Here is a 56,585-nt window from a genome sequence, read left to right on the forward strand (position 1 = left end):
GCTGGAATTCTTCTCCATCAAGGTCCAGAACGGCCCGCTCACCTCGCGCCTCCAGCATCTGAAGGTGGGCGACCGCATCCTGGTGGGGAAGAAGCCCACGGGCACCCTCATCCACGACAATCTCCTGCCCGGCCGTACCCTCTATCTGCTCGGCACCGGCACGGGGCTCGCGCCCTTCCTCAGCATCATCCGCGATCCCGACACCTATGCGCGCTTCGACAAGGTGGTGCTGGCCCACGGCTGCCGCACGGTGGAGGAGCTGGCCTATTCCGACTACCTCACGAAGGAGCTGCCGGAAGACCCCTTCCTCGGCGAGGAGGTGCGCGAGCGGCTGATTTATTATCCCACCGTCACCCGCGAGCCGTTCCGCAACCAGGGCCGGCTCACCGACCTGATGACCTCCGGCAAGTTCTTCACCGACATCGGCCTGCCGCCCCTCGACAAGGCGCACGACCGGGTGATGCTGTGCGGCAGCCCCGCCATGATCGCCGACATCCGCGGCCTGCTCGATGCGCAGGGCTTCGCCGAGGGCAGCATGTCCGAGCCGGGGCATTATGTGATCGAGAAGGCGTTCGTGGAGAAGTAGGGGGCGCCGGCGAACTGCTGCCGCTCGCACGGCTCTCATCCCGCCGTCATCCCCCGGCTTGTCCGGGGGATCCACCCCGCCGCAGGAAGGGTGCTCCTCCAGACGGAGCCGCCCCGGCCGTTCCGTGGATCGCCCGCACGAGGCGGGCGATGACGGCCTTGAAAGGCGGGCGCGGGTGCGGACGAAGCGGAGATGGCTGCGCAAGCCAAGCGTGACGGCTTCCGCCCCCCTGTCACGCTTCTTGCTTGGCCGTCCCCATGGCCATGAAATTCTACATGACGCCCGGGTCCTGCTCCACGGGCATCCACATCCTGCTCGAGACGCTGGAACTGCCGTTCGAGGCGTGGATCATCAACATCCCCGCCGGCGACCACCTGCGTCCCGACTATCTCAAGATCAACCCGCGCGGCACCATCCCGACGCTGGTGCCGGATGGCGGCGAACCCTTGTGCGACTTCAGGTCCATCGCCTTGTGGCTCGCCCGCACCTATCCGCGCGGCAAGCTCCTGCCGGAGGATCCGGCGCTGGCGGCGCAGGCCGAAGAGCTGATGAATTTCGCCATCGGCCAGCTGCACGGCGAGGGCTTCACCCGCGTGTTCGTGGCCGAGCGCTATGTCGCGCCGGAAGACAGCGGACGTCTGAAAGACGACGTGACCTCACACGGCCGGGAGATCGTGACACAGGGGTTCGACATCATCGAACGCCGCCTGCCGGCCGAGGGCTTCGCCGTGGGCGATCGCTTCTCCATCGCCGATGCGGCGCTGTTCTATAACGAGTTCTGGGCCGACCGCACCGGCATCCCCATGCCGCCCAAGGTGAAGGCCCACTACCAGCGCTTGCGCGCCCGCCCCGTGGTGCGTCAGGTGCTGGCCGAGGAGGGCTACCGGACCTGAGCGGAATCCGGCGGGATATTTGCTCTGTGTCAGCACCCCGTCGCCACCATGCGGCTATCGTAGCGTCATGCTGCCGATCGCCGTTGCTTCGTCCGAGCCCTACCGACAGTCCGCCGAAGCGGTGCTTGCCGTGCTGGGCAGCGACGCCGAGCGCGGCCTCTCCGCCGCCGAGGCGGAGCGGCGGCAGGCGGCCTTCGGCCCGAACCTGATCGCCACCGCCCCGCCGCGCAGCGGATGGCGGCGGTTCCTCGACCAGTTCGCCAGCGCCCTCGTCCTCATGCTCATCGCCGCCGGCGCCATCTCGGCTGCCATATGGCTGCATGAGCGCGGGACGCCGCTGCCCTACGAGGCGCTCGCCATCTTCTCCATCGTGCTCCTTAACGCCGCCATGGGCTATGTGCAGGAGGCGCGGGCGGAGCGCGCCGCAGCGGCACTGCGGCGGCTTTCGGCGGCCCATGCGCGGGTCATACGCGACGGCGAAACCCTGTCCATCGACGCGGCCGCGCTCGTGCCCGGCGATGTCATCCTCGTGGCGGAAGGCGACACCATTCCCGCCGACGGCCGCCTCCTGCAGGCCACCGCGCTGCAGACGGTGGAGGCGGCGCTCACCGGCGAGAGCGTGCCCACCGCGAAGGACGTGGCGGCGCTGCCGGACGGGGCCGAGCCGGCGGACCGCGCCAACATGGTGTGGAGCGGCACCCATGCGGTCTATGGCCACGGCCGGGCGGTGGTGACGGCGGTCGGCATGCAGACACTGATGGGGCGCATCGCCGGCCTCATCGAGAAGGCGCCGCAGGACGAGACGCCCCTCCAGCGGGAACTGGAACGGGTCGGCCGGGTGCTTGGCGTCGTCGTCCTCGCCATCGCCGGCGCGGTCATCGGCACCATCCTCCTCATGGAGGGCGTGCGCGACCTGCCACAGGTGTTGAATGTGCTGATCCTCGGCGTCGCCCTCGCCGTCGCCGCGGTGCCGGAGGGCCTGCCGGCGGTGGTGACGGCGGTGCTGTCGCTGGGCATGCAGCGCATGGCCCGCAACAAGGCCATCGTGCGCCGCCTCGCCGCCGTGGAGACGCTGGGCTCGGCCACGGTGATCGCCTCCGACAAGACCGGGACGCTGACCCGCAACGAGATGACCGTGCGTCGGGTGGTGACGGCAAGCGGCAGCGTCGCGCTCACCGGCACCGGCTATGCCCCCGACGGCGCGCTGGAATTTCCCGATGCGCCCGCCGACCGGCCGGCACTGGAGCAGGAGGTCGAGCGCGCGCTCATCGCCGCCGAGCGGGCCAACAATGCCATCCTTCACGAAGGCGCCGATGGTTTCGTGGTGCATGGCGACCCCACGGAAGGTGCGCTCATCGTCGCCGCGCGCAAGGCGGGCCTCAGCGCCCCGGCCCTCGATGCGCGCTTCGCCCGGCTGGGCGAGGTGCCCTTCTCGTCCGAGCGCAAGCTCATGAGCACGCTGCACAGCGACGCGGAACGGCCCTCCCACCTCATCCTCGTCACCAAGGGCGCGCCGGACGTGCTCCTTGCCCACTGCACCGGCGAGCTTCGGGGCGAGGCCGAGGTGCCGCTCGGCGAGGCGCGCCGCGCCGCCATCCTTGCCGCCAATGACGCGCTTGCCGGCGAGGCGCTGCGCACCCTGGGCGTCGCCTATCGGGCCTTGCCGGCCCCTGACCTCGCGGATGGCGCCGTCACCGCGGAGCACGAGCGCGACCTCGTCTTCATCGGCCTCATCGGCATGATGGACCCGCCCCGGCCCGAGGCGCGGGCGGCGGTGGCGCAGGCCCATGCCGCGGGCATCCGCACGCTCATGATGACCGGAGACCATCCGGCCACCGCCACCGTCATCGCCCGCGAGGTGGGCATTCCGGTGGACGCCGGGGTCGTGACCGGGGCCCGCATCGCCGCTTTGGATGAGGCCGGGCTGGACCGGGTGGTCGCGCAGGCGTCCGTCTATGCCCGTGTCGATCCCGAGCACAAGCTGAGGATCGTCGCGGCCCTCCGCCGGGCCGGCGAGACGGTCGCCGTGACCGGCGACGGGGTGAACGACGCGCCGGCCCTCAAGGCGGCGGACATCGGCATCGCCATGGGCACCACCGGCACGGACGTGTCGAAGGAGGCGGCCGACATGGTGCTGGCGGACGACAACTTCGCCACCATCGTGCGCGCCGTCGCCGAAGGCCGGGCGATCTTCGCCAATATCCGCAAGTTCCTGCGCTACCTGCTGTCGTCCAACATCGGCGAGGTGATGACCATGGTCCTCGGCCTGCTCCTCGCCGGGCGCATCGGCCTTTCGGCCGCGGCCGAGGCGGCGGGCGGGGGCGTGGCGTTGCCGCTGCTCGCCACCCAGATTCTCTGGATCAACCTCGTGACCGACGGCGCGCCCGCGCTCGCCCTCGGCATCGATCCGGCCGATGGAGACGTGATGACGCGCCCGCCGCGCCGGCGGGGCGAGGGCGTCATCACCGGCACCATGTGGGCGGGCATCGTCTTCGTCGGCGCGGTGATGGCGGGGGGCACGCTTTTCGTCATCGACCTGTCCTTGCCGGGCGGGCTCGTGGAGGGGCAGGGCACGCTGGCCTATGGCCAGACCATGGCCTTCACCACCCTTGTCCTGTTCCAGCTGTTCAATGTCTTCAACGCGCGCTCCGACACCGCGAGCGCCTTCGTGCGGCCCTTGGCCAACCGCTGGCTCATCGCCGCCGTGGCCGGCTCGCTCCTCCTCCATGCGCTGGTGCTCTATTTGCCGGCGCTGCAGCAGGCCTTCTCGACCGTTCCGCTCTCCGCGCGCGACTGGCTGTTGTGCACGGCGGTGGCAAGCTCGGTCATTTGGACGCGCGAGCTGTGGAAGCTCGCCGCGCGGGCGCTCCGGCGCAGGCGCGGGGTCTGAGCGGCCTGTCGTCGATTTGTCAGATGCCCGTCGTAGACCGGGGCGCCGAAAGTCCCACGCAGCCTTTCGACACCCGGCGCCTGCCCGCGTGGCCGGCGCACGGGCGGGCTGTGCATTTCAGGTGACGGGGAGGCGGAAGACATGGAGAAGACCCTGATCGTCGAGGCGCTCGGCGAAGGCGGGTTGCTGCTCCCGGCGCGGCTGGAACGCGCGCTCGCCGCCAATGACCGCGCCAAGCTGCGCATGACCGCCTTGCAGGACGCCGCCGCCCGCGCCCGCGCGCCCGCCACCCCCGGTCGCCCGCTGGACGCCGAGGCGCGCGCCGCCGGCCTGTCCTGCGACGGGCTCGACGCGGCCATCGCCAGCGCCCGGCTGCTCGATGGCGGCGGCTATCAGGTCAGCGGCGCCGGTCGTCTCACGCAGGCGATCCTCGACGATATCGCCGCCATGGCCGATCCGCTGGAGGTGGCGGGGGATGGCGGCGCCGAGGGCTTCGCCACGCGCCTTGCCGCTTTGCGCACGGCGTTCGGCGCGGGCACGGACGACATTCTTTCCGTCGACATCCTTTCCGAGGCCGATCTGGTGCGCCTGACCAGTGCCCGGCGCGGCGGGGCGGACAGCGCCCATCTCCTGGTCATGGACCTGCACAAGGCGCTGAACCGCCTTTCCGCCGCCCTCTCGGCCGAGACGGTGGCGGGCGCGCGGACGCTGGGCATCGCGGAGGCGGACAAGCCGCGCATCGCCGCCTTCATGGCGGGGCTTGCGCAGACGCGCCGGTTGATCTTCGGCCATCCCGGCCTCGACACCACGGCGAGCCGCAGCGGGACGCGCCTCGTGATCCAGAACGACATCGGCACCACCGATGCCCATGTCATCATCATCGCCGTGGACGGGCTCGCGGCCACCGTCACCTATACGGACGTGCACCGCTCCCGCGCCAAATTCTTCATCTCCCTGTTTTCGGATGCCGGGGCCGAATGGACACCGCTGGCCGAGCGCACGGCGGCGGGCATTGCCGGCGGGGCGGCTTTCCACCTCGTCACCGGCCGCTTCGTCGCGACCGACGCGGAGGCGCTGGACGGCTTCCTTTCGGCCGTGGGCCGCAACATCGTCTTCCTCATCGACTGGAACAAGGCGCGCAAGGCGCTCCAGACCTTCGTGGACAAGCCCACCGCCATCGCCCTGCTGCGCACCGCCGCGCGCGGCGCCATCGGCCATCGCGGCTTTCTGGAGATGGGCGGGCCGGAACTGGTGTTCGATGCCGTGCGCCGCAGCGCCGAGGGGCGGGTGCCCTATGGGGCGCGGCTCGACCGGGTGCTGGGGCGCGAGGGCGCGGCGCGCTTCCTCGCCGAGGTGCTGCGCCTTTCCAGCGAGGGGTTGGCCGCCGGCCGCTCGGCCCGGCTCATCCGAGACGAGGTGCGGGCGGAACTGGCGCGCAGTTTCGGCTCGGTGGAGGAAGAGATGCTGGCCGTGGTGCTGCGCCAGCTGGGCATCGCCCGCATGCTGGCCGGCGCGGTGGCGGGCGTGCTCGATGCCCCCGCGGACCTTTCCGATGCCGCCCGCGATGCGCTGCGCAGCCGGGCCAAGCGGCTGGAGGAGAAGGCCGACCGGCAGATCGTCGGCGCCCGCGAGCGGGCGAGCGGCCCGTTCGGTCAGGGCGGGCGCTTCCTGCCCGTGGCGGATGCCGCCGAGCAGGCGGTGGATGCGTTCGAGGAGGCCGCCTTCCTCGCCAGCGCCGCGCGGCTGAAGCCCGGCGCCGCCGTGCCGCCCCTGCGCGATCTCGCTGCCGGCGCGGTGGTCTGCTGCTCCGACCTCGTGCGGGCGGTGGCTGCCGCCAGCGAGGGCTCGGCCGGCCGGCGGGAGGATGTGACCGACACGCTGGAAGCCATCGACGCCGTGACCGAGGGCGAGCGCCGAGCCGATGCCGCCCATCGCCGGGTGCAGGAAGCCGTGCTGGCCTTGGGCGCCGGCGATCCCCTCGACGCCGGGGCGCTTGTCGCGACCCTTGAGCTGGCCCGCGCCATCGAGGGCGCCACCGACGAACTGGCCCGCGCCGCCCTCGCGCTGCGCGCCTCGGTGCTGGAGGAGATGGCCCCGTGAAGAACCAGGCCCCCCACACGCACCCCATCGCCTTCATCGGCACCGGCGGCACCACCGCGCCTTTGACGGCGCACGACTTCGGCTCCAAGGCCGCTCAGCTCTGGCGCATGAACGCGCTGGGGCTCGACGTGCCGCCCGCCTTTGTGCTCTCCACCACGCTCTGCGGCGAGCGGCGCGAGGGCGTGGTGCGGCGCCTGCTGGAGGAGGGCCTCGGCTTTCTCGAAGCCGCCTCCGGCCGGCGCTTCGGCGACCGCCGCCGCCCGCTCCTCGTCTCCGTGCGCTCCGGCGCGGAAAAGTCCATGCCGGGGATGCTGGAGACCGTGCTGGACGTGGGCATGACCGCCGAGACCGCGCGCGGTCTCATGCGCCTCCACGGCAACCCGCGCCTCGCCTTCGACTGCCATCGCCGCTTCATCGAGGGCTGGTGCGAGGTGGTGGCCGGCCTGCCCCGCGCGCCGTTCGAGCAGCTACAGCGCGATCTCATCGCCGCCGAGCAGGCGGGCAGCGAGCAGGGGCTGGACCCGGAGGCGCTGGAGCGCCTCGCCACGCGCTATCTGGACCTTGCCCGCGACGGCTATGGCGCGATCGTGCCCGCCGACCCGCGCGACCAGCTTGCCGAGGCGGTAGAGGCGGTGTTCCGCTCCTGGGCGGCGCCGAAAGCGATCGAATATCGCCGGCTGAACCATCTGGAGCATCTGGCCGGCACGGCGGTGACGGTGCAGGCCATGGTGTTCGGCAATGCCGGCGTGCGCTCGGGCTCGGGCGTCGCCTTCTCGCGCAATCCGGCGAGCGGGGCGCCGGGCCTCTATGCCGACCTCCTGTTCGATGCGCAGGGGGAGGATGTGGTGTCCGGCCGCCGCCAGCCGGTGGGGCTCGACCGGCTCGGCGCGGTGCTGCCCGACGTCGCCGCCGCTCTGGCCGAGGGCGTCGCCGCGCTGGAGCGGCATTATCGCGACGTGCAGGACGTGGAATTCACCTTCGAGGAGGGCCGCCTCTATTTCCTCCAGACCCGCGCCGCCAAGCGCACGCCGCGCGCCGCGCTCAAGATCGCGGTGGACATGGTGGCGGAAGGCGCCATCACCCCGGCCGAGGGGCTGGCGCTGCTCGAAGGCGTGGACCTTTCCGCTGTCGCCGCCACCCGCTTCTCCGGCGATGCGGAGCCGGTGGCGCACGGCGTCGCCGCCTCGCCCGGCACGGTCAGCGGCCGGGTGGCGTTCGACGAGGAGGGCGCCCGCCGCCTCGCAGGGGCGGGCGATCCGGTGATCCTGCTGCGCCCGGATGTGGCGACCGACGATATCGCCGCGCTTGCGCTGGCGGCGGGCATCCTCACCAGCATCGGCGGGCGCACCGCCCATGCCGCCGTGGTGGCGCGCCAGCTCGGCCGGGCCTGTGTGGTCGGCTGCGCCGCGCTGGTCATCGATGCCGCCGCCCGCCGCGCCCGCCTCGGCGCCGCGACGCTGGCGGAGGGCGACTGGCTGTCCCTCGACGGCGAGGCGGGAAGTGTCTTCCTTAGCCGGCGCGCCGTGGTGTCCGAGCAGCCGGAGGCGGAGCTTGCGGCGGTGAACCGCTGGCGGGCGGCCGTGCCGGCGTGAGGCTCCTGGCCGTCGACCCATCAGCGGGCCTCATGGATCGCACCTCAAACTCTCATTAGGCCGCGTGGATTGTGCGGGGTAGCCTGTGGCCGATTCCGGACAGGCATGGGCACATCCGCGGCATGACGACCTACACGGCATGAGTACGCACACGGCTCCATCCCAGACGACGGGCCCGCAGACGGCGGGCGCGCCGATCTCCACCGCGCGCTATGTGGCGGGGGCGCTGTTCGGACTGGCGAGCGTCACCATCTGGGCAGGGTGGATGTCCATCACCCGGCTCGGCGTCACCTCGTCGCTCGGCGTCTTCGACGTCACCATGCTGCGCTACGCCACCGCCGGCCTCGTGCTGCTGCCCGTGCTGCTGCGCCACGGGCTGGGGCTCGACAAGGCGAAGCCCTGGCAGCTTCTGGTGATGATCATCGGCGCCGGTGCGCCCTATGCGGTGGTGGCCGGCTTCGGCCTGCGCACCACGCCGGCGGGGCAGGCGGGGGTGCTCATTCCCGGCGTCATGCCCCTGTTCGTGGCGCTGATCTCGGCCGTGGCCCTGCGCGAGCGGTTCAGCATGCAGCGGCGGGTGGGCTATGCGCTGATCCTCGCCAGCGTGGCGCTGATCGCCGGGGTGGGGGCGGTGGCTTCCGGGCTGGGCTCGGGCATCGGCCACCTCCTGTGCATGGCCGGCGCTTTCATGTGGGCCAGCTATGCGGTGGCGCTGCGCAAGAGCGGGCTCGGCGCGCTCCATGCGGTGGCGGTGGTGTCGGTGGGCTCGGCGGTGCTCTATCTGCCCTTGTACGCCATGGTGCACGGCTTCACCGTGCTCGATGCGCCGCTGCGCGATGTGGTCTTCCAGGCGGTCTATCAGGGCGTCTTCGCCACCGTGATCTCGCTGTTCCTGTTCGCCCGCTCGGTGGCGCTGCTGGGCGCCTCGGCGGGCGCGGCCTTCGGCGCCTGCGTGCCGGTGATGGCGGCGCTCATGGCCATTCCCATCCTCGGCGAAGTTCCCTCCGGCACGGACTGGCTGGGCATCTTCGCCGCCACCATCGGCGTCTATCTCGCGAGCGGGGGACCACTCCCCCGCCGCGCCTGAGCGGCGAGGCAACTTAAGACCGCCCCGGCGCGGCTAAGCGCCGGGGGCAACCCCAAGACCACCCGCCGCGCGTGAGGCGGCCTCAGTTGGCCGCGTGCTGGCGCACCAGCGGGCAGCCGCCCTCGGCCAGCGGGCGGAACGCCTCGTCGCCGGGGATGGTGCGGATGAGCTTCAGATAATCCCACGGATACTTCTGCTCGGCCGGCGTCTTCACCTGCAGCAGATAGAGATCGTGGACCATGCGGCCATCCTCGCGGATGCGCCCGCCGTGGGAGAAGAAGTCGTCCACCGGCGTCGCCTTCATCTGCGCCGCCACGGTGGCGGTGTCGGTGGTGCCGGCGGCCTTCACCGCCTTCAGGTAATGCAGGATGGCCGAATAGGTGCCGGCCTGGCCCATGGTGGGCATGGCCTTGTGGCGCTCATAGAAGCGCTTGGACCAGGCGCGGGTCTCGTCGTTCAGATCCCAGTAGAAACCCTGGGTGAGAATGAGGCCCTGCGCCGTCTGCAGGCCGATGGCGTGGATGTCGGTGATGTGCAGATAGAGCCCGGCGAGCTTGATGCCCGACTGGGGGATGCCGAACTCGTTGGCCTGCTTGATGGCGTTCACCGTGTCGCTGCCGGCATTGGCGAAGGCGATGAGCTTGGCGCCCGAGCCCTGTCCTTGGAGCAGGAAGGAGGAGAAGTCGGCGGTGCCCTGCGGGTGCTTCACGCTGCCCACCACCTTGCCGCCGCCCTTTTCCACCGCCTTCGCCGTATCGCGCTCCAGCGCCGTGCCGAAGGCATAGTCGGCGGTGACGAAGAACCACGGCCCGTCCTTGGCCAGCGAGGCGCCAGTGCCGGCGGCCAGCGCATAGGTGTCGTAGGTCCAGTGGATGCCGGTGGGCGCGCAGGCCTTGCCGGTGAAATCGGACGAGCCGCCGGTGGAGGCGAGCACCAGCTTGTTCTTGGTGCGGCCGATCTCCTGCACCGCCAGCAGCACGGAGGAGGTGGGGATGTCGGCGATGACGTCCACCCCGTCCTCGTCGATCCAGCGGGTGACGATGGCCGAGCCCACATCCGGCTTGTTCTGGTGGTCGCCGGCGATGATCTCTACCGGACGGCCCAGCACGCTGCCGCCGAAATCCTCCACCGCCATCTTCGCCGCGATGACCGAGCCGGGGCCGGCCATGTCGGCATAGATGCCGGACTGGTCGTTCAGCACGCCGATGCGCAGGGGCTTGGGGTCCGCAGCAAAAGCCGGCGAAAGGGACAGCAGCGTCGCCGTAATGGCGGCGAAAGGCAGGGACAGGCGCATGAAACGGGACTCCGCGCGGGAAGGGGCAATTCGGGCGCGGAGTATCACCACAAAATTGAGGGATTCAATCAATTATCGGAAAGGAGCGGGGTATTCTTTAGTTGCACATTATGATGATGTTAATATAGGCGCCGATGGCGTTCTCGCGAGCCGTCATGGCCGGGCTTGTCCCGGCCATCCACGTGGTGAGGCCGGGCACCCCCTCCGGCCATTCTGCGATCGGCCCGACGTGGATGCCCGGGACAATCCCGGGCATGACGGTGGTGTCAGTCGATCCGTCCGACGTACCTCATTCAGCGCCCTTACGGCTTGAACGCCGCGCAGGCGATGCGGGCGCCGGCGCCGCCGATGGGCTGGGTGATGAAGTCGTCGGGGCTGGCGTGGATCACCAGCGCGAAGCCGCCCGGCTGGCCGAGGCCGTCCTTGTCGGTGAGGCCGGTGGTGCTCGACACCTCGGCATTCATCGAGCCGTCGGCATTGGCATAGATGTTCGGCAGGTCGCCCTGGTCCGGGCCGTTGGGATTGAGCAGGCCGTGGGCCTTGTCGTGGTGGTTCACGTGGCCCTTGGAATCCATGAACTTGGCGGTGTCGGAGCAGTTCGCCACCTGATGGAAGTGGATGCCGTGCCAGCCGTGCGGCAGCGCGCCGGCGGCAAGCGCCACGCGCACGATGGTGACGCGCTCCGTGCCGGTGGCGGTGGCGGAGCCGATGGTCTTGCCTTCGTTGTTGATGATGTCGGCCTTTACCACCTTCGCGGCGGGCGCAGCCGCCGGGGCCTGGGCGAGAGCCGGCGCGATGAAGAACGGGCCGGTGAGGAGCGCGGCGAGAAGGGGAAGGGAGCGCGTGGCCCGAACGGAGCAGGCAGAAGTGGTGACCGGACGCATGGACGTTCCTCCTCGGGCCGGACGGCGCGCCGGCCTCAGCGACGAGCCTACATCAAGGCTGCGGCGAACTCGACCGCGCCGCAGCCGGCCCGCCCTTGCCTATCTCCGCGCCGGGCCGAACGTTCCGAGTGTTGATTGGAATTTTTCCAGCAAAGCTTGCGTTGCGGCGGCTGCCGTCTCTAGGGCGCAAAGCTGGCCTCGCCGGCCGTTTGATGTAATGATGTCGCAAGCATTGATTTCCACATCGGAGAGCTGCGGCGATGACTTGCCACTGCGGTCGCAGACGCTGCTGCCTAACCTTGCGAGATGCCGCGTATCCGCCTAGACAGATTCGGACTGTGCCTATTCTGGCGGATCATCTGTTTTGATCGAGAATAGTTCAAATATTGAGGCTGCCATGACCACCGCCGAACTCGACCGCTCCCCCGCCCGCGCTGAAAGCCGCGCCTCGGCGCTGAAGGCCCTCACCCATGCCGCCCATGAGCGGCTGGACAGCGCCATCATGGCCGGGCGGCCGTTCGAGAGCCGGGAGCGCTATGGCCGCTTCCTCGCGGTGCAGTATCTGTTTCATCGCGACATCGCCGCGCTCTATGACAGCCCGGCCCTCGGCGCGCTGCTGCCCGATCTGCCCGGCCGTCGGCGGCTCGCCGACATCGCTGCCGATCTCGCCGATCTCGGCCTTCCCGTGCCCGCACCGGGCGATGCCCCCGCCCTCGGCCCCAATGCGCCGCTGCCGGAGGCGCTCGGCTGGCTCTATGTGGCGGAGGGATCGAACCTCGGCGCCGCCTTCCTGCTGAAGGCCGCCGCCGCCCTCGGCCTCGACGAGCGCTTCGGCGCCCGCCACCTCGCCGCCGCGCCCGAGGGGCGGGGCCTCCACTGGAAGACTTTCGTCGCCGCCCTCGATGCGGTGCCGCTCTCGGCCGAGGAGGAGGCGCGCGCCGCCAAGGGCGCGGAAGCGGCGTTCGGGCGGGTGGCCTCCTACGTGGGCGATCATTTCGCCTGAGTTTCCCGCAGGCACTCTTTACGGCATAGCCATCGCTTGCCTAGTCTCGCCGCGCTCGGGGGAGCGGGGAGGGGACCATGGGGGACGGGGTGCTGTCGCGCCGTGCATTCGTTGCGGGGATCTCGGCCGGCCTTGCGGGCGCCACGCAGGCGTCGGCGGCACAGGGGGGGATCGATCCGAAGCGGGTGGCGCGCATCGCCATCCATCCCGCCATCGGCGTGGCGCGGGTGGGCAACAGCAAGGACGCCTTTTATTTCGGCCCCGAAGTGCCCGGCGGCGTGCCGGTCGGTCCCTTCAAGGACGAGGCCGGCGCCATGGCCCGGCAGGCCGCCCGCTTCCGCCTCTTCGCCTATGACGCGCAGGGCCGCGTGCTGGGCGAGGTGACGGCGCGCGAGGCTGAAATAAGCTGGACGCTGACCGTCGCCAACACCAAGGCGCTCTGGTACGGCATCGACATTCCCTTCGACCTGCCCGGCGCCCCCGCCGCCGGCCGCCGCAACGCCAAGGTGGCGGACCGCGCCAGCCTCGCCATCGTTCCCGGTCCGCGCACCGTGGCCGGGCCGGGGGCCAGGCCCCAGCGGCTCGATGGTGGGGCCTTTCAGGGCCAGTCGGTCAATCTCGGCGAGGTGATGACCGACGCCGCCGGCCACCTCGTGGTGATGCCCGCCTCCGGCCGCTGCCACCCCGCCCCCGATGCCCCGCCCATGAGCGGCTATGCCGACAATGACGGCTGGGCCGACGACACCGGCGACGGTCCGGTGGATGCGGTGGTGCGCATGGGCGGCCGGGAATTCCGCGCCGATCCCGCATGGCTCATCAGCGTCGGCCCCAATTACGCGCCGGCCATCGCGACCAGCCTCGTCACGCTCTACGACGTGGTGGAGGCGACGCTGGTGGGCGCCGGCGTCCGCAAGGCGCCGCCCACCGTGTTCGAGGATCACGTCTGGCCGGTCTTCGCGCGCCTCTCCGATCTGCAATGGGTGAATGCCGGCTTCCTCGCCAAATTCGGCTTCGGATCGCCCCGGGACTTCGCGCGCCCCGCCTTGCGCGCCCGCCTTGCGGATGCCTCGCCGGCCAATGCCGCCTTCCGGGCCGAAATCCTCGCGCTGTTCCGCGACCCCGCCTCCCCCGAGGTGCGGCCGGATCTCGAACCGCAGCTCTATGGCGACCATCTGGTGCTGCCGCCCGATGTCATCGAGCCGCGCCAGTGGATGACGCTGACGCCGCTGCAATATGCCCATCTGCGCAACTGGGCGGCCGGCCACTTCACCCTCGGCCGCCCGGCCCGCGCGGGACGGCTGGAGGGGATCGCCCTCGGCGGCCAGCCAGCGGCGCTGGACCGCGCGGCGCTGGAGGCCTGCGTCGGCGGGCCGTTCCATCCGGGGCAGGAATTCCCGTGGATCGCCCGGGTGCCGTGGATCTGGACGGCGGACATGCGCCTCGTCTCCACCGCCCGCGCGGTGGACCTCACCGATTACGGGCCCGACATGACCTCGCCGGAGGCCTTGTCCAAGTCCGGCCCGCTCTCCCGCCTCGGGCCGGGCGGCATCACCCAGTGGCTGGGCCTGCCGTGGCAGGCGGACTGGTCGAGCTGCCGCTCGGGCTACCAGTCCTCCATCTCCCCCGTTCTGCCCGCCTTCTGGCCGGCGCGGGTGCCCAATACGGTGCTGTCGGAAGCGGACTACGAGGTGGTGATGGACACCGCCCGCGCCATCGATGAGCGGCGCGCCGCCTTCGCCCGCCGCCGCGACTGGGAACGCTTCATCAGCGCGCCGACCCGCCCGCCGGTGCTTGCCGCCATGGCGCAGGACTGGTTCCGCCTCGGCGTCGTCGCCGACCGCCCCGGCCCCAGCGACGGCAGCTTCCCGGCGCGCATGAAGGTGGAGACCCTGGTGGGCTTCGCCCGCGAGCCGGATGCGAGCTACGGCGCCAACACGCTCTATCCGCAGGTGGCCACCTTCCCGCTGGTGGTGGCCAATTCCGACGACAACAGCCTGCGCCTCGTGGATGCCGAGGGGGCGGTGACGGTGATGGCCCTGTCCGCCCCGCTGGAGCGGCCGGAGGGCATGACGCGCAATCTCGACGGCAATCTCTACGTCTCCTGCATGAATGCCGGCTTCGTGCGGCGGGTGACGCCCAAGGGCGAGGTCTCCCTGTTCGCGGAGGGCTTCTCCCAGCCCATGGGCATCGCCGGCGACCGGCAGGGCAACCTCTATGTGGCCAACTGGGTGGAGAAGGGCTTCGTCTCCGTCATCACGCCGGACGGGAAGAGCCGCGTGCTGGTGCCGCCGGAGGCGGGGCTGGTCTCGCCCATCGGCGTCGTGGTGGCGCCAGACGGCGCGCTGCTGGTGAGCTGGGGCGGCACCTCGGTGGCGCGCATCAACGCGACCACGGGCGAAATCCTCAACCCCAACTGGCTCACCGGCTTCCGCAATCCCCGCCAGATGGCCTACGACACCTCCTATCGCCTCTATGTGGCGGACCAGCTGGAGAATGCCGTGCGGCGCTTCGATCCGCTCGGCACGCCCATCCCGCTCATCCTGCGCGGGGCGGAGCTGACCATGCCGTTCGGCCTCGCCTTCGACCTCAAGGGCGATCTCTACACGTCGCAGACGCGGGGGCGGCTCATCAAGAAGGTGCAGCTGAAGGGCGAGGTGGGCATCGTCTCCGACTTCGCCGACGGCTTGCCCAATCCGGGCGGTCTCGTTTTCATCGGATGAGCTGCGATCTGCTCGTGGCGGGTGCCGGCCCGGCCGGTTCCGCCGCCGCCATCGCCGCGGCGGGGCGTGGGCTGAGGGTGGTGCTGCTCCACGATGCGCGCGGCCAGGCGTGGCCCGGGGAGAGCCTGCCGCCGGGCATGGCAGGGCTGGTGGACGCCGCCTTCGGCCCGGGGCTGCTCGACGAGGACCGCCACCTCGTGGCCTACGGCACCCGATCCTGCTGGGGCAGCGACGATCTCATCGAGACGGATTTCCTGGCCAATCCCCTCGGTGGCGGCTGGCTGCTCGACCGCGCCCGCTTCGATGCCGACGCCCGCGCCCGTGCCGAAGCGGCAGGCGCGATGTTGGTCACGGGGCGGATGGAGGGCATCGTCGCCGCGCCGGACGGATGGGATGTGACGCTCAGGGACGGCCGGCGCCTTGCCGCGCGCTTCGTGCTCGACGCCACCGGCCGGGCCGCCGCCGTGGCGCGGCACGTCGGCTCGGGGCGGGAGGCTTTCGACCGTCAGGTGGCGCTGGTGGCGACGCTGGATGATGCCGACCCCTATCGCGGCACGAGCGTGGAGGCGGTGGCGGACGGCTGGTGGTACACGACGCCGCTGCCGGGCGGCCGGCGCGTCCTCGCCTTCCTCACGGATGCCGACCTGCTCGGGGATGGCGTCGCCGGCTGGGCGCGGCGCCTCGGGGAGACGTTTCACATGCGGCGGCTGGCGGGGGCGGGCGCCGGCGCGGTGGTGCCCCGCACCTCTCCGGCCGAGACCGCCGCCGGGCGCAGCCTCCACGGCCCGCGCTGGTGCGCGGCGGGGGATGCGGCCATGACGTTCGATCCCCTCTCCTCGCAGGGCATCTCCGCCGCCATTCTCATGGGCGCGCGGGCCGGCGGGCTGGTGGCGCAGGCGCTGGCGGGGGAGGGCGCGGCCTTCGCGGACTGGGCAGAGGATTACCGGACGCTGCAAGGCGAGACGGCCGACCTCGGCCGCCATTACGCGCTGATGGAAACCCGCTGGCGCGACGCGCCCTTCTGGTCCCGCCGCCGTTCGGCCGGACCCCTTTGAATTTCCAGCTTTGCCGTGCTCCATTGCGGCAAATGGGGAGAACGTGCCTTGGTTCCTGACGTGACCGTCCTGGTGGTGGGGGCCGGGCCCACCGGGCTGCTGCTCGGCGCTGAACTGAAACGCCGGGGCGTGGACAGCCTCATCATTGATGCCCACGACGCGCCGATGGCGTGGGACCGCGCCACCGTGGTGCATCCGCGCTCCATCGAGGTGTTCGATCATCTCGGCATCGCCGCGCCGCTCCTCGCCGCCGGGGTGAAGCAGCGCATCGCCCGCATCCATGCGGATGGCGCGGTGCTGGGCGAGATCGACCTCGGCCTGGCCGGCAGCCGCTACGGCTACAATATCGGCATCTCCGAGGAGGTGACCGAGCAGATCCTCACCGAATATCTCGCCCGGCTCGGCGGCGGGGTGACGCGCGGCACCAAGCTTGTGGACCTGGAGTCGCATGGCGACGGCGTGGTCGCCATGCTGGAGAATGGCGGCGAGACGAAGGTGATCCGCGCCCGCTGGGTGGTGGGCTGCGACGGCCACCGCAGCGCCGTGCGCAGCCTCGCCGGCATCGGGCAGGACGGCCATCCCATCGAGGAGCCGTGGGCGGTGTTCGACGCCACCGTCACCGATTTCCCGCACGCCTTCGAGGCGACCTACGCCTATCTGGACGACGTCCCCCTCATCCTCACCGCGCTGCCGAACCAACGCTGGCGCGCTTATGTGCGGCCGAGCGGGCCGGACAGCGATCTGGTGGCGGACGCCTCGGTCCCCCTCGCGCGCTATCTGCCGGCGTCGCGCTTCGTGGATGTGGCCAATCCCGTCCGCTTCCAGTGCTACACGCGGGTGGCGCAGAAATACCGGTCCGGCCGCCTGCTGCTGGCGGGCGATGCCGCCCACACCTGCAGCCCCATCCAGGGGCACGGCATGAACAGTGGCATCCAGGACGCCTTCAATCTCGCCTGGAAGCTGGCTCTGGTGGCGCAGGGCCATTGCGCCGACACCCTGCTCGACAGCTACGAGGCCGAGCGCCGGCCTGTGGCCCAGCGCATCACCGCCTCGGGCGACGAGGCGGACAGCGCCCAGATGCTGAAGGACGCCGCCGACCGTCAGGCACGCAACGCCATCATCCGCGAGGTGCTCGCCGATCCCAAGACGCGCCACCATGAGGCGGTGGCCGAGGCCGAGCTGGACGTGGACTATGCGGGCTCGCCCATCGTGGTGGGGGAGGCGGGTCCGGGATTGGCCCCCGGCCAGCGCCTGCCGGACCGCATCGCGGTGGGCACGGCGGACGGCGAGGCGATGATGCTGGACGATCTCGTCAACCGCACCGGCCACACCATCCTGCTGCTCGGCGGCGAGCGGGCGAGCGGCGAAAAGGTCGCCAGCCTCTATCAGGCGCTGGCCGAGCGCAGCGCCGCCCCGCTCTATGGCGCCAGCTTCGCGGCGGCGGTGGCCGGCGGCGGGCCGGGCGTCGCCAGCCTGTCCGCTGATGATGCCGCGCGGCTGGGCATCTCCTGCATGACCCTGCTGGTGGTGCGGCCGGACGGCCATATCGGGCTGCGTGCCGATTCGGGGCACGAAACGGCGCTCACCGCCTATGGCTTGAAGCTGGGTCTGCGGCGGTAATCCGCCTCACGCGGCGGCGGCGGTGCGCCAGGCGGAGAGAATCTCCTCCGCGTCGGCCACCTCCACCTGAATGGACAAGCGCTGCGACAGCATGGCGAGCACGGCGTCGTGCCCGGCATCGGAGGAGGAGCAGACCGCATCGCGGGCCACCACCACGCGGTAGCCGTAGTCCACCGCATCGAACAGGGTGGCGAGGATGCAGACATCCGTCTCCGCGCCCGACAGCACCAGCGTGTCGGCGCCCAGATGCGCGAGGGTCGGCAGCAGGGTGGGGGACGAAAACGCCGAATAGCGCGTCTTGTCGATGAGCCGCGCCGGCGGCGTGAAGCGCTTGAGCTCCGGCACCAGCTCCAGAAGCGCCGGCGCCAGCTCCTGCCGCGTCACTTCGCGCCACTTGCTGTAGAGGTGGCGCCAGCTTCCGGGCAGCGCTTCCGCGGTGTGGCGCGGAATGAAGCGGGTGAACAACGTGCGCCCGGGGGCGCGGCCGGCGAGTTCGACGATGACCGGCAGGATGCGCGGTGTCCACGGCGCCGGCCAGGGGCCGCCGGGGCCGAACAAGTGCTGCATGTCCACGCACAGATGCGCCGTGCGCGGGCAGATGGCGCCTCTCAGACCCTGTCCCATTCACTCCTCCGGCGGCGGTCCGGCCTCGCCCGGCCGTCCGGTGGGCTGATCCGCCCCGCGGGCGCCGATGCCGACCATGGCGGCTTCCTCGGTCGCATAGGGGCCGCCGGCAGGGGTGCCGTCCGGGGTGACCGCCCACCAGCCGGGCATGACGCCGAGGCGGGTCGCGTCGGCCTTCGAAATGAGTCGCGGTTCGAGCGTCATGGCGTCTCCTCGCTGCCCGCAACCGGCGGGCTTGTCCGGCTCAACGGCACGGCGCGGGGGCGGGTTCCGGCACCGGACGCCGCGACAGGTGGACAGCCCCGGTGCTGCTGTGCATTTTAGCCCCTCCCGGAGGGGGTGACGGCGGCGCCGCCGCCGTGGACCGGGTACGGAGAAGTTGCGTGGCGGAATTCAGCGGACGCAGGGCCGAAATCCTCGCGGTCATCGCAGAAGAGGCATCCATCGATCCGGCCATCATCGACGCCGAGACCAGCGTCGCGGACCTCGGGATCGGGTCGCTCGATCTGGTGGAGCTGATCTTCAAGATCGAGGAGCGCTTCGGTATCGAGGTGCCGTCCCATGGCGTACTGGAAAGCAATGACGTGAAGGTCTTCGCCTTGCTCGAAGCCGTCGAGCAGCTCATCGACGCCAGGAGCGGCAAGGTTTCCACGGCGCAGCCGGCACGATGAGCCGCAGGGTCGCCATCACCGGCATCGGCGCCGTTTCCGCGCTCGGCCTCGGCATTCCCGTCCATCTCGCCGCCTTGCGCGAGGGGCGCGGCGGTATCGGGCCGCTCACGCTGGTGCCGCCCGAGCAGGTGAAGACGCGGGTGGTCGGGGAGGTGCCGGGCTACGCCGCCGAAGCGCACTTCAACCCGCGACAGATTTCCACGATCGACCGGTCCGGCCAGTTCGCCTTGCTGGCGGCAGCGGAAGCGATGGATGCGGCGGCCGGCGCCACCGAGGGCGTATCGCCGCAGAAGGCCGGCGTCATCTTCGGCGCGGCGGTTGGCTGTCAGACTTTGGAAGAGGGCTATGTGCGCATCCTGCGCGACGGCGCCCGCCCGCTGCCCTTCACGGTGCCGCGCGTGATGCCCTCGTCCGCGGCAAGCCAGATTTCCATGGCCTACCACATCACCGGGCCGAGCTTCAGCACCGCCTCGGCCTGCTCCTCCGCCTCCCACGCCATCGGCCTTGCCTTCCAGATGATCCGCGGCGGGATGCTGGACATGGCCGTGACCGGCGGCTGCGAGGCCCCGCTGACGCTGGGCATGGTGAAGAGCTGGGAAGCCTTGCGCGTGCTGGCGGCGGACACCTGCCGCCCGTTCTCGAAGGACCGCAGCGGGCTGGTGCTGGGTGAAGGCGCGGCCGTGCTGGTGCTGGAGGAGATGGAGCGGGCCCGCGCCCGTGGCGCCACCATCCTCGGCGAGGTGCTCGGCTTCGGCATGACCGCCGATGGCGCGGACCTGACGGCGCCCGACGCGTCGAGCACCGCCCGTGCCATTTCCGCCGCCCTCGAAGATGCGGGGCTCGATGCCGGCGCGGTGGATTACGTCGCGGCGCACGGCACCGGCACGGTGCTGAACGACAAGACCGAGACCACGTCGCTGCGCACGGTGCTGGGCGAGAGGCTGGCCAAGGTGCCGGTGTCATCGCTGAAATCCATGACCGGCCATTGCTTCGGCGCCTCGGGGGCGCTGGGCGTCACGGCGGCGCTGCTCGGCATGCGCAACGGCTTCCTGCCGCCCACGCTGAATTTCCGCGAGCCCGATCCCGAGTGCGACGTGGATTGCGTGCCCAACGCCCCGCGGGCGGCCTCGGCGGAAATCGCCCTGGTGAATGCCTTCGCCTTCGGCGGCCTGAACGCGGTGCTCGCGATCAGGGCCGCCTGACGCCGCCCGGCGGGTCGCTGAGGCGCCCCACCGGCCAGCCGAGGCCCGTGACGCTTTCACGGGCCTGTTCACCGACCTTGCCGATCAGTCCACCGTCAGGCAGATCTCGCCGACGCCCTCGACGCCACCTTCCAGCACGTCACCCTTGTGCACGGGCCCGACGCCCGCCGGGGTGCCGGCGAAGATGAGGTCGCCGGGGGCGAGGCGGAACAGGGTGGAGAGGGTCGCGATCATCTCCGGCACCTTCCAGATCATCTGGTTGAGGTTGCCTTCCTGCTTCATCCGGTCGTTGATCTTCAGGAAGATGCGGCCGGTGCCGGGGTGCCCGGCGGTGGCCACCGGCAGGATGGCCGAGCAGGGGGCGGATTCCTCGAAGGCCTTGCCGGTTTCCCACGGGCGGCCGAGCTTCTTCGCCTCGCCCTGCAGATCGCGCCGCGTCAGATCGAGGCCGACGCCGTAGCCGAACACATGGTCGAGCGCGCGCTCCACCGGGATGTCCTCGCCGCCTTCCTTCAGCGCCACCACCAGCTCCACCTCGTGGTGCAGGTCCTTGGTGAGCTTGGGATAGGAGATGGTCGAGCCCGAGCGCACCAGCGTGTCCGGATTCTTCTGGAAGAAGAAGGGCGGCTCCTTGTTGGGGTCGTGGCCCATCTCCACCGCGTGGTCGGCGAAGTTGCGGCCGACGCAATAGATGCGGTGCACCGGGAAGACCGCGTCGCTGCCGACGATGGGCAGATGCGGATGGGGCTGGGGCTGGAAGACGTAGCTGGCCATGGGGCGCTCCGGATGTTCGGCGTCCTGCATAGGGCGCCGCCGCCGGGGAGAAAAGGGCGAAACGTCGCAGCGCGGGCCGGCGGCGCCGGAGCATGGCGCGGAAGCTATATTCAAACTAATATAGCGTTATTTCATGCGGGGTGCCGGCCGCAAGCGGGCGCCCTCTCATTCCGCTCCGGGGATTGCCATGCGACTGGGCCTCTTCTGCACCTATGAAAACCCCCGGCAGGACTACGCCTCCGCCTATGCCGAGCAGACCGCGCTGGTCGAGCGGGTGGAGGATCTCGGCTTCGAGGAAGCGTGGATCGCCGAACATCATTTCAATCCGCAGGCGGCGAGCCCCTCCTGCCTCGCCATCCTCGCTTATCTCGCCGGCCGCACCACGCGCATCCGGCTCGGCGCCGCGGCGGTGCTGCTGCCGCTGCATCATCCCGTGGGCGTGGCTGAAGACGCGGCCACGGTGGACATCCTCTCCGGCGGGCGGCTCGAACTCGGCGTCGGTCGCGGCGGCCCCTTTCCCCTGCACGAGCAGCATTTCGGCGTGGCCGGGGCGGAGAGCCGCGGCCGGATGCTGGAAGCGCTCGATCTTGTCGCCGCGCTGCTGGAGGGCGGACCGGTGACCCGCGAGGGGACCTTCTTCAAGGTCAACGGCCTTGAGCTGGTGCCGCGTCCGGTTCAGGCGCCCGTGCCCATCCACATCGCCTCGGCGACGGCCGAGACGGTGGCCCTCGCCGCCCGGCGCGGCTACGGCATCATGGCGGCGCCGCCCTTTCCCCTCACCGGCATCACGGAGAGCGTCAGGCAGTATCGCGCCGCCGCCCCGGAGGCGGGACGATGCCTCACTCTCCTGCGCTTCCTCCACCTCGCCGACAGCCGGGCGCAGGCGCAGGCGGAGGCGCGGGCCTTCCTCGCTCCGTTCGTCGAGCGCATGAAGGCGACCACGGAAAAGGTGCGCCCGGACTGGGCGCCGTGGTTCGACCTCGATCGGATGATCGCGGATTCGCTCATCGGAACGGAGGCGGACGTGACCGATCAGGTGGCTGCGCTGGAGCGCGAGCTGGCGCCGCGTTCGCTGGTCCTGAAGCCGCTGGCGCCGGCCTTCGACAAGCGGATGGCGGACCTGGAGGCATTCGCCCTCCGCATCCGCCCGCAGCTTTCCCTCGCAGCCTAGCCCCGGCGCGCCTCGACGATGGCGAGCGCCGCCGTGAAGGCGGCCTCGATGCCGAGGTCGGAGGTGTCGAGCAGCACGGCGTCATCCGCCTTGAGGAGCGGCGCGCTGGAGCGGCCGGAATCGCGCTCGTCGCGCTTCAGGATGTCCGCCAGAACCGCGTCATAGGAGATATCCTCTCCCCGTCCCAGCAGCTCGCGGAAGCGCCGCTCGGCCCGCACGTCCGGCCGCGCGGTGACGAACAGCTTGGCGGGGGCGTCCGGGCAGATGACGGTGCCGATGTCGCGCCCATCCAGCACTGCGCCGCCCGGCTGGCTGGCGAACCGGCGCTGGAGGTCGAGCAGCGCCGCGCGCACGCCCGGCCGCGCCGCCACCACGGACGCGCCTTCGCCCAGTTCCGCCGTGCGCAGGGCTTCGGGATCGAGGTCCGCCACATCCAGCGTCTGCGCGGCCTGTTCGGATGCCGCCTCGTCGCCGAGCCGGCCCAGCGCGATGCATCGCGCGGCCACTGCCCGGTAGAGCAGGCCGGTGTCCAGATGCGGCAGGCCGTAATAAGCAGCGAGCCGCCGGGCCAGCGTACCCTTGCCGGACGCGGCCGGCCCGTCGATGGCGATGACCATGGCCGCCCCGTCAGTCGATGACGGCGCCGAGGCCGCGCATCATGGGCATGAAGGTGGGGAAGGAGGTGGCGATGAAGGCCACGTCGTCCACGCTCACGCCGTCCGTGCTGGCAAGCCCCAGAACCAGGAAGGACATGGCGATGCGGTGGTCCATATGGGTCTCCACCGGCCCGCCGCCCTTGACCGTCGCGGCGCCGGTGACGAGGAGGTCGTCGCCCTTCACCTCGTGGGCGATGCCGCAGGCGGCAAGGCCGGCCGCCACGGCGGCGAGGCGGTCGCTCTCCTTCACCCGCAGCTCGGACAGGCCGCGCATGGCCGTGGTGCCCTCGGCAAAGGCCGCGGCGACGGCGAGGACGGGATATTCGTCGACCATGGCCGGCGCCCGCTCGGGAGGCACTTCCACGCCCTTCAGGCGGGAATGGCGCACCCGGAGGTCCGCCACCCGCTCGCCGCCCTCGGTGCGCTCGGCGACGACGGTGATGTCTGCGCCCATTTCGAGGAGGGTGGTGATGAGGCCGGTGCGCAGCGGGTTCATCATCACGTCGGTGAGGACGATATCCGACCCGGGCACGATCAGCGCCGCCACCAGCGGGAAGGCGGCGGAGGAGGGATCGGCCGGCACGTCCACCGGCGCGGCGACGAGGTGCGGACGGCCCTTCAGCGTGATGCGGCGGCCATGGGCGCCGTGGGGCTCGACGGAAATCTCGGCGCCGAAATGCTCCAGCATCCGCTCGGTATGGTCGCGGGTGGCCTCGCGCTCGATCACCACCGTCTCGCCTTCGGCACCGAGGCCGGCGAGCAGCACGGCGGACTTCACCTGCGCGGAGGGAACCGGGGTCTCGTAGGTGATGGCCTTGGTCTCGGAGCTGCCCTTGAGGGTGAGCGGCAGGCGGCCGCCCTCGGCCGAGGAGACCAGCTCGACGCCCATCTGGGTGAGCGGATCGAGCACGCGCTTCATGGGGCGGCGGCGCAGGCTCGCATCCCCGTCAAAGCCGGCGATGACGTGCTGGCCGGCCACCGCGCCCATCATCAGCCGCACGCCGGTGCCGGAATTGCCGAAATCAAGCGGGGCGGCGGGGGAGGCAAGGCCGCGGCCGCCGGTGCCCGTCACCTCCCACGCGCCCTCGCCGGTGCGGGTGACGCAGGCCCCCAAGGCCCCGCAGGCCTTGGCGGTATTCAGCACATCCTCGCCTTCGAGCAGGCCGGTGATGTGGGTGGTGCCCTCCGCGAACAGCCCGAAGATCAGCGCCCGATGCGACACCGACTTGTCGCCGGGAACCCGGACCCGGCCCGAGAGCGCGGGGGAGCGGCGCCCGGTGGCGGGGCGGGCCTCGCCCGTGCCGTGGCCGTGAGCTTCGGAAGCGCCTGCGGTTGCGGGTTCGGGATGGGCCATTCTTGCCTCGCTCGGGCGGTCTAAAGCCGGCCGTTCGCCGGGCGATCGCCGCATGTTCTTTTCGGGCCGTCGTCTAGCATGCCCCAGCCCGCGGCGTCACGCTGTTGCGACGCCATGATGATCTGCCCTTGACAGGGGGCGGGCGAAACGCCAATGGAGCACGCTCCTTATACAGCTCCCGAGGAACTTTGCCGTGGCGAAGCCCGAACTCGGCACCAAGCGCATCTGTCCTGTCACGGGGCGCAAGTTTTACGACCTCAACAAGGACCCCATCGTGTCGCCGTTCACGGGGGAATCCTATCCAAGGTCCTATTTTGAACCCGCAGCCCGCGGCGCCAGCCGCGCCGAGCCGCGTGCAGCCGTCGCCGAAGAGGCGGATGGCGAGGAGGCCGAGGCCGAGGTCATCAGCCTCGAGGAAGCCGACGAGGAAGCCGCCGCCCCCGCCAAGGTGGTGGTCGGCGACGACGTGGACGTGGACGACGACATCGAGGCCGGTGACGACGACACGTTCCTCGAAGAAGACGAAGATGATGGGGACGATGTCTCCGATCTGATCGGTGAGGGCCTCGAAGACGACGAAGAGGCTTGATACCCGACGCGGCCTGTGCTTTAAGGCCGCTCTCGCTCGGCGGACGTGAGTCGCCGGGCACCCCGCCGCGGGACTTCCCGGCGCGCTAACTGGCTCTCCTGCCGAGGTTTTTCGACCTTGGTGATCGAGCGGAAAGTGCGCAGCCCGCGGCCCGGTGGGGCCATAGCTCAGTTGGGAGAGCGCTTGAATGGCATTCAAGAGGTCGGCGGTTCGATTCCGCCTGGCTCCACCAAATTTCTACCCGGCCTGAAGCACCCAGCAGGCTTTTCCGGGTCTTTCTCCCGCCCGTGACATCCCAGCCGTCGGTCCCGCAGGGTCGCCACCCCAATCAGGTGCGGTCCACGCGATTCGATGTGGCTCGTTGAGGCGCCGTCACGGCTTCCGCGAATCATCGTCCGATTCGCGTGCGTCCCTTCCGCGAATCATCCATCCCGCGCCCGCGCTCTCCAGAGCTGCAAGGGCGACACGCTTCCAGGTTGTGCCGACGCCCGTGCGCCTCCTGCACGCCCGTTGCGCCAGCGGGGGGTACCTGCCAGCCTCAACAAGAGTTATCCCCACCTTCGCCGCCGACCGGTCCGCCCGCCCCAGCGTCATCGATCGAGGTCCAGCCCGTGTGGTCACCCCCCGCCGCCCCCGCCAACGAGGCCGACCGCCTCGCCGTCCTTGCGACATGCGGCCTCATGGATAGCCCGCCGGACGAACGATTCGACCGCCTGACTCGGCTGGCCCGCCGGCTCTACGGGGCGGACGTCGCCTTCCTCGGCCTCATCGACGCGACCCACCAGTGGCAGAAATCGCGCACGTCGGATCTCGTGCCGGCGAGCGTCCCCCGGCGCGACACCGTCTGCAACGTGATGGTGAACAGCGGCGCGCCGCTGGTGATCGGCGACATGGCGTGCGATCCGCGCCTCGCCGGCCATCCCGCCGTGGCGCACCTGCCGCTGCGTTTCTATGCCGGCGCGCCGCTGATGGTGGCGCCCGAACTGGTCATCGGCTCGCTGTGCGTGATGGGGCGGGAGGCGCGGGACCAGGAGGCCTTCGATTTCGGCCCGCTGCTGGACCTCGCGGCGGTGGCCGCGGACGAGGTGGAGCTGCTGCGCCTCAATCTCGACCTCGCGCGCAAATCGCAGGTGGATGACCTCACCGGCCTGCTCAACCGGCGCAGCTTCGACGAGGCGATGGAGCGCGCGGTGCGCCGGGCCCAGCGCCTCGCCGGCCCGCTGTCGCTGCTGGTGATCGATGTCGACCACTTCAAGGTGGTCAACGACCTGTGGGGCCATCAGGCGGGGGATGCGGTGCTGGCCGCCATCGGCGGCGTGCTGGCGCGGCAGCCGGCCCGCGCGCAGGACACGGCGGCGCGCTATGGCGGCGAGGAATTCGCGGTGATCCTGCCCGATACCGACGAGGCCGGCTGCGATGCTGTGGGGGCCGCGCTGCTGGCGGCGCTGCGGGCGGAGAACATTCCCCACCCCTCCGGCGGCCGGGTGACGGCGAGCATCGGCGGGGCCACCGCGCGGGGCGAGAATCTCGACGACCTGTTCGCGGCGGCGGATGCCGCGCTCTACGCGGCAAAGGACGGCGGCCGCGATCTCTATTGCCGCAGCGTCGTGGGCTGACCGGCCCGGCGACGGTGGCGGCGGGAGAAGGCCCGCCGCCGTTTTTACTCAGCGGCGGATGCTGTTCACGTCGCGCACCGCGCCGCGGGCGGCGGAGGTGGTGAGGGCGGCGTAGGCCTGGAGGGCCTGGGAGACGACGCGCTTGCGGTTCTCCGGCTTCCAGGCGGCGGCACCCTTGGCTTCCATGGCGGCACGGCGCTCGGCCAGCACCTCGTCGGACACCGCCACGCGGATCACCCGGTTCGGGATATCGATCTCGATGGTGTCACCCTCTTCCACGAGGCCGATGGCGCCGCCTTCCGCCGCTTCCGGCGAGCAATGGCCGATGGACAGGCCCGAGGAGCCGCCCGAGAAGCGCCCGTCGGTGACCAGCGCGCACGCCTTCCCGAGGCCCTTCGACTTCAGATAGGAGGTCGGATACAGCATCTCCTGCATGCCCGGCCCGCCGCGCGGCCCCTCATAGCGGATCAGAACCACGTCGCCGGGCTGGATGCGCCCGGTGGAGAGGATGGCCTCCACCGCCGCGTCCTGGCTCTCGAAGATGCGCGCCTTGCCGGTGAACTTCAGGATGGATGCGTCCACGCCCGCCGTCTTCACGATGCAGCCGTCCAGCGCGATGTTGCCGTAGAGCACGGCGAGGCCGCCGTCCTTGGAATAAGCGTGCTCCACATTGCGGATGACACCGGCCTCGCGGTCGAGGTCGAGGTCGTCCCAGCGGCGGGACTGGCTGAACGCCACCTGGGTGGGCACGCCGCCGGGCGCGGCGCGGAAGAAGGTGCCGACGCTCTCGCTCTTGGTGCGCACCACGTCCCAGCGGTCCAGCGCATCGGCCATGGTCGGCGCGTGCACGGTGGGCAGATCGGTGTGGATGAGGCCGCCGCGATCCAGCTCGCCGAGGATGGCCATGATGCCGCCGGCGCGGTGCACGTCCTCCATATGGATGTTGGCGACAGCGGGGGCGACCTTGCACAGCACCGGCACCTTGCGCGACAGCCGGTCGATGTCCGCCATGGTGAAGGGCACTTCGCCCTCGTTGGCGGCGGCCAGCAGGTGCAGCACCGTATTGGTGGAGCCGCCCATGGAGATGTCCAGCGTCATGGCGTTCTCGAACGCCTTGAACGAGGCGATGGACCGCGGCAGCACGCCGGCATCGTCCTGCTCGTAATAGCGGCGGGCGAGATCGACGATGAGGTGGCCGGCCTCCACGAACAGCCGCTCGCGGTCGGCATGGGTGGCGAGCACCGAGCCGTTGCCGGGCAGCGCGAGGCCCAGCGCCTCGGTGAGGCAGTTCATGGAATTGGCGGTGAACATGCCCGAGCACGAGCCACAGGTGGGGCAGGCGGACCGCTCCATCACCGTCACGTCGGCGTCCGACACTTTGTCGTCGGCGGCGGCGATCATGGCGTCGATGAGGTCCACCTTCTTCTCGCCGGTGGAGAGCAGCACCTTGCCGGCCTCCATGGGGCCGCCCGAGACGAACACGGCCGGGATGTTGAGGCGCATGGCGGCCATCAGCATGCCGGGGGTGATCTTGTCGCAATTGGAGATGCAGACCATGGCGTCGGCGCAGTGGGCGTTGACCATGTATTCCACGCTGTCGGCGATGATCTCGCGGGACGGCAGGGAATAGAGCATGCCGTCATGGCCCATGGCGATGCCGTCATCCACCGCGATGGTGTTGAACTCCTTGGCGACGCCGCCGGCCTTCTCGATCTCGCGCGCCACCAGCTGGCCGAGGTCCTTGAGGTGCACGTGGCCGGGCACGAACTGGGTGAAGGAATTCACCACCGCGATGATCGGCTTGCCGAAATCGCCGTCCTTCATGCCGGTGGCGCGCCACAGGCCGCGGGCGCCGGCCATGTTGCGACCGTGGGTGGACGTGCGGGAGCGGTATTGGGGCATATCCTCGCGGGCCTCGTTCTTGCGGCGCACCGGTCTCGTCGGCGCGTCTCGTGGTCGTGTCGGGCTCCGCGTCGGCGGGCTGTGGCCGCCTGCGTCCGGAGCTTTCGCGCCGTCTTAGTGCGGCCGGGGCTCCGGGGAAAGCCCTTTCCCTTGAGACACTAGCATGGAGAAGGGCCTGTAGCGGACACGAAGGCGGGAGGGCGCTCCCTCCCGCTCAAGCTGTCGCAGCCCGCCTGCGTTTGCCGCGCCGGCGAAGTCGGCTATGTCCCCCTCCGGTAGTGACGAGGATCAGGAATGGACGGGGACACCTTCCGCCATTGGGCGCACGAGGCGGCGACCTTCGCGGCGGACTATCGCGAGACGCTCCGGGACCAGCCCGTCCGCGCCCGCACGAAGCCCGGCGAGATCGCCGCCCAGCTTCCCCAAAGTCCGCCGGAAGAGGCGGAGCCCATGGCGGCCCTGTTCGAGGATTTCCGGCGCATCATCGTACCGGGCATGACCCACTGGCAGCATCCGCGCTTCTTCGCCTACTTTCCCGCCAACGCCAGCCCCGCCAGCGTGATCGCGGAGATGCTCTCCTCCGCCATGGGGGCGCAATGCCTGCTGTGGCAGACCTCGCCGGCCGCGACCGAGCTGGAAGGCGTGGCGCTGGACTGGCTGCGCCAGGCGGTGGGCCTGCCGGCGGATTTCACCGGCGTCATCCAGGATTCCGCCTCCTCCGCCACCCTCTGCGCCTTCCTCACCATGCGCGAGCGGGCGCTGGGCTTCACCGGCAACGCCACCGGCCTCGCCGGGCGCGAGCGGCTCAGGGTCTATGCGTCGGCGGAAGTCCATACCTCCATCGACCGGGCGGCGTGGGTGTCCGGCATCGGTGCTGACAACCTCATCCGGATACCGACCAAGGGTCCGCTGCGGGGCATGGACCCGGCCGCCCTGGAGGTCGCCATCGCCGCCGACCGCGCCGCCGGGCACCGGCCGGCCGGACTCGTTCTCTGCATCGGTGGAACCGGCACCGGCGCCATCGATTCCCCACCCGAACTCATTCGAATCGCGCATCGGCATGGCCTGTTCGTGCATGCCGATGCGGCATGGGCGGGCACGGCGATGATCTGCCCCGAGTTCCGCGATCTGTGGGCGGGGGTGGAGGCGGCGGACAGCATCGTGCTCAATCCGCACAAATGGCTGGGCGTGCAGTTCGACTGCTCCGCCCATTACCTCAAAAGCGTGGACGACCACCTGCGCACCCTGTCCATCCAGCCGGAGTATCTGAAGACCCACGGCCACGACGACATCACCAATTACAGCGAATGGACGGTGCAGCTCGGCCGCCGCTTCCGCGCGCTGAAGCTCTGGTTTGTCCTGCGTGCGCATGGACTTAACGGGCTTCGGGAGATGCTGCGCAACCATGTGCGCTGGTCGCAGGCCCTGGCCGGCAGGCTCGCGGCGGAACCGGGATTTGCGCTGGCGAGCACGCCGGTGCTGTCCCTCTTCACCTTCCGCCACGACCCCGGCGACGGGCGCGACCTCGACGCCCACATGCTGGCGATTCTCACCGCCATTAATGACGGCGGCGCCCTCTATCTCACCCCCACCCGCATCGACGGGCATCTGGCCATCCGCTTCCAGGCGGGGGCAATTGAGACGACGGAAGGCGACGTGGACGCCGCCTTCCAAATCATCCGCGACACGGCCAGGGCCTTGTCCTGACTTAACTTTCGGCCTCCGCAGTCTCCGGCGCCTGCCACGCCCGCATCCTGGCCCGGTCGCGGCCGGTGGCCGAGGCGGAAATCCCGTAATGGGCGGCGAGGCGGTCGAGGGCGAGGCACAGTACCACCTTGGCGGTGCGCGCCGGCCATCGGCGCTCCCGCTCCACCGTCTCCAACCCCTTGAGAAAGCAGCAGACGTCCAGCAATACGCCGGACAATTCCGGCCCCACCGCAGTGAGCGCGCGGGAGACCCGGAGCTTGGCCGCCAGCACCATGTCGGTGAAAGCTTCCGGTGTACCGGCCCCCGACACCTCGCTCCAGCGGCTGGTGACGCGGGGGGTAAGATTGGCCCGGGTGAAATCGGCCCGGAGCCGCTCTCCCGCCTGCAACTGGGCCGCATCCACCATAGTCCGGCCGTCCTTGCCCTGCCGCCGCGCCAGCCAGGCGAGCGGGCTTTCCGCCGGGTTGAAGCCCGGTTTGTCCGCCGCCGGCTTGGCTGCGGCCCGGCGTCGGCCCCGACCGGAAGGGCGGGCGGAAGACGCTGATTTTACGCCGCTTTCGCCTGCAGATCCCGTCACCATGGTCACGCCTCCGCCGCCCAGCGCAGGCAGGCTTCCAGCCGGCCGACCTTCTGGTCGAACGCCGTCGCGTCCCGCAATTCCTCGATGCGCCGGCAGGCATGGGCGACGGTGGAGCGATCCCGGCCGAACGCCGCCGCCACCGCCGCCTGAGGCAGACCCAGCCCCACATGGGCGAGATACATGGCGAGCTGCCGCGCGAGGGCCACCGGCGCGGTCGAGCGACTGTGCGCCAGCAAGGCGTCCACGGTCATTCCGGCATCGGCCGCCGCCACCGCGACGGCCAGATGCCAGCAGGGTTTCGGGCGGGTCGGACGGCACCCCCGGGAGGCGCGGACGGGGTCGGCGGAGGGGCGGGCGACCGAGGGGGCGGCGGGCAAAGGGCTCATCGGGGACGCTCACTGTAGGTAAAAATTCCTACATCAATCATCCGCCCTTGCAAGGGGAGGGGGATAGAGAATGCAACCTGTGTTTGTGATGAAGGGGAATAAACGTCATTGAAAACAGACATATAGCTAAATTGTGGCATGTCTTTGCCATGTTCGCGAAATAGGAATTTATCCTCCTGCCCCCAGCGCCGCTCCAGCATCGCCCGATATCCAGGGAGGAGCGGCATGGCCGGTACGGATGGGAAGGGCAGACGGGCGCATGCCTTCGCGGCCGAGGCGGCCGAGATGCAGGTCGGGCGGCTGATGCGCGGGCTGGAGGTGTTCTGCGAGGGGCCGGCGGGCATCGCACGGGCGCTGCGCGCGGTGCGAAAGGCCGCGCGGGCCGGTGGCGCCGGCTATGATCCGGCCCGCCATGCGGCGCTGCTGCGGCTCCAGCGGCTTGGACAGAAAGCAGATTGCGCCCGCGCCCCGGCCGGTGCCGGGGCGCGGGCAAAGGCTCAGAGGCCTTCGAACAGCGCGGTCGAGAGATAGCGCTCGGCGAAGGAGGGTACGATGGCGACGATGGTCTTGCCGGCCATGTCGTCACGCACCGCCAGCTCCAAGGCGGCCGCCACGGCGGCGCCGGAGGAGATGCCGCCGGGAATGCCTTCATAGCGGGCAAGCGCGCGGGCGGTGTCGAAGGCGGTCTGGTTGCCCACCGTCACCACCTCGTCGATGATCGAGCGATCGAGCACTTCGGGCACGAAGCCGGCGCCGATGCCCTGGATCTTGTGCGGGCCGGGAGGGCCGCCGGAGAGCACCGGGGAATCCTCCGGCTCCACCGCGATCATCTTGAGCGAGGCCTTACGGGGCTTCAGCACCTGGCCGATGCCGGTGATGGTGCCGCCGGTGCCGACGCCGGCCACCACCGCGTCCACCTTGCCGTTGGTGTCGTTCCAGATTTCCTCGGCCGTGGTGCGGCGGTGCACCTCGGGGTTCGCCTTGTTCTTGAACTGCTGGGGCATCACCGCCTTGGGCATCTCGGCGATGATCTGCTCGGCCCGCGACACGGCGCCCTTCATGCCGAGGTTGGCGGGGGTCAGCACCAGCTCGGCGCCGAGCAGGGTCAGCATCTTGCGGCGCTCGATGGACATGCTCTCGGGCATGACCAGGATGAGCCGGTAGCCCCGGGCCGCCGCGACGAAGGCGAGCGCGATGCCCGTGTTGCCGGAGGTCGGCTCCACCAGCACGGTGTCCGCATCGAGCGCGCCGGCCGCTTCCATCGCGTCGATCATGGCGACGCCGATGCGGTCCTTCACGCTGCTGATGGGATTGAAGAATTCGAGCTTGGCGAGGATGTCCGCCTTGGCTCCGCGCAGCTCGGGCAGCCGCTTGAGCCGCACCAGCGGCGTGTTGCCGATGGTCTCGGTGATGGAATCATAGACCCTGCCCCGGCCCACGAGGGGCGCGGAGGACACGATCTTGGCGGCAGGTTGTGCCATGGGCGATCTCCTTCTTGTCTTGTCTCGTCTGCTCCGGGCGGGCCTCCCGGCGCGCCGCGCTGCGTCCGGCGCAAAAAGCGGGGCCTGTCCTCGCGGGTGGGGAACGCTCTACCTCGGGGGAACTCTCGAGCGCGGAAATAGAACCCTTTTCTGCCGCCGGGTCGATTCCGGCGTGAGTCCGGCCGGGCCGTCGCCGGCCCGGAGGCCGGACTCAGATGGCGAAGTCGATCCTCTCGTGCTCCGAGCCGTGCCCCTTGTCGTCGGCGGCACGGCAGAGGTCCTCGAGGGTCACGCCATCGAGGGCGGTGTCGAACGTGTCCTCGGCAGCGGCCACGGCGGGCTGGACCACTTCCGTCACCAGCGGCGGCAGGATGATCTCCTTTTCCTCCTCGGCGCCCTCGACCACCCGCACGATCTCGGCGACCGACACCCGGCGGCGTTCCCGCGCCAGCTCGTAGCCGCCGCGCGGGCCCCGCACGCCCTTGAGGACGCCGGCATGGACAAGCGCCTGCAGCACCGGCTCCAGCCGGCGGGGGGGAAGCCCGTGGCGGGCGGCCAGCGCCTTGGCGGCAACCGGAGCGCCACGGGCGTGGACGGCCACATCCACCACGGCGGCGATGGCGAGGAGGCTCTTGTCGGAAAGGCGCGGCATCGGAGGGACGGCTTCCTTTAAGGGCGGGCGTCTCGAAAGGTGAAACTGCTCCCAGCCGTCCACCGACGGCTAAATCACGTGGAACCGAGGCCTGTGGATCCAAAACCACCGGAACCGCGTGCAGTTTCGCTCAATTCTCCGATTTCTTCCAGCATTATTTGAACGACCGGCGCCACGACGAGCTGCGCGATCCGCATGCCGCGGCTGATTTCCAGGGGCTCGCGGCCGTGGTTGACGAGCAGGACGGCGATCTCCCCCCGGTAGTCGCAATCCACGGTGCCCGGTGCATTCAACACGGTGACGCCGTGGTTCTTGGCGAGGCCCGAGCGCGGCCGCACCTGCGCCTCGTAGCCGTCAGGCAAGGCGATGGCGAAGCCGGTGGGAATGGCGGCCCGCGCGCCCGGCGCCAGCAGGAGCGGCGCGTCGGCCGGCAGGGCGCAGGCGAGGTCCATGCCGGCGGCGCCGGGGGTGGCATAAGCGGGCAGGGGGAGGCCTGCGGCGTGTGGCAGGCGCTGGATCTTCACAGGGGGCGTTGTCACGGATGGGTTCCCGAAAGTTCGGCGGCGATGCGGGCGACGAGGTGGCGGGCGACCTCGGCCTTGGTGGCCGAGGGCCAATCCTCCACGCCGCCGGCGGTGACGAGGTGCACGGTGTTGCTGTCGCCGCCCATGATGCCGGTGGCGGGGGACACGTCGTTGGCGACGATCCAGTCGCAGCCCTTGCGCAGGCGCTTGTCGCGGGCATGGGCCACCACCTGCTCGGTCTCCGCCGCGAAGCCGATCACCAGACGCGGACGCAGGGTGTGGTGGCGCGAGACCGAGGCGAGGATGTCGGGATTCTCCACCAGCGTCAGGGTGGGCGCGCCGCCGCCGTCCTTCTTGATCTTTTGCTCCGACGCGTCGGCCACCCGCCAGTCGGCGACCGCCGCGGCGAAGACGGCGGCGTCCACCGGCAGGTTCTCTTCCACGGCGGCCAGCATGTCGCGGGCGCTCTCCACGTGGATCACGCGCACGCCCGCGGGGTCCGCTGCCTCGGCCGGGCCGGAGACCAGCACCACCTCGGCGCCGGCGGCGCGGGCGGCGGCGGCGATCGCATGGCCCTGCTTGCCGGAGGAGCGATTGGCGATGTAGCGCACCGGATCGATGGGCTCGTGGGTCGGGCCCGAGGTGACGAGGATGCGGCGGCCCGCGAGCAGCCGCGACGCGCCGTCGTCGAAATGCGCCTCGATGGCGGCGAGAATCTCCATCGGCTCCGCCATGCGGCCCTCGCCGAACTCGCCGCGCTCGGCCATGGCTCCCGAATTGGGGCCGACCACGGAAACCCCGTCCGCTTTGAGCTGGGCGACGTTGCGGCGTGTGGCGGGGTGCGCCCACATGCGCGGGTTCATGGCGGGGGCAACCAGCACCGGCTTGTCGGTGGCGAGAAGGCAGGTGGTGGCGAGGTCATCGGCGAGACCGTGCGCCATGCGGGCGAGAAGATCGGCGGTGGCCGGCGCCACCACGAGGAGGTCCGCCTCCCGCGACAGCCGGATATGGCCGATGTCGTGCTCCGCCGTCAGATCGAACAAGTCGGTGAACACCCGCTCGCCGGTGATGGCCCCGACCGACAGGGGTGTCACGAATCGCCCCGCCGCCTCGGTCATGATGGCGCGGACCGTGGCGCCGCGCTCCTTGAGGCGGCGCGCCAGATCGAGGCACTTATATGCGGCAATACCCCCTCCGATGAGGAGGAGGATGCGCTTGTCCTTCAGCATCGGCGGCTCCATTGCGTCGTCCCGCCGCAGTACAGCACGCAATGGCCGCCATGCAACGCGTCCGCCTTGGAATGCCGGCCAGATCGTACTCGCGGTATACGGAATTCCGTAGTGCATCCCAGAGTAGTTCCGAGGTGTATCGGTATCCGGCGATTGCATTGCCGGACCCCATGAATTGTCGAGCTGTCCGGCCGCCAAGAAACGTTCGAAGAAAATCGTGGCCAGCGATACGATTACGCCCCGGCCGCGCGCCTCGCGTGCTGGCGCAGGGCGGGAATGACCATTAGAATCCGTCTCATGAGAGGTATCACGGGGCAGGTCGGGAACTCTGATGGGCTCGGAGGCGCTGAGGACGTTCGTCTCAGCGCGTTCGGCGGCGAATTCGTCGACAAGGCCACGGAGCAGCGGTTCCGTGTGGCCTGCCTGGAAGAGGCGCGGCGGCACGGGCGTTTCCTTTTCGCCGCCTCGGTCATCCTGAATGCCCTGTTCCTGATGAGCGACTGGCGATTCGCCGGGACTGCCCATTTCGTGGTGGCGGTGAGCGCGCGCTTCGCGGTGGTCGCGCTGTCGCTGCTCTGCCTGGTGGCGGTCCAGATCGCGACCACGCCCGGGCGTATGACCGCCATCTATCTCGTCTGGCTCTGGGGCATATCGGCGGCCATCGCGGTGCTGGTGAGTTCGCACAGCGACCTTGCCCTGTTCGTGGTGATGCTGCTGCCCACGGTCTTCTATCTGGCCGTCCCCATACCCTTCGGCTGGCTGGTCTCGGGAGGCTTCGGGGCGAGCGCCCTGTTGCTCTACGGCTATCTCGACCGGTCGGCGGGCTGGCAGGTGGGGGTGGGCCTCGCCCTCGCGGTCGCCGTGCTCAACACCATGCTGGCGCTCATCGCCGCCCGCGCCAACCGCACGGAGCGGCGCTTCTGGTCGGTGGTGCGGGCTGAGCGGGAGGCCAACGAGAAGCTGCGCGCCAGCGAGGACATCCTGGAGAACACCTTCCAGGCCGTGCCGATTCCGCTGGTCGTGGCGCGGCTGGAGGACGGCCGGCACATCAAGTCCAACGAGGCCGCGCGCCGCTTCTATGGCGGGACGCTCGATCTGCCCGATGCCGGGGGCCTGTGCGAGGCGAGCCTCGGCGGGGAGGGGGGCCTGTCGCTTCGCGATCGCCTGCGCCGCGACGGCATCGCCACCGAGTTCGAGACCACGGTGACGCTCGCCGACGGCGAGGAGCGGCAGGTCGTGATGGCGGCCGCGGTGACGCGCTCCGGCCCCTCGCCCAATCTCGTCGCCGCTTTGGTTGATGTCACCGACCGCCGCGCCGCCGAGCGCCGGGCCCGCTATGCGGCCAGCCACGATGCCCTCACCGGCCTGCCCAACCGCTCCGCCTTCCACGAGGGGCTGGAAGCCGCGCTGGCCCGTCGGAAGCCGGGGCAGGGCATCTGCGTGCTGCTCCTGGATCTCGACGGACTCAAGGACGTCAATGACACCCTGGGCCACGATGCCGGCGACGCCGTGCTGATGGAGACGGCGCACCGGCTCGATGCCCTCGTCGACCAGCCGGCCCTCATCGCCCGGCTCGGCGGCGACGAATTCGTCTGCGCCATCGAGGGGCCGGACCCCATTGGGCTCGGCCGGCGTGTCGCCCAGAGCATTCTCGCCGAGCTGCGTCGGCCGCTGCTGCATGCCGGCCGCCACTTTTCCACCCGCGCGAGCGTTGGCATCGCCGTGTGTCCCGAGCACGATTGCTCGTATGGCGAGCTGATGAAGGACGCCGACCTCGCCCTCTATGCCGCCAAGCAGCAGGGCCGCAACCGCGTGGTCGTCTACGCGCCGGCCATGCGCCAGGCGGTGCTGGAGCGGGTGGCGCTGAACCGGGCGATGATCGGCGCCCTCGCCGACGACGAGATCGTGCCTTACTACCAGCCCAAGGTGTCGCTCGTGACCGGGCAGCTCGCCGGGGTGGAGGCGCTGGTGCGCTGGCGGCGCTCGCCGCACAGCATCCTCTCGCCCTCGGCCTTCGAGGCGGCGCTGTCGGATCCCGAACTCGCGGTGCTGATCGGCGAACGCATGGTCCGCCGGGTGGCGAGCGACGTGCGCGGCTGGATCGAGCTCGGCTACGACTGCGGCCGCGTCGCCATCAATCTCGCGCCCGCCCAGTTCACCAACCGCGACCTCGCGCCCACTTTGCTGCGCCAGTTCCACGCCGCGGGCGTGGAGCCGTCGCATTTCGACGTGGAGATCACCGAGACCGTCTTCCTCGGCCGCAGCTCCGACCACGTGGCGCCGATTCTCGACGAACTGAACCGCGCGGGCGTGCGGGTGGCCCTCGACGATTTCGGCACGGGCTATGCCGGCCTCATCCACCTCAAGCAATTGCCCATCGACACCATCAAGATCGACCAGAGCTTCGTGAAGGACATCGAACGCGATGCCTTCGACACCGCCATCGTCTGCGCGGTGATCGAGCTCGGCCGCAAGCTCGGCATGCGGGTGGTGGCGGAGGGGCTGGAGACGGCGGGACAGGCCCGGTTCCTGCGCGACAATGGCTGCGAGCTGGCGCAGGGATTCCTCTTCTTCCGCCCCCTGGCCGCACCGGAGATGACGGACCTGCTGCGGGCCGAGCGCCCGGACACCGCCGCCGCGCGCCTCGCTTTGTTCGAGGCGAACTGAACGCGCCGGCGAACGGAAGGGAACGCCGTACCCGCGTCCTCTTCGCTGCACTGCGAAAGGCAGTGTGCGGAAAGTTGCGGCAAGAAGAGTCGGGATGATTTCGCAGCGCGAAATCTTTTTGCCGGCGAGACGGCCAATTCGTCCCTTCTCTGACAAGCGGATGCCCAACTCACGCCGGAAATGGCCAAGTTGTCGCAGCAAAGACGACAATTGGTCAGCAGGTGCTCAAACAAGCATCAAATCTTGCCCTCACCTTGGGCACGACATGAGAATGAAACTAAATCAAAGTGTCGCTAATCAGACAAAAATGGGTGGGGACGGTGCCTGGGGTGATGGAGAGAGCACCATGGTTCAGCAGGAAGCGTTGCAAATCGAGCGCGAGCAGCCTCGATCTCATGTGCCCCTCGTTTCACTGAGCGACGTGGCTCTGACCGGGATCTACGAGATCTCGAAGATTCTGACGGCCCCGAATCGTCTCGAAACCACGCTGTCGAGCGTGGTTAATCTTCTGTCGTCCTTCATGCAGATGCGCCATGGCGTGATTTCGCTGCTCGAAGACGACGGCATTCCCGACATCACTGTCGGCGGCGGCTGGAACGAAGGCACCGATGCGCGCTACCGCGCGCGCCTGCCGGAGAAGGCCATCGGACAGGTGATCGCGACCGCCGTGCCGCTGATCGCCGAGAATGTCGCCTCCCATCCCGCTTTCAGCGAGGCGGACGCGCAGGCGCTCGGCGCCAGCGAAGACTCGCGCGTGTCCTTCATCGGCGTGCCGATCCGCGTGGCGTCCCGGGTCATCGGCACGCTCACCATCGACCGCGTGTGGGACGGCCGCTCCGTGTTCCGGCTCGATTCCGACGTGCGCTTCCTCACCATGGTGGCGAACCTCATCGGCCAGACGGTTCAGCTCCATCGCGTCGTCTCGCGCGACCGCGAGCGGCTGATGGCGGAAAGCGGACGCCTGCAGAAGGAGCTGTCGGAGCTGAAGCCGACAAGCGCCGGCCGCGAGCGCAAGCGCGTCTATGTGGACGGCATCATCGGTGACAGCCGCGAGATCCGCGGGCTGCTCGACAAGATCATGATCGTCGCCAAGTCCCATTCGCCGGTGCTGCTGCGCGGGGAATCGGGCACCGGCAAGGAGCTGATCGCCAAAGCCATCCACGAGCTCTCGCCCCGCGCCAAGGGGCCGTTCATCAAGCTCAACTGCGCCGCTTTGCCCGAATCCGTTCTGGAATCCGAGCTGTTCGGCCACGAGAAGGGGGCCTTCACCGGCGCCGTCGGGGCGCGCAAGGGCCGCTTCGAGCTCGCCGACAAGGGCACGCTCTTCCTGGACGAGATCGGCGAGATCTCCCCCTCCTTCCAGGCGAAGCTGCTGCGCGTGCTGCAGGAGCAGGAATTCGAGCGGGTCGGCGGCAGCCACACGCTGAAGGTGAACGTGCGCGTCGTCGCCGCCACCAATAAGAACCTCGAAGAGGCGGTGGCCAAGAACGAGTTCCGCGCTGACCTCTATTACCGCATCAGCGTCATCCCGGTGATCGTGCCCTCCCTGCGCGACCGGCGCGGCGACATCCCGCTCCTGGCCAACGAGTTCCTCGACCGCTTCAATCGCGAGAACGGCCGCGACCTGCACTTCAATCAGGACGCCATGGACGTGCTGATGGGCTGCGGTTTCCCCGGCAATGTGCGCGAGCTGGAGAATTGCGTGCAGCGGACCGCCACCCTCGCGCAGGGCGGCTCCATCGTCGGCGACGACTTCGCCTGTCGTCATAACGAATGCCTGTCGGCGCTGCTGTGGCGCAGCCCGGCGGACGCGCCGCAGACGCGCCGGCCTATGGAAATCCCCCTGCCGGTGATGCCGCCCTTGTCCGCCATCAGCGGCGAGGCGGCCAACTCCAACACGGTGCCGCGCCTGCCGCCGCTGACCGTGCCGGTTCCCACACCCGCCCCCGCCGTGCCCGTGCGAGCCACGGTCCTGGACGAGGAAATGTCCGAGCGCGAGCGCCTGGTGGACGCTATGGAGCGGGCCGGCTGGGTTCAGGCCAAGGCCGCGCGACTGCTCGGCCTCACGCCCCGCCAGATCGGCTACGCCCTCAAGAAGCACGACATCGAGATCAAGCGCTTCTGATCGGCCCCGGCCGCCGTCTTTACACCTTTGGACCTTGAACCGAAACAAGCCCTCTCCGCCCTGCGGGGAGGGCTTTTTCGTGCCGGTTGGAAGCGGCCGCCGATCAGGCCCGGCGCCCTGGACACGGACGCGCGCGCTGTCGCACTTGCGACACCTTGTCGGGTGAACGACAGCGGCCCGCGAGTCTGACCCGTAAGAATAACAATTAAAAATCAAGCTCTTGCCCGATGGCACGGTGCTTGAAAGAGGGTCTGCGCCTGCCAATCTGCACAGTGCGGAGCTAGCCCATGGCCTACAAGATCGTCGCGTCCCAGTGCACCGTCTGCGGTGCCTGTGAGTTCGAGTGCCCGAATGCTGCCATCAGCCTCAAGCGGGACATGTATGTGATCGACCCCAAGAAGTGCACGGAGTGCGAAGGGCATTTCGACAAGCCCCAGTGCGCCGTGGTCTGCCCGGTGGAGAATACCTGCGTCCCGGCATGACACCCGGCGGCGCCCGCCGTTTGCAGGCCTGGGGCCGTGCCTGAGGGTGCGGCGGGAGGGCCCGCTCCGGCGGCGCCGCGGTGGGGATGCCGGCCCGATCGGCTCCGCACGGACCCATCCTTGCTGGTCCCGGCGGGCATTCCCTCCACCGAATACGAGATCGGGGCCGTCCGGGCTCCGCTCCCAACCCCCCGCGCGCGGCGCCCGGCGCCGCAGCCTGACAGTTGAACGGAGGACCAGATGGCGGCCGTACAGGACACAGTCGAACAGGTTCGCTCCATCGACGTCGACCAGTACAAATACGGATTCGAGACCAATATCGAATCCGAGAAGGCGCCGAAGGGGCTCTCCGAAGAGGTGATCCGCTTCATCTCGGCCAAGAAGGAAGAGCCGGAGTGGATGCTGCAGTGGCGCCTCGACGCCTACGCCCGCTGGCTCACCATGCAGGAGCCGGAGTGGGCGCGCGTCAGCTACCCGCAGATCGACTTCCAGGACCTCTATTATTATTCGCAGCCCAAGAAGTTCAAGGCGCCGAAGTCGCTGGACGAGGTCGATCCGGAAATCCTGAAGACTTATGAAAAGCTCGGAATTCCGCTGCGCGAGCAGGTGATTCTCGCTGGCGTCGAGATCCCCGAGGGCGAGCGGCCGAAGATCGCCGTGGACGCGGTGTTCGACAGCGTCTCCGTGGCCACCACCTTCAAGGAGGAGCTGAAGGCCGCGGGCGTGATCTTCATGCCCATCTCCGAGGCCCTGCGCGAGCATCCAGATCTGGTGAAGCAGTATCTGGGCAGCGTGGTGCCGGCGACCGACAATTATTATGCGACGTTGAACCAGGCGGTGTTCTCGGACGGCTCGTTCGTCTACATCCCGCCGGGCGTGCGCTGCCCGATGGAACTGAGCACCTACTTCCGTATCAACGAGAAGAATACGGGACAGTTCGAGCGCACCCTCATCATCGCCGACAAGGGCTCCTACGTCTCCTATCTCGAAGGCTGCACCGCGCCCATGCGCGACGAGAACCAGCTGCACGCCGCCGTAGTGGAGCTGGTCGCCCTCGATGACGCCGAGATCAAGTATTCCACCGTCCAGAACTGGTACCCCGGCGATGCCGAGGGCAAGGGCGGCATCTACAATTTCGTGACCAAGCGCGGCGACTGCCGCGGCAAGAATTCCAAGATCTCCTGGACCCAGGTGGAAACCGGCTCGGCCATCACCTGGAAGTATCCGAGCTGCGTGCTGCGCGGCGAGGGCTCTTCCGGCGAGTTCTACTCCATCGCCATTTCAAACGGCCGCCAGCAGGTGGATTCCGGCACCAAGATGATCCATCTCGGCAAGAACACCACGAGCCGGATCATCTCCAAGGGCATCTCGGCCGGCAAGTCCAACAACACCTATCGCGGCCTCGTCTCGGCCCACCGCAAGGCGGCCGGGGCGCGCAACTTCACCAATTGTGACTCGCTCCTCATCGGCGACCTCTGCGGCGCACACACCGTGCCGTATATCGAGGCGAAAAACCCTACGGCGCAGTTCGAGCACGAGGCGACCACCTCGAAGATCTCGGAAGACATGCTGTTCTACTGCATGCAGCGCGGCCTCTCTCAGGAGGATGCCGTCGCGCTCGTGGTGAACGGCTTCGTCCGGGACGTGCTCCAGCAGCTTCCCATGGAGTTCGCCGTCGAGGCGCAGAAGCTCATCTCCATCAGCCTGGAAGGCAGCGTCGGCTGACGACGCCTTCCCTTCCTTGTGTTCAGGTCGCGTCGCCGGGCAACAATAACCAAAGGATCTTCACCATGGCTCCCCTTCTCGAAATCAAGGACCTCCATGCCGAGATCGCTGGGGGGCGCAAGATCATCAACGGGATGAACCTCACCATCAATCCCGGTGAGGTGCATGCCATCATGGGGCCGAACGGCGCCGGCAAGTCCACCCTCTCCTATGTCCTCTCCGGCAAGCCGGGCTACGAGATCACCGGCGGCGAGGTCATCTTCCGGGGCGTGAACCTGCTCGATCTGTCGCCCGACGAGCGTGCAGCGCAGGGCCTGTTCCTCTGCTTCCAGTATCCGCTGGAAATCCCCGGCGTCTCCAACATGGCGTTCCTGCACACGGCGGTGAACAGCCAGCGCAAGAAGCGCGGCGAGGTGGAGCTGACCTCGCCCGAACTGGTGCGCAAGGTGCGCGAGCTGGGCAAGACGCTTGGCATCGACGCCGACATGCTCAAGCGCCCGGTGAACGTGGGCTTCTCCGGCGGCGAGAAGAAGCGCAACGAGACCCTGCAGATGATGCTGCTGGAGCCCTATTTCTGCGTGCTGGACGAGGCGGATTCGGGCCTCGACATCGACGCGCTCAAGGTGGTCTCCAACGGCGTCAACGCGCTGCGCTCGCCGGAGCGTTCCATGCTGGTGATCACCCACTACCAGCGCCTGCTCGATTACATCGTGCCGGACGTGGTGCATGTGTTCAACGCCGGCCGCATCGTCCACACCGGCGGCAAGGAGCTGGCACTGGAACTCGAGGCCACCGGCTACGCCCAGTACCAGAGCGAGGCCGCGTGATGGCTTCCCCAGCTCCGGCAATCGTCCGCCCCACGAAGACCGGCGCCGAACTGGCGCTGGCCGAGACCTTCGCCGCCGTGCGCGCCAGCTTGCCCGGCGGTCCCGACGTGGCGGCCCAGCGTACTGCGGCCTTCGACACCTTCGCCGATGCGGGCCTGCCGCATCGGCGGGTCGAAAGCTGGAAATACACCGACCTGCGCGCCCTGATGCGCGATGCCAAGCCCCTCGCGCCGCTGCCGGACGCGGATGCCAAGGCGAAGGCCGTGGCCGCCGGAAGCCTGTTCTCGACGCTCGGCTTCCGCCGCCTCGTGGTGGTGAACGGCACCTTCGTGCCGGAGCTGTCGGACCTTTCGGATCTGGAGCCCGGCGTCACCATCGCCTCCATGGCGGATGCGCTGGCCGATCCGGCGGGCCTTCCCGCAAGCTACCTCGGCCGCACCGTTGCCTCGCCGGATGCCGTGCTCGCCCTCAACACCGCGCTCATGGGCGACGGCGTGGTGGTCCACGTTGCCGCCGGCGCGTCGATCCCGCGGCCGGTGGAACTGGTGTTCGTGACCACGGCCGAGACCCCGGTGGCCGCCTTCACGCGCTCGCTGGTGGTGGTGGAAGACGGCGCGAGCCTCTCCCTCGTCGAGAGTCACGAAGGACCTGCTGGCATCGCCTATCAGGTCAATACGGCGCTGGAGCTGGTGGTGGGCGCGGGCGCGACGTTCGAGCGCGTCAAGGTGACAACCGAAGGCAGCGACGCCGTGCATCTCGCCACGATGCTGGCGAAGGTGGGTGCCGACGCGCGCTTCTCCAACACCTTCTTCACCACCGGCGGCGCCGTGGTGCGCAACCAGCTTCTGCTGCATCTGGCGGGTGAGAATGTGAAGGCCCACATGGGCGGCGTGAGCCTGCTCGCGGGCAAGCAGCACGCCGACACCATGCTGTCGGTGGATCATGCGGCGCCGGCCGGCGAGAGCCGGGAATCCTTCCGCGCCGTGCTGGACGGCGCGTCGCAGGACATCTTCCAGGGCAAGATCGCCGTGCGCCAGGCGGCGCAGAAGACCGACGCCCGCATGCTCAGCCGCGCGCTGCTGCTGACCGAAACGGCGGAATCCTGCAACAAGCCGGAGCTGGAGATCTTCGCCGACGACGTGCAGTGCGGCCACGGCTGCACCACCGGCACGCTCGACCAGCAGATCAAGTTCTATCTCATGGCCCGCGGCATTCCCGCCAAGGAGGCCGAGGCGCTGCTCATCCAGGCCTTCGTCGGCGAGGTGATCGACGCCATCGGCGAGGACGGCATCCGCACCGCCCTCGCCGAGGCGACGCGCGCCTGGTTGTTGGGTCGGGAGTGAACCAATGACCGTCCCTCAGTCGGCCGCCCTTCACCCTGCGGTCTCGAACGGTTCCTACGATGTGATGCGCGTGCGCGAGGATTTTCCGATCCTCGACCTCAAGGTCAACGGCAAGCCGCTCGTCTATCTCGACAACGGCGCCTCGGCGCAGAAGCCGAAGGCGGTGCTCGACCGCATCCAGCAGGTCTACACGTCCGAATATGCCAACGTGCATCGTGGCCTGCACTATCTCGCCAATGCCGCGACCGAGGCCTATGAGGGCGGCCGCCACGCGGTGCAGCGCTTCCTCAACGCCGCGCGGCCGGAAGAGATCATCTTCACCCGCAGCGCCACGGAGGCGATCAACCTCGTGGCCGCCACCTTCGGCAAGGCCCGGATCAAGGAGGGCGACGAGATCGTCCTCTCCATCATGGAGCACCACGCCAATATCGTGCCGTGGCACTTCCTGCGGGAGAACCAGGGCGCGGTGCTGAAGTGGGCGCCGGTGGACGACGAGGGCAACTTCCTCCTCGACGAGTTCGAGAAGCTGCTCACGGACCGCACCAAGCTGGTGGCCATCACCCAGATGTCCAACGTGCTGGGCACCACCGTCCCGGTGAAGGAGGTGGTGAAGATCGCCCACGCGCGCGGCATTCCCGTGCTGGTGGACGGCTCCCAGGGCGCGGTCCACCTCGATGTGGACGTGCAGGACATCGACTGCGACTTCTACATCATCACCGGCCACAAGCTGTATGGCCCCACGGGCATCGGCGCGCTCTACGGCAAGTATGAGCATCTCGAGGCCATGCCGCCCTTCAACGGCGGCGGCGAGATGATCCGGGTGGTCCGGCAGGATTCCGTTACCTATGGCGACCCGCCCCACCGCTTCGAGGCCGGCACGCCGGCCATCGTGCAGGCCGCGGGGCTAGGTGCCGCGCTGGACTACATCCAGTCCATCGGCAAGGCGCGCATCCGTGCCCACGAGAACGAGCTGTGCCGCTATGCGCAGGAGCGGCTGGGCGAGCTGAACTCGGTGCGCATCATCGGCACGGCCAAGGAGAAGGGCGCCATCATCTCGTTCGAGATCGCCGGCGCCCATGCCCATGACTTCGCGACGCTCATCGACAATGACGGCATCGCGGTGCGTGCCGGCACCCATTGCGCCATGCCGCTCCTGGAGCGGTTCGGCGTCGCGGCCACCTGCCGCGCCTCGTTCGGCCTCTACAACACCCGCGAGGAAGTGGACCGCTTCGTCGCGGCGCTGAGCAAGGCGCAGGACCTGATCGGCTGAGGCCGGCGCCGTCGGGCGCAGGGCCTCCGCTTCACGGACAGCAACGGGTCGGCTTCGCCGGCCCGTTTTGCGTTGGGGGAGGCTCTCGTCGAGGGGCAAGGTCGAAAATGCGACATGCGGCCGGGAACGGCGATTGTCGGCTTTCGACAGGAGTGTGGGCGGGGCCGGCAGTGTCCTGTTTCAAACAGCCCTAAACTGGCATGTCGGCCGCCGAAACACCTGTGTCGGGTTCTGAACATGCCTGTATGACGTCAGCAACATGTTGATTTTAATAAATAAAATCTCCCAAAAATCGCTGGCATAGACGTTGCTAGATCACTGTCAGGCGCCAGGCTGCTGGCTGGTGGGCTCCGGAAGGGCCCCGTCCGCATCCGCGCCGGAGTGCAACGTCCCCGGGTCCGTCTGCGTGCCCCGCAGCGGTCCGGAGACCACCGAATCCTCGTTTGAAGGTTTCGAAGGAGAGCAAGATGGCTTCGCTGCGACAGATCGCGTTTTACGGCAAGGGTGGCATCGGCAAGTCCACCACGTCCCAGAACACGCTTGCGGCCCTGACCGAGCTTGGTCAGCGCATCCTCATCGTGGGCTGCGACCCGAAGGCGGACTCGACCCGCCTGATCCTGCACGCCAAGGCGCAGGACACCATCCTTTCGCTGGCCGCGAACGCGGGTTCGGTGGAAGACCTCGAGCTCGAGGACGTGATGAAGGTCGGCTACAACGACATCCGCTGCGTGGAGTCGGGTGGCCCGGAGCCGGGCGTCGGCTGCGCCGGCCGTGGCGTGATCACCTCGATCAACTTCCTTGAGGAGAACGGCGCCTACGAGGACATCGACTACGTGTCCTACGACGTGCTGGGCGACGTGGTGTGCGGCGGCTTCGCGATGCCGATCCGCGAGAACAAGGCTCAGGAAATCTACATCGTCATGTCCGGCGAGATGATGGCCATGTATGCGGCCAACAACATCTCCAAGGGCATCCTGAAGTATGCGAACTCCGGCGGCGTGCGCCTGGGCGGCCTGGTGTGCAACGAGCGCCAGACCGACAAGGAGTACGAGCTGGCGGAGTCCCTGGCGAAGAAGCTCGGCACGCAGCTGATCTACTTCGTGCCGCGCGACAACATCGTGCAGCACGCCGAGCTGCGCCGCATGACGGTGATCGAGTATGCGCCGGATTCCGCGCAGGCTCAGCACTACCGCAACCTCGCCACCAAGGTGCATGGCAACTCGGGCAACGGCATCATCCCGACCCCGATCACCATGGACGAGCTGGAAGACCTGCTCATGGAGCACGGCATCATGAAGGCCGTGGACGAGAGCCAGATCGGCAAGACCGCCGCCGAACTCGCCGTCGGCTGAAGCCGTCGCGTCGAGTGACACGGGGCCGGCCTCAATTGCGGGGCCGGCCTGCCAAACGGCAACCCAACGAGAGCGAGATTGCGAAATGAGCTTGGCCCAACCGCAAAGCGTTGCTGAAATCAAGGCGCGGAACAAGGAACTCATCGCGGAAGTCCTCAAGGTTTATCCCGAGAAGACCGCGAAGCGCCGCGCGAAGCACCTCAACGTCCACGAGTCCGGCAAGTCTGACTGCGGCGTGAAGTCGAACATCAAGTCCATCCCGGGCGTGATGACGATCCGCGGCTGCGCCTACGCCGGCTCCAAGGGCGTGGTGTGGGGTCCGATCAAGGACATGATCCACATCTCCCACGGCCCCGTGGGCTGCGGCCAGTACAGCTGGGCCGCCCGCCGCAACTACTATATCGGCACGACCGGCATCGACACCTTCGTGACGATGCAGTTCACCTCGGACTTCCAGGAAAAGGACATCGTCTTCGGCGGCGACAAGAAGCTTGCCAAGATCATGGACGAAATCCAGGAGCTGTTCCCGCTCAACAACGGCATCACCGTCCAGTCCGAGTGCCCGATCGGCCTCATCGGCGACGACATCGAGGCCGTGTCCAAGGCGAAGTCCAAGGAATACGACGGCAAGACCATCGTTCCGGTCCGCTGCGAAGGTTTCCGCGGCGTGTCGCAGTCCCTCGGCCACCACATCGCCAACGACGCGGTGCGTGACTGGGTGTTCGACAAGCTGGACCCGAACAAGGCGCCTCCGTTCGAGCCGTCGCCCTACGACGTCGCGATCATCGGCGACTACAACATCGGCGGCGATGCCTGGTCGTCCCGTATCCTCCTCGAGGAAATGGGCCTGCGCGTGATCGCCCAGTGGTCGGGCGACGGCTCGCTCGCCGAGCTCGAGAACACCCCCCGGGCGAAGCTGAACGTCCTGCACTGCTACCGCTCCATGAACTACATCTCCCGCCACATGGAAGAGAAGTTCGGGATCCCGTGGTGCGAGTACAACTTCTTCGGCCCCTCCAAGATCGCGGAGTCGCTGCGCAAGATCGCCGCTTACTTCGACGACAAGATCAAGGAAGGCGCCGAGCGCGTCATCGCCAAGTACGCGCCCCTCATGGACGCGGTGATCGCCAAGTATCGTCCGCGCCTCGAAGGCAAGACGGTCATGCTGTACGTGGGCGGCCTGCGTCCCCGTCACGTGATCGGGGCCTATGAGGACCTCGGCATGGAAGTGGTGGGCACGGGTTACGAGTTCGCCCACAACGACGACTATCAGCGCACCGCCCAGCACTACGTCAAGGATGGCACGCTCATCTATGACGACGTGACCGGCTACGAGTTCGAGAAGTTCGTCGAGAAGGTCCAGCCGGACCTGGTCGGCTCGGGCATCAAGGAAAAGTACGTCTTCCAGAAGATGGGCGTGCCGTTCCGCCAGATGCACTCCTGGGACTATTCCGGCCCGTACCACGGCTACGATGGCTTCGCCATCTTCGCCCGCGACATGGACATGGCCATCAATTCCCCCGTCTGGAAGATGACCAAGGCCCCGTGGAAGCAGGCTCCCGGCCAGGCGGGGCTGCTCGCCGCCGAGTGAGGCGGATTTTCGAGCGCCTGAACCAGAAGCCCCTCCCTTCGCGGGGAGGGGCACCCGGGACGGGCTCCCATATTTGACCCACATATTAGGGGTTCGAGATGCCACAGAATGCAGACAACGTGCTCGATCACTTCGAGCTGTTCCGCGGTCCCGAGTACCAGCAGATGCTGGCCAACAAGAAGAAGATGTTCGAGAACCCCCGCGATCCCGCCGAAGTCGAGCGCATTCGCGAGTGGGCCAAGACTCCCGAGTACAAGGAAAAGAACTTCGCCCGCGAGGCCCTGACGGTGAACCCGGCCAAGGCCTGCCAGCCGCTCGGCGCGGTGTTCGTGGCTGTCGGCTTCGAGCACACGATCCCGTTCGTGCACGGCTCCCAGGGCTGCGTCGCCTACTACCGTTCGCACCTGTCCCGTCACTTCAAGGAGCCCAGCTCCTGCGTGTCGTCTTCCATGACGGAAGATGCGGCGGTGTTCGGCGGCCTCAACAACATGATTGACGGCCTCGCCAACACCTACAACATGTACAAGCCCAAGATGATCGCGGTCTCCACCACCTGCATGGCGGAAGTGATCGGCGACGACCTGAACGCCTTCATCAAGACGGCGAAGGAAAAGGGCTCGGTCCCGCAGGAATACGACGTGCCCTTCGCGCACACCCCGGCCTTCGTCGGCAGCCATGTCACCGGCTACGACAACGCCATCAAGGGCGTGCTGGAGCACTTCTGGGACGGCAAGGCCGGCACCGCCCCCAAGCTGGTTCGCGAGCCGAACGAGAAGATCAACTTCATCGGCGGCTTCGATGGCTACACCGTCGGCAACCTGCGTGAAGTCAAGCGCATCTTCGGCCTGATGGGCGTGGACTACACCATCCTCGGCGACAATTCGGAAGTGTTCGACACGCCGACCGACGGCGAGTTCCGCATGTATGACGGCGGCACCACCCTGGAAGAGGCGGCCAACGCCGTCCACGCCAAGGCCACCATCTCCATGCAGGAATACTGCACCGAGAAGACCCTGCCGTTCATCGCCAACCACGGCCAGGAAGTCGTCGCCTTCAACCACCCCGTGGGCGTGAAGGGCACCGACGAATTCCTGATGGCGATCGCGCGGATCTCCGGCAAGGAAATCCCGGAAGAGCTCGCCAAGGAGCGCGGCCGCCTCGTCGACGCCATCGCCGACTCGAACGCCCACATCCACGGCAAGAAGTTCGCCATCTACGGCGATCCCGACCTCTGCCTGGGTCTCGCCAGCTTCCTGCTGGAACTCGGCGCCGAGCCCACCCACGTCCTTGCCACCAACGGCAACCAGAAGTGGGCGGACAAGGTCCAGAAGCTGTTCGATAGCTCGCCGTTCGGCCAGAACTGCAACGTCTATCCCGGCCGTGACCTCTGGCACATGCGCTCCCTGCTCTTCACCGAGCCGGTGGACTTCCTGATCGGCAACACCTACGGCAAGTATCTCGAGCGCGACACGGGCACCCCGCTGATCCGCATCGGCTTCCCGGTGTTCGACCGTCACCACCACCACCGTCGTCCGGTGTGGGGCTATCAGGGCGGCATGAACGTCCTGATCACCATCCTCGACAAGATCTTCGACACCATCGATCAGAACACGATCGTGCCCGCGAAGACCGACTATTCGTTCGACATCATCCGTTGATCGCATAGGTGAAATGTTCGATCCGGCCCGGGGCCCCGCCCGGGCCGGCCCGACAGGGAGAGTGAAGTCCGCCCCCGATGTGATGTTCGCGCCCGCGATCTTTGCACAGCCCGTCCGCCGAAGGAGAGATCCATGAGCTCGGTTTCCGCCACGATCCAGCAAGTGTTCAACGAGCCCGGCTGCGCGAAGAACCAGAACAAATCGGAAGCGGAAAAGAAGAAGGGGTGCACCAAGCAGCTCCAGCCCGGCGGCGCCGCCGGCGGCTGCGCCTTTGACGGCGCCAAGATCGCCCTTCAGCCGCTGACCGATGTCGCGCACCTGGTGCATGGCCCCATTGCCTGCGAGGGCAACAGCTGGGACAACCGCGGCGCGCGCTCCTCCGGCTCGCAGATCTGGCGCACTGGCTTCACCACCGACATCAACGAGACGGACGTGGTGTTCGGCGGCGAGAAGCGCCTGTTCAAGTCCATCAAGGAAATCATCGAGAAGTACAATCCGCCGGCCGTCTTCGTCTACCAGACATGCGTCCCCGCCATGATCGGCGACGACATCGACGCGGTCTGCAAGGCGGCGAAGGAGAAGTTCGGCACGCCGGTGATCCCGATCAATTCGCCCGGCTTCGTGGGCCCGAAGAACCTCGGTAACAAGCTGGCCGGCGAGGCCATCCTCGAGCATGTCATCGGCACCGAGGAGCCGGAATACACCACGCCCTACGACATCAACATCATCGGCGAATACAATCTTTCCGGCGAGCTGTGGCAGGTGAAGCCGCTGCTCGACGAGCTGGGCATCCGCATCCTCGCCTGCATCTCCGGCGACGGCCGCTACAAGGATGTGGCCTCCTCGCACCGCGCCAAGGCGGCGATGATGGTCTGCTCGAAGGCCATGATCAACGTGGCCCGCAAGATGGAGGAGCGCTACGACATCCCCTTCTTCGAAGGCTCCTTCTACGGCATCCAGGATTCCTCGGATTCGCTCCGCGAGATCGCCCGCATGCTCATCGAGCGCGGCGCCGATCCCGAGCTGATGGACCGCACCGAGGCGCTCATCGAGCGCGAGGAGGCGAAGGCTTGGGCGGCGATCGCCAAATTCAAGGATCGCTTCAAGGACAAGAAGGTTCTGCTCATCACCGGCGGCGTGAAGTCCTGGTCGGTGGTCGCGGCGCTGCAGGAAGCCGGCCTCGAGCTGGTCGGCACCTCCGTGAAGAAGTCCACCAAGGAGGACAAGGAGCGCATCAAGGAGCTCATGGGGCAGGACGCCCACATGATCGACGACATGACGCCCCGCGAAATGTACAAGATGCTGAAGGACGCGAAGGCGGACATCATGCTCTCGGGCGGCCGCTCGCAGTTCATCGCGCTCAAGGCCGCCATGCCCTGGCTCGACATCAACCAGGAGCGCCACCACGCCTATATGGGCTATATCGGCATGGTGAAGCTCGTGGAGGAGATCGACAAGGCGCTCTACAATCCCATCTGGGAGCAGGTGCGCAAGCCCGCCCCGTGGGACAACCCGGCCAACAACTGGCAGAACCGCGCCATCGCCCAGATGGAAGCCGAGGCCGCCGCCCTCGCCGCCGATCCGGTCGCCGCCGAGAAGGCTCGCCGCGCCAAGAAGATCTGCAACTGCAAGAGCGTGGACCTCGGCACCATCGAGGACGCCATCACGGCGCACAGCCTCACCACGGTCGAGGGCGTGAAGACCCACACCAACGCCTCCGGCGGCTGCGGCGCCTGCTCGGGCCGCATCGAGGACATCTTCGAGGCGCTCGGTGTCGCGGAGCCCGCGCCGGCTGATCCGGTGCTGGCCGAGGCCGCGCGCCGCGCCAAGAAGGTCTGCAACTGCAAGAGCGTCACCGTCGGCACCATCGAGGATGCGGTCGCCGCCGGCGCCTCCAACCTCGCCGAGGTGACCGCCCGCACTGAGGCCGGTTCCGGCTGCGGCAAGTGCGGTGAGCGCATCGAGGACATGCTGGACGAACTCGTCGCCCCGCTCGGCACACCGGCCGCTCTCGTGGCCGCCGAATAGGAGGGCGCGATGGCCAAGTTCGTCCAGGCGAAGAAGAGCTGCGCGGTCAACCCGCTGAAGATGAGCCAGCCCATCGGCGGCGCGCTCGCCTTCATGGGCCTTCGGGGCGCCATGCCGCTGCTGCACGGTTCGCAGGGCTGCACCTCATTCGGCCTCGTGCTGTTCGTGCGGCACTTCAAGGAGGCCATCCCGCTTCAGACCACGGCCATGAGCGAGGTGGCCACCGTGCTCGGCGGCTACGACAATGTCGAGCAGGCCATCCTCAATATCTACAATCGCACCAAGCCCGAGATCATCGGCATCTGCTCCACCGGCGTCACCGAGACCAAGGGCGACGACGTGGACGGCTACATCAAGCTGATACGCGAGAAGTATCCGCAGCTCGCCGACTTCCCGCTGGTCTATGTCTCGACCCCCGATTTCAAGGACGCCTTCCAGGACGGATGGGAGAAGACGGTCGCCAAGATCGTCGAGGTGCTGGTGAAGAAGCCCGAGCCGGACGCGCCCAAGAACCCCAAGCGCGTCAACGTGCTGCCCGGCTGCCACCTGCAGCCTGGCGACCTCGATGAGCTGCGCTGCATCCTGGAGGATTTCGGCCTTGAGCCGTCCTTCCTCCCGGACCTCGCCGGCTCGCTCGACGGACACATTCCCGACGACTTCACGCCCACCACCATCGGCGGTATCGGTGTGGATGAGGTCGCCACCATGGGCGAGGCGACCTGGACCATCGCCATCGGCAGCCAGATGAAGACGGCGGCCGAGGCGATGCAGAGGAAGACGGGCACGCCCTACCGGCTGTTCGAGCGCCTCTGCGGGCTCGGTCCGAACGACGAGTTCTTCATGTTTCTGAGCGAGATCTCGGGCCGCGAGGTGCCGCGCCGCTATCGCCGCCAGCGGGGCCAGCTGGTGGATGCCATGCTGGATGCGCACTTCCATCTCGGCGGTCGCAAGCTGGCCATCGGCGCGGAGCCGGATCTCCTGTTCGATGTCGCCTCGGCTTTGCACGAGATGGGCACGCACATCACCGCCGCCGTCACCACCACCCAGTCGCCGGTGTTCGAGAAGCTGCCCTGCGACGAGGTGCTGCTGGGCGATCTCGAGGATCTGGAGACGCTGGCGAAGGAGCGCGGCTGCGACCTGCTGCTCACCCATTCCCATGGGCGCCAGGCGGCGGACCGGCTGAACATTCCCTTCTATCGCATCGGAATTCCCATGTTCGATCGCATCGGCTCCGGCCACAAGATGACGGTCGGCTATCGCGGCACGCGCGACCTCATGTTCACGCTGGCCAATATGTGCATCGCCGACCACGAGCAGAACCACGACGCGACCCCCGACACGTGGAAGAACCCGTGGGACGGCGATGGCCACGGCCATGGCACTACCCATGTTGCCACCCCTGCCGGCGCGCCCGATCTCGGACCCGCACCCAGCACCGCCCACCACTGAAGTCCGCAAGGACCGAGACCGCGAGAGAGGCGAGCCTTCCATGAAAGTCGCATTCGCAACCCAGGATCTCAAAAGGGTCGATGCCCATTTCGGCTGGGCGAAGAACATTGCCATCTACGAGGTCGGCCCGGAGGGCCATCATTTCATCGAGGCCATCGAATTCGACGGCGACCTGAAGGAAGACGGCAACGAGGACAAGCTGGCGCCGAAGATCGATGCGATCAAGGATTGCACCATCCTCTATGTGGCCGCCATCGGCGGCTCCGGCGCCGCCCGCGTGGTCGCGAACAACATTCATCCCATGAAGGTCAGCCAGCCCGAGGAGATCTCCGATCTCATCGGCAAGCTGGAAGTCGTCCTTCAGGGCAACCCACCCCCGTGGCTGCGCAAGGTCATGTCGAAGGGCCAAGAGCGCACGTTCGATTTCGACGAGTGAGGGATAGTCATGGCCGAAGCAGCGCAAGTCATCGAGCCGACAGAGGCCGCTGACTCCCCGTTCATCAAGGAACTCATCAAGGTCTGGCGCGCCCAGGACACCCACGGCGCGTGGGAAGGCAAGGCCGATCTCGATCTGATCGCGCCCTACATCGTCGACAAGGAGGCGCGCCGCGCGCTCCCGCTCATCGGCGATCCCGACCCGGAGACCATCTGGCGCCTGGAGCTGTTCTTCAATGCGATCTGCCTGATGATCGAGAAGGAGACGCGGGTGATGATCTCGCCCATGCTCAAGATGAGCCATGAAGGCTTCGGCCGCATGGTGCTCATCGGCGGCCGGCTGATCGTCGTCAACAAGCAGCTGCGCGACGTGCACCGCTTCGGCTTCGACAATCTTGCGAAGCTCGCCGAAGAGGGCACCAAGTTCGTCCAGCAGGGCGTGGAGATGATCACCAAGTTCCCCGAAGTGGCGAAATACTGACCAGACCCAAGGTGCACCCATGAGCGACGTGGACGAACTCAAGGCCGAGATCAAGAAGCTGTCCGCCAAGGCGACACAGTCCAAAATGGACCTCCACGATCTGTCCGAAGAACTCCCGATCAACTGGGAGCAGATCATGGTTGTGGCCAAGAAGGCGCACGACGCCTTTGCCGAGCTTGAGAAGAAGCGCGCGGACTTGAAGGGACTCGAGGCCGCCTAACATTTTGGAAGGCGATTTTCAGATGTCTAACGAAACCAGGGATGGTCGAGCCTGGCAGCCAGACTACCTGCTCGACATCGACAAGGACAAGTGCATCGGCTGTGGCCGCTGCTACAAGGTCTGCGGCCGCGACGTCATGACCCTCAAGGGCATCAACGAGGACGGCGACATCGTCTCCCTCGATGATGACGAGGACGATGAGGTCGAGAAGAAGGTGATGGTGATGAACGACATGGGCGCCTGCATCGGTTGCGGTGCGTGCGCGCGTGTCTGCCCCGCCAATTGCCAGATCCACGGCCTGGAGAAGGCCGCCGCCTGAGGCGGCTGCGCCCGAGCGCGGGCCTTTTCGGCCCGCGCGTGTCGCTCAAGGAGTGCCGCCATGCGCGCCGAAGAGGTCTATGACTGGTTGATCGCGTCATCGTCCTCCTCTGCTGCGGACGCGTTCGATGTTCACGTGGCGGCCTCCATTATCGGCCTCGCCTTCGCCGAGGCGGAGGAGGAGGGGCGGGACCGGCTCGATGCGGTCGGCCTCGATCGTGCGGCCTTCCTCGACCTCGCCGCCATCCTGTTCCCGGCCTGTGCCCCGGTGCTGGCTGCGCAGGTCGATCCGCGGGCGATCGAGGTGACGCCCGAAGAGCAGTCGGTGCGCGACATTCTCGGCATCTATTCTTCCGATGCCGGCCGGCTGCAGACCCATTTCATTGCCATGATCTCCCGGCGCTGCCAGTCTCCCCACCATCTGTGGCAGGACCTGGGGCTGAGGAGCCGCGCCGAGCTGCGGGAATTGATGACCCGGCGCTTCGCCCCGCTCGCCCGCAAGAACAGCCAGGATATGAAGTGGAAGAAGTTCCTCTACCGCATGGTCTGCGGGTCTGAGGGCTTCACGCTGTGCGCGGCGCCCGTGTGCTCGGATTGCGATGAATTCCACATCTGTTTCGGCGCGGAGGACGGGGAATCCCGCCTCGCGCGCAATGCACGAGCCGTGGCCGCGAACGGCAATGAGCCGATCGCGCTGCCCGAGGCCGCGGAATAGGGTGCTCTCACAGGCATCGAAATGACGAAAGGGCCCCGGCATGCCAGGGCCCTTTCGTCTTCATCCGATCCGTGTTCACCGACACCCAGGCCTTGCGGCCGCCCGGAAGCGCCGGCGTCTCAGCCTTTCACTCGATGCCTTCGCTGCGGGCCCGCCACATCATGGCGATGCGGAAGCGCTCGTTGATGGCGGCGGGGCTGGCGAGGATCTCCGCCTCGGCCTTCTTGAAGGCCGCCTCCACCGCTTCCGCCTCTTCCTTGGTGAGCGTCACCCGACCCGCGATGTGGGTCGCTTCGGGGTGCACCTCCCAGATCTTGCGGCGGTTGGGGTGCATCTTGACCTCGGTGAGGTCGAAGGCTTCGAGCTGGCCGTCGAACAGGATCGCGAGGCCGGAGACCTCGAGCTTGCGGCCGTCGGAAGTGGTCTTGATCAGCGTGGTCGCCATGTTGTTCTCCCGTTGGCTTTCACCGGTGTGTCATCTGCGCGCGGCGTGCGCCTCAGCCTTCCGGCGATGCGAGCCAGCTGTAGCCGCCCTGATCCCAGAGCTGAGCCAGGACCTGGTCCGAACTCCAGCCCGGATACTGCGACCGGACCGTTTCATAGTCGCCGCGGAACCGCTCCGCGTCCTCTCCGGAAATGTCCGCAACCATGCCGTCCGGCTTGAAGCGCAGGACGAAATGGGTCTGGTCGTCGGCACCGTGCAGCGTGAATTCGTCGCCGTCGCCGAGGAGCGTGAGGTCGTCGGTGGCCATGGTGCGCTCCCGCTCAGGCCGCCGCCGCGATGGGCGTCTCGTCCTTCAGGCCCCATTCGGCCCACGAGCCGTCGTAGAGCGCGACGTCCGTCTTGCCGATGAGGTAGAGGGCGAGCATGACCACGCAGGCGATGGTGCCGGAGGCGCAGCTGACGACGATGGGCTTCGCCAGATCGACGCCGGCGGCAGCGAGACGCGCCTTGATGGCGTCGGGCTGAACCAGTTCCCCGCTCTCCTCGACGATCAGGTCGCCCCAGGGCAGGTTGATGGCGCCGGGGATGTGGCCCTTCTTCTTCGCCGGGAAG

The 56,585-nt window shown here is 68.5% G+C and carries 52 protein-coding genes and 1 tRNA gene (2 of these 53 cut by a window edge); 35 read left to right on the forward strand and 18 right to left on the reverse strand.

Annotation, left to right across the window (positions count from 1 at the left end; all coding sequences use genetic code 11):
• The 6 genes from D7006_RS01370 to D7006_RS01395 all read left to right on the forward strand — a co-directional run.
• Nucleotides 1-586, forward strand: the 3' portion of a protein-coding gene (locus D7006_RS01370; RefSeq protein WP_237355275.1) for a ferredoxin--NADP reductase. Its footprint begins 188 nt before the window's first position; the window shows 586 of its 774 coding nt (coding positions 189-774); its start codon lies off the left edge, out of view; it ends in the stop codon at nt 584-586.
• A 263-nt stretch (nt 587-849) separates the two neighbouring features.
• The gene (locus tag D7006_RS01375; protein WP_237356832.1) at nt 850-1,479 is read left to right on the forward strand and encodes a glutathione S-transferase family protein; all 630 of its coding nucleotides are present in this window, start codon (nt 850-852) and stop codon (nt 1,477-1,479) included.
• A gap of 67 nt (nt 1,480-1,546) precedes the next feature.
• Nucleotides 1,547-4,369 (forward strand): cation-translocating P-type ATPase, encoded by a 2,823-nt coding sequence (locus D7006_RS01380; protein WP_237355276.1) that lies wholly within the window; start codon nt 1,547-1,549, stop codon nt 4,367-4,369.
• 141 nt (nt 4,370-4,510) lie between these two features.
• Entirely contained in the window at nt 4,511-6,469 is a 1,959-nt protein-coding gene (locus D7006_RS01385; RefSeq protein WP_237355277.1) for a hypothetical protein, read from the forward strand.
• Nucleotides 6,466-8,061 (forward strand): PEP/pyruvate-binding domain-containing protein, encoded by a 1,596-nt coding sequence (locus D7006_RS01390; protein ID WP_237355278.1) that lies wholly within the window; start codon nt 6,466-6,468, stop codon nt 8,059-8,061. The genes D7006_RS01385 and D7006_RS01390 overlap by 4 nt, the downstream gene beginning before the upstream one ends.
• Nucleotides 8,062-8,200: 139 nt before the next feature.
• A complete protein-coding gene (locus D7006_RS01395; RefSeq protein ID WP_237355279.1) occupies nt 8,201-9,148 on the forward strand; it encodes a DMT family transporter in 948 nt (315 codons plus the stop codon).
• 82 nt (nt 9,149-9,230) lie between these two features.
• Here D7006_RS01395 and D7006_RS01400 read toward each other — a convergent pair whose 3' ends face one another.
• Both D7006_RS01400 and D7006_RS01405 read right to left on the reverse strand, forming a co-directional pair.
• A complete protein-coding gene (locus tag D7006_RS01400) occupies nt 9,231-10,442 on the reverse strand; it encodes an ABC transporter substrate-binding protein (RefSeq protein ID WP_237355280.1) in 1,212 nt (403 codons plus the stop codon).
• 302 nt (nt 10,443-10,744) lie between these two features.
• The gene (locus tag D7006_RS01405) at nt 10,745-11,326 is read right to left on the reverse strand and encodes a superoxide dismutase family protein (protein ID WP_237355281.1); all 582 of its coding nucleotides are present in this window, start codon (nt 11,324-11,326) and stop codon (nt 10,745-10,747) included.
• 397 nt (nt 11,327-11,723) lie between these two features.
• Here D7006_RS01405 and D7006_RS01410 point away from each other — a divergent pair, with 397 nt between their 5' ends.
• The 4 genes from D7006_RS01410 to D7006_RS01425 all read left to right on the forward strand — a co-directional run bounded on the left by D7006_RS01410 (nt 11,724) and on the right by D7006_RS01425 (nt 17,724).
• Entirely contained in the window at nt 11,724-12,329 is a 606-nt protein-coding gene (locus D7006_RS01410; protein ID WP_237355282.1) for a biliverdin-producing heme oxygenase, read from the forward strand.
• A 77-nt stretch (nt 12,330-12,406) separates the two neighbouring features.
• The gene (locus D7006_RS01415; RefSeq protein WP_237355283.1) at nt 12,407-15,049 is read left to right on the forward strand and encodes a LodA/GoxA family CTQ-dependent oxidase; all 2,643 of its coding nucleotides are present in this window, start codon (nt 12,407-12,409) and stop codon (nt 15,047-15,049) included.
• Nucleotides 15,046-16,104: an NAD(P)/FAD-dependent oxidoreductase gene (locus D7006_RS01420; protein ID WP_237355284.1), complete on the forward strand. Its 1,059-nt coding sequence runs from the start codon at nt 15,046-15,048 to the stop codon at nt 16,102-16,104. The genes D7006_RS01415 and D7006_RS01420 overlap by 4 nt, the downstream gene beginning before the upstream one ends.
• Before the next feature lie 48 nt (nt 16,105-16,152).
• Nucleotides 16,153-17,724 carry an FAD-dependent monooxygenase gene (locus tag D7006_RS01425; RefSeq protein ID WP_237355285.1) on the forward strand — a complete coding sequence of 524 codons (1,572 nt, stop codon included), beginning with the start codon at nt 16,153-16,155 and terminating at the stop codon, nt 17,722-17,724.
• 6 nt (nt 17,725-17,730) lie between these two features.
• Here the strand turns inward: D7006_RS01425 and D7006_RS01430 are convergent, their stop codons facing one another.
• Entirely contained in the window at nt 17,731-18,348 is a 618-nt protein-coding gene (locus tag D7006_RS01430; RefSeq protein WP_237355286.1) for a cysteine hydrolase family protein, read from the reverse strand.
• The gene (locus tag D7006_RS01435) at nt 18,349-18,552 is read right to left on the reverse strand and encodes a hypothetical protein (RefSeq protein ID WP_229645025.1); all 204 of its coding nucleotides are present in this window, start codon (nt 18,550-18,552) and stop codon (nt 18,349-18,351) included.
• Nucleotides 18,553-18,731: 179 nt separating this feature from the next.
• Here D7006_RS01435 and D7006_RS01440 point away from each other — a divergent pair, with 179 nt between their 5' ends.
• On the forward strand, nt 18,732-19,019 hold the full coding sequence (locus tag D7006_RS01440; protein ID WP_237355287.1) for an acyl carrier protein: 288 nt from the start codon (nt 18,732-18,734) through the stop codon (nt 19,017-19,019).
• Nucleotides 19,016-20,221 carry a beta-ketoacyl synthase gene (locus tag D7006_RS01445; protein ID WP_237355288.1) on the forward strand — a complete coding sequence of 402 codons (1,206 nt, stop codon included), beginning with the start codon at nt 19,016-19,018 and terminating at the stop codon, nt 20,219-20,221. The genes D7006_RS01440 and D7006_RS01445 overlap by 4 nt, the downstream gene beginning before the upstream one ends.
• A gap of 84 nt (nt 20,222-20,305) precedes the next feature.
• On the opposite strand, the gene D7006_RS01450 is transcribed toward D7006_RS01445, so the two are convergent.
• Complete coding sequence (locus D7006_RS01450) at nt 20,306-20,995, reverse strand: fumarylacetoacetate hydrolase family protein (protein ID WP_237355289.1); 690 nt, start codon at nt 20,993-20,995, stop codon at nt 20,306-20,308.
• A gap of 187 nt (nt 20,996-21,182) precedes the next feature.
• Between D7006_RS01450 and D7006_RS01455 the strand changes: the two genes are divergently transcribed.
• Nucleotides 21,183-22,166, forward strand: a complete 984-nt coding sequence (locus D7006_RS01455; protein ID WP_237355290.1) for an LLM class flavin-dependent oxidoreductase — start codon at nt 21,183-21,185, stop codon at nt 22,164-22,166.
• Here the strand turns inward: D7006_RS01455 and cmk are convergent.
• Both cmk and aroA read right to left on the reverse strand, forming a co-directional pair.
• Nucleotides 22,163-22,783 carry a (d)CMP kinase gene (gene cmk, locus D7006_RS01460; RefSeq protein WP_237355291.1) on the reverse strand — a complete coding sequence of 207 codons (621 nt, stop codon included), beginning with the start codon at nt 22,781-22,783 and terminating at the stop codon, nt 22,163-22,165. The two genes, D7006_RS01455 and cmk, sit on opposite strands and share 4 nt — an antisense overlap.
• Nucleotides 22,784-22,793: 10 nt before the next feature.
• A complete protein-coding gene (aroA, locus tag D7006_RS01465; protein ID WP_237355292.1) occupies nt 22,794-24,176 on the reverse strand; it encodes a 3-phosphoshikimate 1-carboxyvinyltransferase in 1,383 nt (460 codons plus the stop codon).
• 193 nt (nt 24,177-24,369) lie between these two features.
• On the opposite strand from aroA, the gene D7006_RS01470 reads away from it, so the two are divergent.
• The 3 genes from D7006_RS01470 (at nt 24,370) to D7006_RS01480 (ending at nt 26,381) form a co-directional block, all read left to right on the forward strand.
• Nucleotides 24,370-24,765 carry a TIGR02300 family protein gene (locus D7006_RS01470; protein ID WP_169124791.1) on the forward strand — a complete coding sequence of 132 codons (396 nt, stop codon included), beginning with the start codon at nt 24,370-24,372 and terminating at the stop codon, nt 24,763-24,765.
• A gap of 156 nt (nt 24,766-24,921) precedes the next feature.
• Nucleotides 24,922-24,997, forward strand: a tRNA-Ala gene (locus D7006_RS01475).
• Nucleotides 24,998-25,376: 379 nt separating this feature from the next.
• Nucleotides 25,377-26,381, forward strand: coding sequence for a diguanylate cyclase (locus D7006_RS01480; protein ID WP_237355293.1), 1,005 nt, complete (start codon nt 25,377-25,379; stop codon nt 26,379-26,381).
• A 48-nt stretch (nt 26,382-26,429) separates the two neighbouring features.
• Here the strand turns inward: D7006_RS01480 and ilvD are convergent, their stop codons facing one another.
• A complete protein-coding gene (gene ilvD, locus D7006_RS01485; protein WP_237356833.1) occupies nt 26,430-28,283 on the reverse strand; it encodes a dihydroxy-acid dehydratase in 1,854 nt (617 codons plus the stop codon).
• 294 nt (nt 28,284-28,577) lie between these two features.
• Here ilvD and D7006_RS01490 point away from each other — a divergent pair, with 294 nt between their 5' ends.
• A complete protein-coding gene (locus D7006_RS01490; RefSeq protein WP_237355294.1) occupies nt 28,578-29,990 on the forward strand; it encodes a pyridoxal-dependent decarboxylase in 1,413 nt (470 codons plus the stop codon).
• A 1-nt stretch (nt 29,991) separates the two neighbouring features.
• On the opposite strand, the gene D7006_RS01495 is transcribed toward D7006_RS01490, so the two are convergent.
• Genes D7006_RS01495 through D7006_RS01505 form a run of 3 tightly spaced genes read right to left on the reverse strand, consistent with a single transcriptional unit; the run spans nt 29,992 to nt 31,156 of the window.
• Entirely contained in the window at nt 29,992-30,570 is a 579-nt protein-coding gene (locus D7006_RS01495) for a DUF6456 domain-containing protein (protein WP_237355295.1), read from the reverse strand.
• A gap of 2 nt (nt 30,571-30,572) precedes the next feature.
• The gene (locus D7006_RS01500) at nt 30,573-30,956 is read right to left on the reverse strand and encodes a helix-turn-helix domain-containing protein (protein WP_237355296.1); all 384 of its coding nucleotides are present in this window, start codon (nt 30,954-30,956) and stop codon (nt 30,573-30,575) included.
• Entirely contained in the window at nt 30,953-31,156 is a 204-nt protein-coding gene (locus tag D7006_RS01505; protein ID WP_237355297.1) for a hypothetical protein, read from the reverse strand. The genes D7006_RS01500 and D7006_RS01505 overlap by 4 nt, the downstream gene beginning before the upstream one ends.
• Nucleotides 31,157-31,181: 25 nt before the next feature.
• Between D7006_RS01505 and D7006_RS01510 the strand changes: the two genes are divergently transcribed.
• A complete protein-coding gene (locus tag D7006_RS01510; RefSeq protein ID WP_237355298.1) occupies nt 31,182-31,487 on the forward strand; it encodes a hypothetical protein in 306 nt (101 codons plus the stop codon).
• Here D7006_RS01510 and cysK read toward each other — a convergent pair.
• The 4 genes from cysK to coaBC all read right to left on the reverse strand — a co-directional run bounded on the left by cysK (nt 31,454) and on the right by coaBC (nt 34,842).
• Nucleotides 31,454-32,437, reverse strand: a complete 984-nt coding sequence (cysK, locus tag D7006_RS01515; protein WP_169124788.1) for a cysteine synthase A — start codon at nt 32,435-32,437, stop codon at nt 31,454-31,456. The two genes, D7006_RS01510 and cysK, sit on opposite strands and share 34 nt — an antisense overlap.
• Before the next feature lie 211 nt (nt 32,438-32,648).
• Nucleotides 32,649-33,089, reverse strand: a complete 441-nt coding sequence (locus tag D7006_RS01520; protein WP_024281083.1) for an Rrf2 family transcriptional regulator — start codon at nt 33,087-33,089, stop codon at nt 32,649-32,651.
• Between the two features lie 74 nt (nt 33,090-33,163).
• Nucleotides 33,164-33,628: a dUTP diphosphatase gene (gene dut / locus D7006_RS01525; RefSeq protein WP_237355299.1), complete on the reverse strand. Its 465-nt coding sequence runs from the start codon at nt 33,626-33,628 to the stop codon at nt 33,164-33,166.
• Entirely contained in the window at nt 33,625-34,842 is a 1,218-nt protein-coding gene (coaBC, locus tag D7006_RS01530; RefSeq protein ID WP_237355300.1) for a bifunctional phosphopantothenoylcysteine decarboxylase/phosphopantothenate--cysteine ligase CoaBC, read from the reverse strand. Before coaBC ends, dut begins: the two co-directional genes overlap by 4 nt.
• 414 nt (nt 34,843-35,256) lie before the next feature.
• On the opposite strand from coaBC, the gene D7006_RS01535 reads away from it, so the two are divergent.
• The 17 genes from D7006_RS01535 to D7006_RS01615 all read left to right on the forward strand — a co-directional run bounded on the left by D7006_RS01535 (nt 35,257) and on the right by D7006_RS01615 (nt 55,528).
• Complete coding sequence (locus D7006_RS01535) at nt 35,257-37,509, forward strand: bifunctional diguanylate cyclase/phosphodiesterase (protein ID WP_237355301.1); 2,253 nt, start codon at nt 35,257-35,259, stop codon at nt 37,507-37,509.
• Nucleotides 37,510-37,855: 346 nt separating this feature from the next.
• A complete protein-coding gene (gene nifA, locus D7006_RS01540; RefSeq protein ID WP_237355302.1) occupies nt 37,856-39,634 on the forward strand; it encodes a nif-specific transcriptional activator NifA in 1,779 nt (592 codons plus the stop codon).
• A 287-nt stretch (nt 39,635-39,921) separates the two neighbouring features.
• Complete coding sequence (locus tag D7006_RS01545; RefSeq protein ID WP_029555939.1) at nt 39,922-40,116, forward strand: 4Fe-4S binding protein; 195 nt, start codon at nt 39,922-39,924, stop codon at nt 40,114-40,116.
• A gap of 240 nt (nt 40,117-40,356) precedes the next feature.
• Entirely contained in the window at nt 40,357-41,841 is a 1,485-nt protein-coding gene (sufB, locus tag D7006_RS01550; protein ID WP_024281077.1) for a Fe-S cluster assembly protein SufB, read from the forward strand.
• Nucleotides 41,842-41,906: 65 nt separating this feature from the next.
• A complete protein-coding gene (gene sufC, locus D7006_RS01555) occupies nt 41,907-42,668 on the forward strand; it encodes a Fe-S cluster assembly ATPase SufC (RefSeq protein WP_029555938.1) in 762 nt (253 codons plus the stop codon).
• Nucleotides 42,668-44,011: a Fe-S cluster assembly protein SufD gene (gene sufD, locus D7006_RS01560; protein WP_237355303.1), complete on the forward strand. Its 1,344-nt coding sequence runs from the start codon at nt 42,668-42,670 to the stop codon at nt 44,009-44,011. Before sufC ends, sufD begins: the two co-directional genes overlap by 1 nt.
• A 4-nt stretch (nt 44,012-44,015) precedes the next feature.
• Complete coding sequence (locus tag D7006_RS01565; protein WP_237355304.1) at nt 44,016-45,281, forward strand: cysteine desulfurase; 1,266 nt, start codon at nt 44,016-44,018, stop codon at nt 45,279-45,281.
• Nucleotides 45,282-45,748: 467 nt separating this feature from the next.
• A complete protein-coding gene (gene nifH, locus D7006_RS01570; RefSeq protein WP_029555901.1) occupies nt 45,749-46,633 on the forward strand; it encodes a nitrogenase iron protein in 885 nt (294 codons plus the stop codon).
• Nucleotides 46,634-46,718: 85 nt separating this feature from the next.
• Entirely contained in the window at nt 46,719-48,224 is a 1,506-nt protein-coding gene (gene nifD, locus D7006_RS01575) for a nitrogenase molybdenum-iron protein alpha chain (protein ID WP_169124976.1), read from the forward strand.
• A gap of 98 nt (nt 48,225-48,322) precedes the next feature.
• Nucleotides 48,323-49,882, forward strand: a complete 1,560-nt coding sequence (gene nifK / locus D7006_RS01580) for a nitrogenase molybdenum-iron protein subunit beta (RefSeq protein ID WP_169124975.1) — start codon at nt 48,323-48,325, stop codon at nt 49,880-49,882.
• A 132-nt stretch (nt 49,883-50,014) separates the two neighbouring features.
• Nucleotides 50,015-51,910 carry a nitrogenase iron-molybdenum cofactor biosynthesis protein NifE gene (gene nifE / locus D7006_RS01585; protein ID WP_237355305.1) on the forward strand — a complete coding sequence of 632 codons (1,896 nt, stop codon included), beginning with the start codon at nt 50,015-50,017 and terminating at the stop codon, nt 51,908-51,910.
• 9 nt (nt 51,911-51,919) lie between these two features.
• A complete protein-coding gene (gene nifN / locus D7006_RS01590) occupies nt 51,920-53,359 on the forward strand; it encodes a nitrogenase iron-molybdenum cofactor biosynthesis protein NifN (protein WP_237355306.1) in 1,440 nt (479 codons plus the stop codon).
• A 40-nt stretch (nt 53,360-53,399) separates the two neighbouring features.
• Nucleotides 53,400-53,795, forward strand: coding sequence for a nitrogen fixation protein NifX (gene nifX, locus D7006_RS01595; RefSeq protein WP_169124972.1), 396 nt, complete (start codon nt 53,400-53,402; stop codon nt 53,793-53,795).
• Between the two features lie 9 nt (nt 53,796-53,804).
• On the forward strand, nt 53,805-54,275 hold the full coding sequence (locus tag D7006_RS01600; RefSeq protein WP_169124971.1) for a NifX-associated nitrogen fixation protein: 471 nt from the start codon (nt 53,805-53,807) through the stop codon (nt 54,273-54,275).
• 19 nt (nt 54,276-54,294) lie between these two features.
• Nucleotides 54,295-54,495, forward strand: coding sequence for a CCE_0567 family metalloprotein (locus tag D7006_RS01605; RefSeq protein ID WP_029555930.1), 201 nt, complete (start codon nt 54,295-54,297; stop codon nt 54,493-54,495).
• Nucleotides 54,496-54,517: 22 nt separating this feature from the next.
• Complete coding sequence (fdxB, locus tag D7006_RS01610; RefSeq protein WP_169124970.1) at nt 54,518-54,814, forward strand: ferredoxin III, nif-specific; 297 nt, start codon at nt 54,518-54,520, stop codon at nt 54,812-54,814.
• Between the two features lie 60 nt (nt 54,815-54,874).
• Complete coding sequence (locus tag D7006_RS01615) at nt 54,875-55,528, forward strand: nitrogen fixation protein NifQ (protein ID WP_229645053.1); 654 nt, start codon at nt 54,875-54,877, stop codon at nt 55,526-55,528.
• 127 nt (nt 55,529-55,655) lie between these two features.
• On the opposite strand, the gene D7006_RS01620 is transcribed toward D7006_RS01615, so the two are convergent.
• The 3 genes in view from D7006_RS01620 to sseA are tightly spaced (at most 52 nt apart) and all read right to left on the reverse strand, a layout consistent with a single transcriptional unit that may run on beyond the window.
• A complete protein-coding gene (locus D7006_RS01620; protein WP_024281063.1) occupies nt 55,656-55,973 on the reverse strand; it encodes a hypothetical protein in 318 nt (105 codons plus the stop codon).
• Nucleotides 55,974-56,025: 52 nt separating this feature from the next.
• Entirely contained in the window at nt 56,026-56,280 is a 255-nt protein-coding gene (locus D7006_RS01625; RefSeq protein ID WP_237355307.1) for a hypothetical protein, read from the reverse strand.
• A 13-nt stretch (nt 56,281-56,293) separates the two neighbouring features.
• Nucleotides 56,294-56,585, reverse strand: the 3' end of a protein-coding gene (sseA, locus tag D7006_RS01630) for a 3-mercaptopyruvate sulfurtransferase (protein ID WP_229645054.1). It continues 569 nt past the right edge of the window; 292 of the gene's 861 nt are visible here — the last part of the coding sequence; its start codon lies beyond the right edge, outside the window; it ends in the stop codon at nt 56,294-56,296.

Source organism: Xanthobacter sp. YC-JY1, from assembly GCF_021730305.1.
In the GTDB taxonomy this organism is placed as follows: domain Bacteria; phylum Pseudomonadota; class Alphaproteobacteria; order Rhizobiales; family Xanthobacteraceae; genus Xanthobacter; species Xanthobacter flavus.

Excerpts from the sequence above, each read along its gene's own strand:
- D7006_RS01375 (WP_237356832.1), top strand. The coding sequence starts at position 850 with ATGAAATTCTACATGACGCCCGGGTCCTGCTCCACGGGCATCCACATC.
- D7006_RS01380 (WP_237355276.1), top strand. The coding sequence starts at position 1,547 with ATGCTGCCGATCGCCGTTGCTTCGTCCGAGCCCTACCGACAGTCCGCC.
- D7006_RS01385 (WP_237355277.1), top strand. The coding sequence starts at position 4,511 with ATGGAGAAGACCCTGATCGTCGAGGCGCTCGGCGAAGGCGGGTTGCTG.
- D7006_RS01395 (WP_237355279.1), top strand. The coding sequence starts at position 8,201 with ATGAGTACGCACACGGCTCCATCCCAGACGACGGGCCCGCAGACGGCG.
- D7006_RS01400 (WP_237355280.1), bottom strand. The coding sequence starts at position 10,442 with ATGCGCCTGTCCCTGCCTTTCGCCGCCATTACGGCGACGCTGCTGTCC.
- D7006_RS01405 (WP_237355281.1), bottom strand. The coding sequence starts at position 11,326 with ATGCGTCCGGTCACCACTTCTGCCTGCTCCGTTCGGGCCACGCGCTCC.
- D7006_RS01410 (WP_237355282.1), top strand. The coding sequence starts at position 11,724 with ATGACCACCGCCGAACTCGACCGCTCCCCCGCCCGCGCTGAAAGCCGC.
- D7006_RS01415 (WP_237355283.1), top strand. The coding sequence starts at position 12,407 with ATGGGGGACGGGGTGCTGTCGCGCCGTGCATTCGTTGCGGGGATCTCG.
- D7006_RS01420 (WP_237355284.1), top strand. The coding sequence starts at position 15,046 with ATGAGCTGCGATCTGCTCGTGGCGGGTGCCGGCCCGGCCGGTTCCGCC.
- D7006_RS01430 (WP_237355286.1), bottom strand. The coding sequence starts at position 18,348 with ATGGGACAGGGTCTGAGAGGCGCCATCTGCCCGCGCACGGCGCATCTG.
- D7006_RS01435 (WP_229645025.1), bottom strand. The coding sequence starts at position 18,552 with ATGACGCTCGAACCGCGACTCATTTCGAAGGCCGACGCGACCCGCCTC.
- D7006_RS01445 (WP_237355288.1), top strand. The coding sequence starts at position 19,016 with ATGAGCCGCAGGGTCGCCATCACCGGCATCGGCGCCGTTTCCGCGCTC.
- D7006_RS01450 (WP_237355289.1), bottom strand. The coding sequence starts at position 20,995 with ATGGCCAGCTACGTCTTCCAGCCCCAGCCCCATCCGCATCTGCCCATC.
- D7006_RS01455 (WP_237355290.1), top strand. The coding sequence starts at position 21,183 with ATGCGACTGGGCCTCTTCTGCACCTATGAAAACCCCCGGCAGGACTAC.
- cmk (WP_237355291.1), bottom strand. The coding sequence starts at position 22,783 with ATGGTCATCGCCATCGACGGGCCGGCCGCGTCCGGCAAGGGTACGCTG.
- aroA (WP_237355292.1), bottom strand. The coding sequence starts at position 24,176 with ATGGCCCATCCCGAACCCGCAACCGCAGGCGCTTCCGAAGCTCACGGC.
- ilvD (WP_237356833.1), bottom strand. The coding sequence starts at position 28,283 with ATGCCCCAATACCGCTCCCGCACGTCCACCCACGGTCGCAACATGGCC.
- D7006_RS01490 (WP_237355294.1), top strand. The coding sequence starts at position 28,578 with ATGGACGGGGACACCTTCCGCCATTGGGCGCACGAGGCGGCGACCTTC.
- D7006_RS01495 (WP_237355295.1), bottom strand. The coding sequence starts at position 30,570 with ATGGTGACGGGATCTGCAGGCGAAAGCGGCGTAAAATCAGCGTCTTCC.
- D7006_RS01500 (WP_237355296.1), bottom strand. The coding sequence starts at position 30,956 with ATGAGCCCTTTGCCCGCCGCCCCCTCGGTCGCCCGCCCCTCCGCCGAC.
- D7006_RS01505 (WP_237355297.1), bottom strand. The coding sequence starts at position 31,156 with ATGCTGGAGCGGCGCTGGGGGCAGGAGGATAAATTCCTATTTCGCGAA.
- D7006_RS01510 (WP_237355298.1), top strand. The coding sequence starts at position 31,182 with ATGGCCGGTACGGATGGGAAGGGCAGACGGGCGCATGCCTTCGCGGCC.
- cysK (WP_169124788.1), bottom strand. The coding sequence starts at position 32,437 with ATGGCACAACCTGCCGCCAAGATCGTGTCCTCCGCGCCCCTCGTGGGC.
- D7006_RS01520 (WP_024281083.1), bottom strand. The coding sequence starts at position 33,089 with ATGCCGCGCCTTTCCGACAAGAGCCTCCTCGCCATCGCCGCCGTGGTG.
- coaBC (WP_237355300.1), bottom strand. The coding sequence starts at position 34,842 with ATGCTGAAGGACAAGCGCATCCTCCTCCTCATCGGAGGGGGTATTGCC.
- nifA (WP_237355302.1), top strand. The coding sequence starts at position 37,856 with ATGGTTCAGCAGGAAGCGTTGCAAATCGAGCGCGAGCAGCCTCGATCT.
- D7006_RS01545 (WP_029555939.1), top strand. The coding sequence starts at position 39,922 with ATGGCCTACAAGATCGTCGCGTCCCAGTGCACCGTCTGCGGTGCCTGT.
- sufB (WP_024281077.1), top strand. The coding sequence starts at position 40,357 with ATGGCGGCCGTACAGGACACAGTCGAACAGGTTCGCTCCATCGACGTC.
- sufC (WP_029555938.1), top strand. The coding sequence starts at position 41,907 with ATGGCTCCCCTTCTCGAAATCAAGGACCTCCATGCCGAGATCGCTGGG.
- sufD (WP_237355303.1), top strand. The coding sequence starts at position 42,668 with ATGGCTTCCCCAGCTCCGGCAATCGTCCGCCCCACGAAGACCGGCGCC.
- D7006_RS01565 (WP_237355304.1), top strand. The coding sequence starts at position 44,016 with ATGACCGTCCCTCAGTCGGCCGCCCTTCACCCTGCGGTCTCGAACGGT.
- nifH (WP_029555901.1), top strand. The coding sequence starts at position 45,749 with ATGGCTTCGCTGCGACAGATCGCGTTTTACGGCAAGGGTGGCATCGGC.
- nifD (WP_169124976.1), top strand. The coding sequence starts at position 46,719 with ATGAGCTTGGCCCAACCGCAAAGCGTTGCTGAAATCAAGGCGCGGAAC.
- nifK (WP_169124975.1), top strand. The coding sequence starts at position 48,323 with ATGCCACAGAATGCAGACAACGTGCTCGATCACTTCGAGCTGTTCCGC.
- nifE (WP_237355305.1), top strand. The coding sequence starts at position 50,015 with ATGAGCTCGGTTTCCGCCACGATCCAGCAAGTGTTCAACGAGCCCGGC.
- nifN (WP_237355306.1), top strand. The coding sequence starts at position 51,920 with ATGGCCAAGTTCGTCCAGGCGAAGAAGAGCTGCGCGGTCAACCCGCTG.
- nifX (WP_169124972.1), top strand. The coding sequence starts at position 53,400 with ATGAAAGTCGCATTCGCAACCCAGGATCTCAAAAGGGTCGATGCCCAT.
- D7006_RS01600 (WP_169124971.1), top strand. The coding sequence starts at position 53,805 with ATGGCCGAAGCAGCGCAAGTCATCGAGCCGACAGAGGCCGCTGACTCC.
- D7006_RS01605 (WP_029555930.1), top strand. The coding sequence starts at position 54,295 with ATGAGCGACGTGGACGAACTCAAGGCCGAGATCAAGAAGCTGTCCGCC.
- fdxB (WP_169124970.1), top strand. The coding sequence starts at position 54,518 with ATGTCTAACGAAACCAGGGATGGTCGAGCCTGGCAGCCAGACTACCTG.
- D7006_RS01615 (WP_229645053.1), top strand. The coding sequence starts at position 54,875 with ATGCGCGCCGAAGAGGTCTATGACTGGTTGATCGCGTCATCGTCCTCC.
- D7006_RS01620 (WP_024281063.1), bottom strand. The coding sequence starts at position 55,973 with ATGGCGACCACGCTGATCAAGACCACTTCCGACGGCCGCAAGCTCGAG.
- D7006_RS01625 (WP_237355307.1), bottom strand. The coding sequence starts at position 56,280 with ATGGCCACCGACGACCTCACGCTCCTCGGCGACGGCGACGAATTCACG.